This is a genomic window from uncultured Stenotrophomonas sp. (genome assembly GCF_963519125.1).
Taxonomy (GTDB): Bacteria; Pseudomonadota; Gammaproteobacteria; order Xanthomonadales; family Xanthomonadaceae; genus Stenotrophomonas.
The window spans coordinates 172,811-219,733 of sequence record NZ_CAUQLJ010000006.1 but is presented as its reverse complement, the minus strand read 5'-3'; the positions used below and the strand labels follow the sequence as shown (position 1 = coordinate 219,733).

At 66.7% G+C, this 46,923-nt stretch carries 45 protein-coding genes and 1 pseudogene (1 of these 46 running past the window's edge); 25 read left to right on the top strand and 21 right to left on the bottom strand.

What is annotated here, in order from left to right:
* From RYM47_RS07310 to glmU, 3 genes and pseudogenes are all read left to right on the top strand, one after another.
* Positions 1-212: pseudogene (locus tag RYM47_RS07310) on the top strand (F0F1 ATP synthase subunit beta); the annotation flags it as partial.
* A gap of 2 nt (positions 213-214) precedes the next feature.
* A complete protein-coding gene (locus RYM47_RS07305) occupies positions 215-637 on the top strand; it encodes a F0F1 ATP synthase subunit epsilon (RefSeq protein WP_005411127.1) in 423 nt (140 codons plus the stop codon).
* Positions 638-735: 98 nt separating this feature from the next.
* Complete coding sequence (gene glmU / locus RYM47_RS07300; protein ID WP_315386867.1) at positions 736-2,100, top strand: bifunctional UDP-N-acetylglucosamine diphosphorylase/glucosamine-1-phosphate N-acetyltransferase GlmU; 1,365 nt, start codon at positions 736-738, stop codon at positions 2,098-2,100.
* Positions 2,101-2,104: 4 nt separating this feature from the next.
* On the opposite strand, the gene RYM47_RS07295 is transcribed toward glmU, so the two are convergent.
* The 7 genes from RYM47_RS07295 to RYM47_RS07265 all read right to left on the bottom strand — a co-directional run bounded on the left by RYM47_RS07295 (position 2,105) and on the right by RYM47_RS07265 (position 9,857).
* Positions 2,105-3,460, bottom strand: a complete 1,356-nt coding sequence (locus RYM47_RS07295; RefSeq protein WP_315386866.1) for an ATP-binding protein — start codon at positions 3,458-3,460, stop codon at positions 2,105-2,107.
* A complete protein-coding gene (locus tag RYM47_RS07290) occupies positions 3,457-4,800 on the bottom strand; it encodes a sigma-54 dependent transcriptional regulator (RefSeq protein WP_315386865.1) in 1,344 nt (447 codons plus the stop codon). The genes RYM47_RS07295 and RYM47_RS07290 overlap by 4 nt, the downstream gene beginning before the upstream one ends.
* 78 nt (positions 4,801-4,878) lie before the next feature.
* Positions 4,879-5,289, bottom strand: coding sequence for a PDZ domain-containing protein (locus tag RYM47_RS07285; RefSeq protein ID WP_315386864.1), 411 nt, complete (start codon positions 5,287-5,289; stop codon positions 4,879-4,881).
* 1 nt (position 5,290) lies between these two features.
* Complete coding sequence (locus RYM47_RS07280; RefSeq protein WP_315386863.1) at positions 5,291-6,511, bottom strand: FtsX-like permease family protein; 1,221 nt, start codon at positions 6,509-6,511, stop codon at positions 5,291-5,293.
* A 16-nt stretch (positions 6,512-6,527) separates the two neighbouring features.
* Complete coding sequence (locus tag RYM47_RS07275) at positions 6,528-7,829, bottom strand: ABC transporter permease (RefSeq protein WP_315386862.1); 1,302 nt, start codon at positions 7,827-7,829, stop codon at positions 6,528-6,530.
* A gap of 10 nt (positions 7,830-7,839) precedes the next feature.
* Entirely contained in the window at positions 7,840-8,559 is a 720-nt protein-coding gene (locus RYM47_RS07270) for an ABC transporter ATP-binding protein (RefSeq protein WP_315386861.1), read from the bottom strand.
* A 29-nt stretch (positions 8,560-8,588) separates the two neighbouring features.
* Positions 8,589-9,857: an efflux RND transporter periplasmic adaptor subunit gene (locus tag RYM47_RS07265; RefSeq protein WP_315386860.1), complete on the bottom strand. Its 1,269-nt coding sequence runs from the start codon at positions 9,855-9,857 to the stop codon at positions 8,589-8,591.
* A 212-nt stretch (positions 9,858-10,069) separates the two neighbouring features.
* Between RYM47_RS07265 and glmS the strand changes: the two genes are divergently transcribed.
* Entirely contained in the window at positions 10,070-11,911 is a 1,842-nt protein-coding gene (gene glmS / locus RYM47_RS07260) for a glutamine--fructose-6-phosphate transaminase (isomerizing) (RefSeq protein WP_315386859.1), read from the top strand.
* 6 nt (positions 11,912-11,917) lie between these two features.
* Here the strand turns inward: glmS and RYM47_RS07255 are convergent, their stop codons facing one another.
* On the bottom strand, positions 11,918-13,660 hold the full coding sequence (locus RYM47_RS07255) for a phosphoethanolamine--lipid A transferase (RefSeq protein ID WP_315386858.1): 1,743 nt from the start codon (positions 13,658-13,660) through the stop codon (positions 11,918-11,920).
* A gap of 284 nt (positions 13,661-13,944) precedes the next feature.
* Here RYM47_RS07255 and RYM47_RS07250 point away from each other — a divergent pair, with 284 nt between their 5' ends.
* On the top strand, positions 13,945-14,376 hold the full coding sequence (locus RYM47_RS07250; RefSeq protein ID WP_315386857.1) for a CBS domain-containing protein: 432 nt from the start codon (positions 13,945-13,947) through the stop codon (positions 14,374-14,376).
* Positions 14,377-14,417: 41 nt separating this feature from the next.
* On the opposite strand, the gene RYM47_RS07245 is transcribed toward RYM47_RS07250, so the two are convergent.
* The 4 genes from RYM47_RS07245 to gloA all read right to left on the bottom strand — a co-directional run bounded on the left by RYM47_RS07245 (position 14,418) and on the right by gloA (position 18,296).
* A complete protein-coding gene (locus RYM47_RS07245; protein ID WP_315386856.1) occupies positions 14,418-15,857 on the bottom strand; it encodes a UdgX family uracil-DNA binding protein in 1,440 nt (479 codons plus the stop codon).
* Position 15,858: 1 nt separating this feature from the next.
* On the bottom strand, positions 15,859-17,160 hold the full coding sequence (locus RYM47_RS07240) for a putative DNA modification/repair radical SAM protein (protein WP_315386855.1): 1,302 nt from the start codon (positions 17,158-17,160) through the stop codon (positions 15,859-15,861).
* A gap of 76 nt (positions 17,161-17,236) precedes the next feature.
* A complete protein-coding gene (locus RYM47_RS07235) occupies positions 17,237-17,665 on the bottom strand; it encodes a VOC family protein (protein WP_312325511.1) in 429 nt (142 codons plus the stop codon).
* Positions 17,666-17,768: 103 nt separating this feature from the next.
* The gene (gene gloA / locus RYM47_RS07230; protein ID WP_315386854.1) at positions 17,769-18,296 is read right to left on the bottom strand and encodes a lactoylglutathione lyase; all 528 of its coding nucleotides are present in this window, start codon (positions 18,294-18,296) and stop codon (positions 17,769-17,771) included.
* A 102-nt stretch (positions 18,297-18,398) separates the two neighbouring features.
* Here gloA and RYM47_RS07225 point away from each other — a divergent pair, with 102 nt between their 5' ends.
* Together RYM47_RS07225 and RYM47_RS07220 are read left to right on the top strand one after the other, a co-directional pair.
* Positions 18,399-19,511, top strand: coding sequence for a PLP-dependent cysteine synthase family protein (locus RYM47_RS07225; RefSeq protein WP_315386853.1), 1,113 nt, complete (start codon positions 18,399-18,401; stop codon positions 19,509-19,511).
* Positions 19,512-19,602: 91 nt separating this feature from the next.
* Entirely contained in the window at positions 19,603-21,639 is a 2,037-nt protein-coding gene (locus RYM47_RS07220) for a M3 family metallopeptidase (protein WP_315386852.1), read from the top strand.
* Position 21,640: 1 nt separating this feature from the next.
* On the opposite strand, the gene RYM47_RS07215 is transcribed toward RYM47_RS07220, so the two are convergent.
* Genes RYM47_RS07215 through RYM47_RS07205 form a run of 3 tightly spaced genes read right to left on the bottom strand, consistent with a single transcriptional unit; the run spans position 21,641 to position 23,509 of the window.
* Positions 21,641-22,441, bottom strand: a complete 801-nt coding sequence (locus RYM47_RS07215) for an SDR family oxidoreductase (protein ID WP_315386851.1) — start codon at positions 22,439-22,441, stop codon at positions 21,641-21,643.
* Positions 22,432-23,019 carry a DUF1415 domain-containing protein gene (locus RYM47_RS07210; protein ID WP_315386850.1) on the bottom strand — a complete coding sequence of 196 codons (588 nt, stop codon included), beginning with the start codon at positions 23,017-23,019 and terminating at the stop codon, positions 22,432-22,434. Before RYM47_RS07210 ends, RYM47_RS07215 begins: the two co-directional genes overlap by 10 nt.
* 7 nt (positions 23,020-23,026) lie before the next feature.
* Entirely contained in the window at positions 23,027-23,509 is a 483-nt protein-coding gene (locus tag RYM47_RS07205; protein WP_315386849.1) for a YajQ family cyclic di-GMP-binding protein, read from the bottom strand.
* A 78-nt stretch (positions 23,510-23,587) separates the two neighbouring features.
* Here RYM47_RS07205 and RYM47_RS07200 point away from each other — a divergent pair, with 78 nt between their 5' ends.
* The 5 genes from RYM47_RS07200 to RYM47_RS07180 all read left to right on the top strand — a co-directional run bounded on the left by RYM47_RS07200 (position 23,588) and on the right by RYM47_RS07180 (position 27,000).
* Complete coding sequence (locus RYM47_RS07200) at positions 23,588-24,484, top strand: DMT family transporter (protein WP_315386848.1); 897 nt, start codon at positions 23,588-23,590, stop codon at positions 24,482-24,484.
* A gap of 132 nt (positions 24,485-24,616) precedes the next feature.
* Positions 24,617-25,624 carry a methionine ABC transporter ATP-binding protein gene (locus RYM47_RS07195; protein ID WP_070208029.1) on the top strand — a complete coding sequence of 336 codons (1,008 nt, stop codon included), beginning with the start codon at positions 24,617-24,619 and terminating at the stop codon, positions 25,622-25,624.
* Positions 25,621-26,310 carry a methionine ABC transporter permease gene (locus RYM47_RS07190; RefSeq protein ID WP_315386847.1) on the top strand — a complete coding sequence of 230 codons (690 nt, stop codon included), beginning with the start codon at positions 25,621-25,623 and terminating at the stop codon, positions 26,308-26,310. The genes RYM47_RS07195 and RYM47_RS07190 overlap by 4 nt, the downstream gene beginning before the upstream one ends.
* Positions 26,311-26,409: 99 nt before the next feature.
* Complete coding sequence (locus tag RYM47_RS07185; RefSeq protein WP_315386846.1) at positions 26,410-26,688, top strand: type II toxin-antitoxin system RelE/ParE family toxin; 279 nt, start codon at positions 26,410-26,412, stop codon at positions 26,686-26,688.
* 9 nt (positions 26,689-26,697) lie between these two features.
* Positions 26,698-27,000, top strand: coding sequence for a HigA family addiction module antitoxin (locus RYM47_RS07180; RefSeq protein ID WP_315386845.1), 303 nt, complete (start codon positions 26,698-26,700; stop codon positions 26,998-27,000).
* A 13-nt stretch (positions 27,001-27,013) separates the two neighbouring features.
* Here RYM47_RS07180 and RYM47_RS07175 read toward each other — a convergent pair whose 3' ends face one another.
* Positions 27,014-27,616, bottom strand: coding sequence for a lipocalin family protein (locus RYM47_RS07175; RefSeq protein WP_315386844.1), 603 nt, complete (start codon positions 27,614-27,616; stop codon positions 27,014-27,016).
* 138 nt (positions 27,617-27,754) lie between these two features.
* Here RYM47_RS07175 and RYM47_RS07170 point away from each other — a divergent pair, with 138 nt between their 5' ends.
* Together RYM47_RS07170 and RYM47_RS07165 are read left to right on the top strand one after the other, a co-directional pair.
* A complete protein-coding gene (locus RYM47_RS07170) occupies positions 27,755-28,111 on the top strand; it encodes a hypothetical protein (protein WP_315386843.1) in 357 nt (118 codons plus the stop codon).
* Positions 28,112-28,145: 34 nt separating this feature from the next.
* Positions 28,146-30,239, top strand: coding sequence for a prolyl oligopeptidase family serine peptidase (locus RYM47_RS07165; protein ID WP_315386842.1), 2,094 nt, complete (start codon positions 28,146-28,148; stop codon positions 30,237-30,239).
* 73 nt (positions 30,240-30,312) lie between these two features.
* On the opposite strand, the gene RYM47_RS07160 is transcribed toward RYM47_RS07165, so the two are convergent.
* On the bottom strand, positions 30,313-31,497 hold the full coding sequence (locus RYM47_RS07160; protein ID WP_315386841.1) for a pyridoxal phosphate-dependent aminotransferase: 1,185 nt from the start codon (positions 31,495-31,497) through the stop codon (positions 30,313-30,315).
* Positions 31,498-31,597: 100 nt separating this feature from the next.
* Between RYM47_RS07160 and RYM47_RS07155 the strand changes: the two genes are divergently transcribed.
* The 8 genes from RYM47_RS07155 to hslU all read left to right on the top strand — a co-directional run bounded on the left by RYM47_RS07155 (position 31,598) and on the right by hslU (position 38,808).
* On the top strand, positions 31,598-33,715 hold the full coding sequence (locus RYM47_RS07155) for a S9 family peptidase (RefSeq protein ID WP_315386840.1): 2,118 nt from the start codon (positions 31,598-31,600) through the stop codon (positions 33,713-33,715).
* A gap of 99 nt (positions 33,716-33,814) precedes the next feature.
* On the top strand, positions 33,815-34,072 hold the full coding sequence (locus RYM47_RS07150; protein ID WP_315386839.1) for a lipoprotein: 258 nt from the start codon (positions 33,815-33,817) through the stop codon (positions 34,070-34,072).
* On the top strand, positions 34,065-34,916 hold the full coding sequence (gene dapF, locus RYM47_RS07145) for a diaminopimelate epimerase (RefSeq protein ID WP_315386838.1): 852 nt from the start codon (positions 34,065-34,067) through the stop codon (positions 34,914-34,916). Before RYM47_RS07150 ends, dapF begins: the two co-directional genes overlap by 8 nt.
* On the top strand, positions 34,913-35,590 hold the full coding sequence (locus tag RYM47_RS07140) for a DUF484 family protein (RefSeq protein ID WP_315386837.1): 678 nt from the start codon (positions 34,913-34,915) through the stop codon (positions 35,588-35,590). The genes dapF and RYM47_RS07140 overlap by 4 nt, the downstream gene beginning before the upstream one ends.
* Positions 35,591-35,612: 22 nt before the next feature.
* Positions 35,613-36,518 carry a tyrosine recombinase XerC gene (gene xerC, locus RYM47_RS07135; protein ID WP_315386836.1) on the top strand — a complete coding sequence of 302 codons (906 nt, stop codon included), beginning with the start codon at positions 35,613-35,615 and terminating at the stop codon, positions 36,516-36,518.
* 84 nt (positions 36,519-36,602) lie between these two features.
* Entirely contained in the window at positions 36,603-36,803 is a 201-nt protein-coding gene (locus RYM47_RS07130; protein ID WP_315386835.1) for a DUF3079 domain-containing protein, read from the top strand.
* 74 nt (positions 36,804-36,877) lie between these two features.
* Complete coding sequence (gene hslV, locus RYM47_RS07125) at positions 36,878-37,429, top strand: ATP-dependent protease subunit HslV (RefSeq protein WP_070209155.1); 552 nt, start codon at positions 36,878-36,880, stop codon at positions 37,427-37,429.
* A 2-nt stretch (positions 37,430-37,431) separates the two neighbouring features.
* Positions 37,432-38,808 carry an ATP-dependent protease ATPase subunit HslU gene (gene hslU, locus RYM47_RS07120; protein WP_315386834.1) on the top strand — a complete coding sequence of 459 codons (1,377 nt, stop codon included), beginning with the start codon at positions 37,432-37,434 and terminating at the stop codon, positions 38,806-38,808.
* 195 nt (positions 38,809-39,003) lie between these two features.
* Here hslU and RYM47_RS07115 read toward each other — a convergent pair whose 3' ends face one another.
* Positions 39,004-39,672 (bottom strand): TetR family transcriptional regulator, encoded by a 669-nt coding sequence (locus RYM47_RS07115; protein WP_315386833.1) that lies wholly within the window; start codon positions 39,670-39,672, stop codon positions 39,004-39,006.
* A gap of 162 nt (positions 39,673-39,834) precedes the next feature.
* On the opposite strand from RYM47_RS07115, the gene smeD reads away from it, so the two are divergent.
* The 3 genes from smeD to RYM47_RS07100 are packed head-to-tail and all read left to right on the top strand — an operon-like array spanning position 39,835 to position 45,560.
* Entirely contained in the window at positions 39,835-41,016 is a 1,182-nt protein-coding gene (gene smeD / locus RYM47_RS07110) for a multidrug efflux RND transporter periplasmic adaptor subunit SmeD (RefSeq protein WP_315386832.1), read from the top strand.
* Positions 41,017-41,028: 12 nt separating this feature from the next.
* Positions 41,029-44,163, top strand: a complete 3,135-nt coding sequence (smeE, locus tag RYM47_RS07105) for a multidrug efflux RND transporter permease subunit SmeE (protein WP_315386831.1) — start codon at positions 41,029-41,031, stop codon at positions 44,161-44,163.
* Positions 44,160-45,560 carry an efflux transporter outer membrane subunit gene (locus tag RYM47_RS07100; RefSeq protein ID WP_315386830.1) on the top strand — a complete coding sequence of 467 codons (1,401 nt, stop codon included), beginning with the start codon at positions 44,160-44,162 and terminating at the stop codon, positions 45,558-45,560. The genes smeE and RYM47_RS07100 overlap by 4 nt, the downstream gene beginning before the upstream one ends.
* A 2-nt stretch (positions 45,561-45,562) precedes the next feature.
* Here RYM47_RS07100 and RYM47_RS07095 read toward each other — a convergent pair whose 3' ends face one another.
* From RYM47_RS07095 to RYM47_RS07085, 3 genes are all read right to left on the bottom strand, one after another.
* A complete protein-coding gene (locus RYM47_RS07095; RefSeq protein ID WP_315386829.1) occupies positions 45,563-45,958 on the bottom strand; it encodes a low affinity iron permease family protein in 396 nt (131 codons plus the stop codon).
* Between the two features lie 73 nt (positions 45,959-46,031).
* Positions 46,032-46,364: a hypothetical protein gene (locus RYM47_RS07090; protein ID WP_315386828.1), complete on the bottom strand. Its 333-nt coding sequence runs from the start codon at positions 46,362-46,364 to the stop codon at positions 46,032-46,034.
* A gap of 196 nt (positions 46,365-46,560) precedes the next feature.
* A protein-coding gene (locus tag RYM47_RS07085; protein ID WP_315386827.1) for a nucleoside deaminase crosses the window boundary here: on the bottom strand, positions 46,561-46,923 show its 3' portion. It continues 90 nt past the right edge of the window; 363 of the gene's 453 nt are visible here — the last part of the coding sequence; its start codon lies beyond the right edge, outside the window — the gene reads right to left on this strand; it ends in the stop codon at positions 46,561-46,563.

The window sequence follows — 46,923 nt, the reverse complement described above, 5'->3', positions numbered from 1 at the left end:
GTAAGATCGAGCGCTTCTTCAGCCAGCCGTTCCACGTGGCCGAAGTGTTCACCGGCTCGCCGGGCAAGTACGTGTCGCTGAAGGACACCATCCGCGGCTTCAAGGCCATCGTCGACGGCGAATACGACCACCTGCCGGAGCAGGCGTTCTACATGGTCGGCAGCATCGAAGAAGCGGTCGAAAAGGCCAAGAAGATGGCTGAGAAGGCCTGATCATGAGCACCATCCGTTGCGACATCGTCAGCGCCGAGCAGGAAATCTTCCGTGGTGAAGCGACTCTGGTCGTGGCTACGGGTGAGCTCGGCGAACTGGGCATCGCGCCCAAGCACGCCCCGCTGATCACCCGGCTCAAGCCGGGCAAGGTAGTGGTCACCACTCCGAATGGCGAGCAGCTGGATTTCGCCATTTCCGGCGGCATCCTCGAGGTGCAGCCGCAGGTCGTGACCGTGCTGGCCGACACCGCGATCCGCGCGCAGGACATCGACGAAGCCTCGGTCCGCAAGGCCAAGGAAGAAGCCGAGCGCATCCTGGCCAATCGTGGCGAAGCGATGGAAGTGGCCGAGGCCCAGCAGAAGCTGGCTGAAGCCGTGGTCCAGCTGCAGGCGCTGGAGCGCCTGCGCAAGACCCTCAAGCACTGAGTTCCTGCCAACGCTGCACACCTCAACGCCGGCTGATGCCGGCGTTGTTGTTTCCGGCATAGAATCATTCCCATGTCTCCGCGTACACGCCTGATCCCATGACCCAAGCCCTGCACGTCATCATCCTCGCCGCTGGCGCTGGCAAGCGCATGAAGTCCGACCTGCCCAAGGTGCTGCAGCCGATCGCCGGCCGCCCGATGCTGGCACATGTGATCGAGACCGCGCGGCAGCTGCAGCCCGACGCCATCCACGTGGTGTACGGCCACGGCGGCGAAGCGGTGCGCGCCGCTTTCGCCGACCAGCCGGACCTGCAGTGGGCCGAGCAGCGTGAGCAGTTGGGCACCGGCCATGCCGTGCAGCAGGCCATGCCGCAGGTGCCCGATGCGGCCAAGGTGCTGGTGCTGTACGGCGATGTGCCGCTGATCCGGCTCGATACCCTGCAGCACCTGCTGTCGCAGCCGGGCCGGCTGGCGGTACTGGTCGCGGACATGGCCAATCCCACCGGCTATGGCCGCATCGTGCGCAATGCCGAGGGCAAGGTGGGTGCGATCGTGGAACAGAAGGACGCCAACGAAGAGCAGCTGGCGATCCGCACCATCAACACCGGCATCATTACCGCCGATGCCACCGCGCTGCGCACCTGGCTGTCGCAGCTGTCCAACAGCAATGCGCAGGGCGAGTATTACCTCACCGACGTGTTCGCCTCGGCCGCCGCTGATTACACCCCGGCCGACATGGCCTTCGTGGCCGACGCGCAGGAAGCTGAAGGCGCCAACGATCCGTGGCAGCTGTCCCAGCTGGAGCGGGCCTGGCAGCTGCGCGAGGTGCGTGCCCTGTGCGCGCAGGGCGCGCGCGTGATCGACCCGGCGCGGGTGGACATCCGTGGCACGGTCACCGTCGGGCGCGATGTGCAGATCGACGTCAGTGTGATCCTGGAAGGTACCGTCGAACTTGGCGACGGCGTCAGCATCGGGCCGTTCACCCGCCTCAAGGACGTGAAGCTGGCCGCCGGTACGGTGGTCAAGCCGCATTGCGACCTGGAAGGCGTGGTCAGCGAAGGCGCTGCCGATATCGGCCCGTTCGCGCGCCTGCGCCCGGGCACGGTGCTGGCCGACGGTTCGCACGTGGGCAACTTCGTGGAAACCAAGAAGGTCCACCTGGGCGTCGGCAGCAAGGCCAACCACCTCACCTACCTGGGCGACGCGGTGATCGGCAGCAAGGTCAACATCGGCGCGGGCACCATCACCTGCAATTACGATGGTGTGAACAAGTCGCAGACCACCATCGGCGACAACGCGTTCATCGGGTCGAACAGCTCGCTGGTAGCGCCGGTGACGATTGGCGAGCGGGCGACCATCGCCGCCGGTTCGGTGATTACCCGCAACGCGCCCCCGGGCGAATTGACCGTGGCGCGTGCACGCCAGCAGACCATCGAAGGCTGGCACCGCCCGGTAAAAAAATAAGCAATCAGGCCGGCAGGAAAATCGCCACGCACAGGCCGCCTTCGCGGCGGTTCTGCAGCGACACCCGGCCACCGTGCGCTTCCACGATTTCGCGGGTGAGCGCCAGGCCCAGCCCGGTGCCGTTGCGCTTGGTCGAATAGAACGGCATCAGCGCGTTCTGCAGCACCGCTTCGTTCATGCCCTTGCCGCGGTCCAGCACTTCAATGCGCAGCCACTGCGGAAGGCGGGTCAGGCGCAGTTCCACGTCGTCGTTCGGCGGCTCGGCTTCCGAGCACGCCTCATGCGCGTTCTTGAGCAGGTTGAGCAACGCCTGGCCAAGCTGGGCGATATCCACGCGGCCCTGCAGGTCGTCGGGAATCTCGGCCATGCGGAACGGAATCTGCAGCTGCAGCCCGCCCAGGAACTGCTTCCACTGCACGTTCTGCAGTTGCGGCTGCGGCAACTTGGCAAAGCGCGCATAACCGCGGATGAAGCCTTCCAGGTGCCGCGAGCGCTCTTCGATGGTGCCAAACACCTCTTCCAGGCGTTCGGTCTTGCCGCGCCGGACCAGCTCGCCGCCGGAGTGCGCCAGCGACGCGATCGGTGCCAGCGAATTGTTGAGCTCATGGCTGATCACCCGGATGACCTTCTTCCAGGTCTGCACTTCCTGGCGGCGCAGCTCGGCGGTGAGCAGGCGGATCAGCAACAGGTCGTGCGGGCGACCGTTGAGATGGAAGTTGCGCCGCGACAGGTGGTAGACCTGCTCGTCGTCTTCATCGCCATCCTCGGCTTCGTCGCCCGGCCCGCGCACCGCGAACAGGCTGTCGCCACCGCGTTCGATCGCATCGCGCAGTTCCACCGGCATGGTCTCCAGCACGTTCTGCATGGCCTGGCCTTCCAGCTTCCAGCCGTTGTGCAGCAGCTTGCGCGCGGCGAGGTTGGAGAACACCACGCGCTGCACGCCGTCGCCGCCGTTGGTCAGCAGCAGCATCGACACCGGGGTGTTCTGCACCATGGTGTCCAGCAGCAGCTCGCGCTGGACCAGGCCCTGGCGCTGTTCGCGCAGGACGTCGCCGAGCTCACGGTGCGCCTGCACCAGGTCGCCGAGTTCGTCGTTGCCGGGCCAGTACACGCTGAAGTTGTATTCGCCGTCGCGGTAGGTGCTGGTGGTGCCGGACAGCGCACGCAGCAACGAACGCACCGGCGCGGTGGCGCGGCGCAGCGTCCACCACATCAGTGCGAGCAGGATGAGGGTTGAAACCAACGCTACCGCCCAGCCCCGGTCCATCCAGTAGGCCAGCAGCCACGGCCCGGCTGCAGCCAGCGCCAGCACCGGCAGCAGGCGCAGGAACAGGCGGAAGGTAAACGAGGTGCGCTTCATTCGCGGGGGATGCCGTAGCGGTCCATGCGCCGATACAGCGCCTGTCGGCTGAGACCGAGTTCAGCAGCCGCCTGCGCGATGATCCCGTGGCTGTGCGACAGCGCCGACTCGATGCGGCTGCGGTCCGGGTCGGCGCCCGGCGTCGTAGCGCGCGGAGCAGGGGCCGCACGCGGCAGGTTGAGGTCGGCAATCTCGATGCGCGCGCCCTGTGCGAGCAGCCCGGCGCGCTGGATCACGTTGCGCAGCTCGCGCACGTTGCCCGGCCACGCGTGGCGCTGCAGCGCACTGGCGGCAGCGCTGGACAGCGGCTTGCCATCGCCCAGGAATCGTTCGGCCAGCGGCAGTATGTCGCCCGGCCGCTCGGCCAGCGGCGGCAGCGCCAGCTCCACGGTGTTGAGACGGTAGTAGAGGTCTTCGCGGAACTGGCCATCGCGGATCATCGCCGGCAGGTCGGCGTTGGTGGCGCTGATCACGCGGACCTTGACCTGGCGTTCGCGGTTGGAGCCCAGCCGCTCGAAGCGGCCGGTTTCCAGCACGCGCAACAGTTTCATCTGGCCGCCGAGCGACAGGTTGCCGATCTCGTCCAGGAACAGGGTGCCGCCGTCAGCCGCTTCGAACTTGCCTTCGCGCGCCTTGTTGGCCCCGGTGTAGGCGCCGGCTTCGCTGCCGAACAGCTCGGCCTCGATCAGTTCAGCGGGAATGGCCCCACAGTTCAGCGCTACGAACGGACCCTTGGCCACCAGTGAATTGGCCTGGATGATCTCGGCGATCTTTTCCTTGCCGGCACCGTTCGGACCCGTGATCAGCACCGGCAGTTCCGAGCGTGCGACTTGGCAGGCCAGGTTGACCACGCGTTCGCTGGCCGGGTCGGCGACTACCGCACCCCGCAGGTCGTAACGGGTTTCCAGCGCGGTCCGGTCGCGTTGTTCGCGGGCGCGACGGCGATCCAGTTCGCGCCGGGTTTCCGAGAGCTCCAGCAGGTTGTTGACCGTGGTCAGCAGCTTGCGGTCATCCCAGGGCTTGGCCAGGTAGTCGGCGGCACCGGCCTTGACCAGGTCCACCGCGCTGCTCAGGTGGGTCCATGCGGTCAGCAGGATCACCGGCAGGTCGGGGTGGCGCGCGCGAATCTGCTGGAACAGCGCTTCGCCTTCTTCGCCGGAGGTGGTGTCCTCGGTGAAGTTCATGTCCTGGATCACCAGGTCGATCGGCTGTTGTTCCAGGACCGCGAGCCCGGCTTCGGGCGACAGTGCGTGCAGCGCCTCGATGTCGTGCAGCGAGAACAGCACCTCCAGTGCCGTGGCCACGCTGGCGTTGTCGTCAATGATCAGGATCGAAGGCATGCGGCAGCAGAAGACCGGAAAGTAGGCAGAGAGTAACCGAGCGCCGGCCCCACCGGCAGGTGGGGCCGGATCCGGACTTTACGGCCGCGACGGGGGTGTCGGTGGGGCAGGGGGCGCGGGCGGCGGCGGCGGCTGCACGGCGCGCCATGCGGCTGTGGGCACGCTGACCACTTCGACCCGTCCGGACCGGCGCACGGTAACCGGCACCGTGGCCTTGTCGCTGCTGCTGAGCGCGGTGGTCAGATCGTCCACGCGTTGCACCGGAACACCGTCCACGCGCAGGACCTGGTCGCGCGCCTGCACGCCGAAGCGCTCGGCCGGCGACGCCGCCACGATGGTGACCACGCCCTGTGCGGACTCCACGGTGAGCCGTGCGCCATCCTGGCGCCAGTCCATGCGCGAGGATTCGCTGCGGCTGCTTTCAGCGCAGGCGCTGGTCGAGAGCATTGCCAGCCCGAGCAGGGCGGCGCGGAGGAGGGGAGCGCCCATGTCAGGCGCTCCGGGTGGCGACGGCAGGCGGCACCGCCGCTGCGCGGTGGGCGGGCCCGAACACCGCGACCTGGCCCAGCAGCCACAGCAGGACCGCGCCGATGGGCAGGTAGGCGATCGGCATGCGCGGCAGCTCGTAGGCGCTCATCAGCCACAGGTTGATCGAGTACGCCAGCAGCATGCCGAGCACGATGCCGACCGTGGCCAGCAGGAAGTTCTCGGTCTGGAAGTAGCGCAGGATCTGGCCGCGGGTGGCGCCCAGCGCACGGCGGATGCCGATCTGCTTGGTACGCTGCTGCACCCAGAAGCTGGCCAGGCCGACGATGCCCAGCGCGGTGACCACCAGCAGCGCCACGCACACGGTGATCAGCAGGCCGACCATCGCGCGGTCGTTCTGGAAGTACTTGGCGCGCTGCTCTTCATAGGTGAGCTTGCCGCGGATCATCCGGTTGGTGTCCACCTTTTCCAGCGCGGAGACCGCAGCGGCCAGCACTTCCTGACGGCGGCCGGGGTCGGTGACCCGGATCAGGTACAGGCCCATATCGTAGTTGACCCGTACCGGCAGGATCATCGAGTAGCCGGTGTCGGACTCGACCGTCACCGGGCGCGCCAGTTCCTTCACTACGCCGACGATGCGCAGCGGCATGCGGCCGCTGTAGATGGTCTTGCCCACGGCCTGGCCGTCCGGGAACAGCTTGGTCGCGGCCTTGCTGCTCAGGATCACTGCCGAGCCCCGCTGTTCGATGGTGGCGTCCTTCTCCACGTCTTCCAGGTTGGCGAACTCGTCGCCTTCGAAGTCGCGGCCGGCGATCAGCTGCAGGCCCATCGTATCGAGCGTGCCCTCGCTGGCGAAGAACTGCGCGGCGTTGAAGTTCGGGCGCTCCTGGTCGGGGATCAGCGACAGGCTGGTGTTCCAGGAGTTGCGGCGGAACGGCAGCTGGTTGATCGCCACCGCGTTCTTCACCCCGGGAATGGCACGCAGCGCGGCCAGGTCTTCGCGGGTGCGGGCGGTGGCGTTGACCTGGGTGCCGATGCCGCCCAGGCGCACTTCCAGCAGTTCCTGTTCGGCAATGCCGCTGGGCTGGTTGATCTTCTCCAGGCGCTGCCCGATCAGGAACAGCGCGTTGCAGACGATCGCGCAGGTCAGCGCGATTTCCAGCACGATGAGGGCGGCGGCGGTCTTGTGCCGGCGCAGCGTGGTCAGGATGGGTCGGATATCCATGATGTGCTCCGGATCCTTACTGCGATTTGAGTTGGATGGCGGGGGTGACCTGCATGGCGCGCAGCGCCGGCAGGAAACCGGCCAGCAGGCTGGCGGCCAGGGTCAGGCCGAAGGTGAGCAGCAGCATCCTGCCGTCCAGGGTGGCGAGCTTGGCGTAGTCCACCGGCTGCTGGCGCACCGCATACAGGCCCAGCATCGCCAGTCCCAGTCCGAGTACGCCACCGGCCAGGCCGACCGTGCCGGCCTCCACCAGCGACTGCAGGAAGATCTGCCCACGGCTGGCGCCCAGTGCGCGGCGCACGCCGATCTCGCCGCTGCGGCGCAGGAACTTGGCCAGCAGCAGGCCCACCGTGTTGATCAGGCACACCGCCAGGAAGCCCAGGGCCAGCCACAACTGCAGGCGCACGTCGCTGGGCACCACCTGCTTGAAGTCCAGCCAGTCCATCACGTTGCGCAGGCGTACGTTGGAGGGGCGCTGGAAACGACCGGCCGCCTTCTGTTGAGCCGAGTAGTTTTCCAGGTACGCGCGGTAGTCGGCGGCGTCGGACGGCGAGGCCAGTTCCACCCAGTACTGCATCCACGTGCACGGCGCGTTGAGCGCGGTTTCTTCGCCGTTGGCGTTGTCCCAGCAGTTCATGTTGCCGTTGCGGCCGAACTTGAGGTCCAGCGCGGTGGAGACCGGGACGAAGATGTCTTCGCTGTCGCCGTAGCGGCCGGTTTCCAGGTCGTAGAAGTGCGGGTTGGGGTTCCACTCCTCGAGCACGCCGACGATGTTGAAGGTGTGTCCGTCCATGCGCAGCGGACGACCCACGCTGTTCTGGCCATTGAACAGCTTGTCGTTCAGCGCTTTCGAGATCACCGCCACCCGGCCACGGCCCTCATCCTGGTCGACTTTCCAGCCCTGGCCAAACTGGAACGGCGTGTCGAACATGGCGAAGAAATCGCTGGAGGTGTAACGCGCGTCGGTGTCGAAAGGGCGCAGCGTGCTGGTGTCCGGCTCCACGGTGACGCCACCGCCGGTCATCAGCACCTGGTGCTTGGCCTTCTTTTCGCGCAGCAGGGTTTCGCCGTCGTAGCGGGTCACCTGTTCTTCGGGTTCCTCGCTGGGCTGGTAGCCGATCATCGGGCGCGGGTCGACCTGCACGTTGAACAGGCGGTCGCTCTTCTGCGGGATGGGGTCGCCGGAGAGCACATGGAACACGGTGAGGGTGGTCATCGAGGCGCCGATGCCGAGCGCGATCGCGGTCACCATCAGCGCGGTGAGCACCTTGTTGCGCCGGAAGCTGCGCAGGGCCAGTCGGAAGTAGTAGGCGAGCATGGTGGTGGCCTCAGTCGTTGACGGTGGCAACGGCAACGCGCGGGGTGGCCAGCACCGGTTCGCGCACCAGGTCGGTGGCCTGGCCGTCGACGATGTGCACGTTGCGCTGGGCACGCGCGGCCAGTTCCGGGTCATGGGTGACCATGACGATGGTGGTGCCGGCGGCGTTGATTTCCTCCAGCAGTTCCATCACCCCGCGTGCCATCTGGGTGTCCAGGTTGCCGGTCGGTTCGTCGGCCAGCAGCAGGCGCGGGCTGCCGGCCAGCGCGCGCGCGATGGCCGCGCGCTGCTGCTGGCCGCCGGAGAGCTCGGACGGGTAATGCTTCATGCGCGAGCCCAGGCCCACCTGCTGCAGCGCATGTTCGATGCGCTGCTTGCGTTCGGCGGCGGACATGCCGCGATAGCGCAGCGGCACGTCCACGTTGTCGAACAGGTTCAGGTCGGAAATCAGGTTGAAGCCCTGGAAGATGAAGCCGATCTTCTGGTTGCGCAGCCGGCTGCGGGCATCGTCGCCGAGCTTGCTCACGTCCTGCCCGTCGAGCAGGTAGGTGCCGCTGGTGAAGGTTTCCAGCAGGCCGGCAATGTTCAGGAAGGTGGTCTTGCCCGAACCGGATGGACCGGTGACGGCGACGAACTCCCCTTCGCGAACGTGCAGGTCCAGCGACCGCAGGGCATGGGTTTCCACCTGTTCGGTGCGGAACACCTTGGCGACCGAGCGCATCTCAAGCATGGCTGTATTCCTTGTATGGGTAGGGTGGATCAGTTGATGGACACGCGTTCGGCATCGCCGAACAGATCGCTGCCGGAGACCACGACCCGATCGCCGGGTTGCAGGCCAGAGAGGATTTCCACTTCGCCCAGGCTGCTCACGCCCAGCTGCACCGGACGGCGCACCGCGGTGCCGCCATCCATGACATAGGCCTGGCCGTTGCCCTGTTCCACGAACGGGCCGCGTTCGACCTTGATCACGTTGCGACGGGTATCGAGCACGACCCGGGCCTGCATGCGCTGGCTCTGGCGCAGGCCCTGCGGCTGCTTGTCGGTGAAGCGGATGCGGGCGTTTACTTCGCCGGCCACCACTTCGGGCGACACCGCGCTGATCTCGCCCGCGAACGGCTGGCCGCTGCCGCTGGTGAGCTGCGCCGGGATGCCCAGCGACAGGTCGCGGGCGAAGCTTTCCGGTACCTTGATCTCGATCTCGAAGCGCGACAGGTCGACCACGCCCAGGATCGGCGCGTTGGCCGCCACCTGGGTGTGCTGGGTGGCCTGGACCTGGCCGACCTGGCCGTCGAACGGCGCACGCAGGGTCAGCGCGTCTACCTGGCGCTGGACTTCATCCACCACCGCGCGCTGGCGGTCGGCCAGCAGGCGCTTGTTGCGTGCGTCCAGGTCGGCGCCCTGGCCCTGCAGGCGGGCGTCGGTCTGGGCATTGGCCAGGGAGATGTCGGCCTTCTTCAGGGTGTCGTTGGCCTTGGCCAGGTCGATCTGCGGCACCGCGCCGCCGTCGTAGCCACGCTGGTAGCGCTGCAGATCGCGTTCGGCAGCCTGGCGGTCGATGCTGGCCTGGTCGGTGTCCTTGCTGGCCTTGGCCCGTGCCAGGGTGGCGTCGAGCAGTGAGCGGCTGGCTTCGGCTTCCAGGCCGGCCAGGGTGGCGCGTTCCTGCGCCAGCTTGCTGCGCAGTTCCGGGCTGTCGATCACCGCCAGCTCCTGGTCCTTCTTCACCACGTCACCGGCCACCACTTTCAGGTCCACCGTACCGGCGGAGATCGCGTACAGCACCGGGCTGTTGGCGGCGATCACCTTGCCGTCGGCGGCAAGGTCGCGGACCAGGTCGCCTTTCTTGACCTCCGCGATGCGGACACGGGCACTGTCGAAGGAACGGCTGGCGCCCAGCCAGGCGCGGGCGGCGAGGCCGATGGCCAACAGCACCACCAGCGCGGCGATGCCCGGCCATACCCAGCGCTTCCACGGCGCCGCCGCAGCGTGGGTGGGGAAGGTCTGGTCCTGAGCAGAAGTGTCGCGGATCATCGGGCTCGTTCGCGGTTGGGTTGCGGTAGTTGCGGTATACAAAGCACACCGCGTGCCAACTTTTGCGCCTTGTTAAACAGCCACTTACGAGCGGGACGGGTGCGTCCGGGTGTCCGCGGACACTGCGCCGGACACTTTTGTTAAGCGGACAGCGGCGAGGCGGCCGGGGCGCCCACGCTAGAATGGCGTATCGACAGCAGGGATCTGAATCTATGTGCGGGATTGTGGGAGCGATCGCAGATCGCGATGTGGTACCGGTACTGATCGAGGGTCTCAAGCGCCTGGAATACCGCGGCTACGACTCATCCGGCATCGCCGTGCTGGACCAGACCCAGGCCCAGCCGGACGTGCGCCGGGTGCGCCGCACCGGCCGCGTGGCCGAAATGGAGAAGGCTGCTGCCGCCGAAGGCTTTGACGCCACCCTGGGCATCGGCCACACACGCTGGGCCACCCACGGCGGTGTCACCGAAGCCAATGCCCATCCGCATACCAGCCACGGCGTGGCGCTGGTGCACAACGGCATCATCGAAAACCACGAAGAGCAGCGCGAGCGCCTGCGCGGCCTGGGCTACGTGTTCGAGTCGCAGACCGACACCGAAGTCATCGCCCACCTCATGCATTACAACCTGAAGAACGGCGACAGCCTGCTCTCGGCGTTGCAGCGCACGGTGAAGGAACTGACCGGCGCCTACGCGCTGGCGGTGATGAGCCGCGCTGAACCGGACCACTTCGTCTGCGCGCGCATGGGCTGCCCGCTGCTGGTCGGCCTGGGCGAGGGCGAGAACTTCGTGGCCTCGGATGTGTCGGCCGTGATCTCGGCCACCCGCAACGTGATCTTCCTGGAGGAAGGCGACACTGCCGACATCCGTCGCGATGGCGTGCAGGTGTATGACGAGCAGAACCTGCCGGTGGACCGTGGCGTGCACCAGTCCGACGTCTCGCTGGCCTCGCTGGAGCTGGGTCCATACCGGCACTTCATGCAGAAGGAAATCCACGAGCAGCCGCGTGCGCTGGGCGACACCATCGAAGCGGCGATCGACGCCGGTGGCTTCCCGGCCGAGCTGTTCGGCCAGAACGCCGAGGGCGTTCTGGCCGGCATCGAAGGCGTGCAGATCATCGCCTGCGGCACCAGCTACTACGCCGGCCTGACCGCACGCTACTGGATCGAGGCCATCGCCGGACTGCCCTGCAGCGTCGAGATTGCCAGCGAGTATCGCTACCGCGCCGCCTACGCCAACCCGAAGCATCTGATCGTCACCATCTCCCAGTCCGGTGAAACCCTGGACACGATGGAGGCGCTGAAGTACGCCAAGTCGCTGGGCCACCTGCATACGCTGTCGATCTGCAACGTGCCGGAAAGCGCGATCCCGCGCGCCAGCGAGCTGGTCTGCTATACCCGTGCCGGTGCGGAAATCGGTGTGGCCTCGACCAAGGCCTTCACCACCCAGCTGGCCGCGCTGTTCCAGCTGACCGTGGTGCTGGGCAAGCTGCATGGCCGCATCGACGCCGCGCAGGAAGCGGACTACCTGGAGCAGCTGCGCTTCCTGCCGGGCAGCGTGCAGCACGCGCTGAACATGGAGCCGCAGATCGCGGCCTGGGCAGAGCGCTTCGCGCGCAAGAACAGCGCGCTGTTCCTGGGCCGTGGCCTGCATTACCCGATCGCGCTGGAAGGCGCGCTCAAGCTCAAGGAAATCACCTACATCCATGCCGAAGCCTACCCGGCCGGCGAACTCAAGCACGGGCCGCTGGCGTTGGTGGATGAAGACATGCCGGTGGTGGTGATCGCACCCAACGACAGCCTGCTGGAGAAGGTGAAGTCCAACATGCAGGAAGTGCGCGCGCGCGGCGGTGAGCTGTTCGTGTTCGCCGACCAGGACAGCAACTTCGTCGAATCCGAAGGCGTGCACGTGATCCGCACCCCGCGCCATGCCGGCGTGCTCAGCCCGGTGGTGCACACCATTCCGGTGCAGTTGCTTGCGTACCACACCGCGCTGGCGCGCGGGACGGACGTGGACAAGCCGCGCAACCTGGCGAAGAGCGTTACGGTGGAGTAATCCGGGTCATTGGATGACGGGTGCGACGCCCGTCATCCAAGCGGCTGGTGGATGGCCATGCGTGAGGCAGGAGGCGAACACGTCCTGGGTCTCATCGTAGGCCTTGGTTTTCACCTGCATCAGGCCCAGGATCGAGGAGAACAGCGCGTCGTGGTCGGTGCGCTGCATCGCGCGCTGCTCCAGGCAGTGGGTATCCAGCCCGCGCGAGGCGGAGAACCGGCTGGAGAACCACATGACCATCGGCACCGACGTCTGTTCCGCCGGTGCAATGGCATACGGCACGCCATGCAGGTAGAGGCCCTTTTCGCCCAGCGACTCGCCGTGATCGGACACGTAGATCATCGCCGTGTCGTAGTCGTCCATGCCCTGCAGCTCATGGATCGTTTTGGCCAGGAAATGGTCGGTGTATAGAACGGCGTTGTCGTACGCGTTCACGATCTGCTCTTTCGGGCAGTTGCCCAGTTCCGGGTTTTCGCACGGCGGCGTGAACTGGCGGAAGTTGTCGGGGTAACGCTGGAAGTAGCTGGGACCGTGATTGCCGAGCTGGTGCAGCACGACGAACCTGTCGCCCGGGGTGGTACGCACCTTGTCCGCCAGACCCTTCACCAGGATCTCGTCCATGCAGCGGCCCTTGGCGCACAGCGCCGGATCGGTGGCGTCGGAGACCGACTCGAACGGCGTGCCCTCACAGACACCCTTGCAGCCGGACTGGTTGTCGCGCCACAGCGTACTGATGCCCACGGTGTTGAGGACGTTCAACAGCGACTGCTGGGAGCGGATCTGCTTCTCATCGTAATGGCGGCGACCGAGCTGCGAGAACATGCAGGGAACCGACACCTCGGTGCTGGTGCCGCACGAATGCATGTCAGGGAAATTCACTACGCCGATCCGGGCAAGGTCGGGGGTCGTCTGGCGTGCGTAGCCGTTGAGGCCCCAGTTCTGCGCACGGACCGTCTCGCCGACCACAAGGACCACCAACCGCGGTTTTGCGCCTGCAGCCGAAGGCACGCGAACGGCGTCCATGGCGATCGGCGTCCTGGGCGCCTTCCTGATCGGTGAACTCGAACGCAGGTTCTGCTGCAGTCCGACGATGTAGTTGAGCGGGGTCGCCAGGTACTTGATCTCGCGATGATTGCGCAGCATGGAGGCGACATCGGCGTTGGCCAGCATCACGCAGCCCGCGCCTACGACCAGCAGGGCGACCATGAAGGTCGGTCGGATCCAGAGCGTGCGCAGCGCGGAGCGCGGTTTGATGCGCAGGCGCCACACCGCCACGGCCGGCAGCGCGGCGAACACCAGCAGTGGCAGCAGCAGGCTGGGGGTCATCAGCTCCCGCGACTCCTTCACATCGGTCTGGAGCACGTTGCGCACCATGTCCGCGTCCATGAACACGCCGTAGGTGGTCATGTAATGCACGGCCATGGCAGTAACCACCAACAGCAGAGTGATGACCGCCTTGGCGCTCCAGCGCCACACCAGCAGGGACAGCAGCAGGCCGTTGGCCGCGATCAGCAGGCCGGACAACGACGTCGCGAACAGTAGATTGCCGGGGTGCAGTGCGTAAGCCGCTTTCCAGAAGGGACCGTTGCTGACCGCCGCGAAGAACACGCTGCAGGCCAGGATCAGGGTCTCTTGGCCGATCTCGGGCCGCCAGCCGAGCAGGTAGGTCCAGAATCGCGTACCTGCGCCCGAGTCGCGACCGGCGATGTCCTGCTGTACTGCTGCCTGTGTTGCGTCCGCTGAAGCCATGCCCGATGCCGATGAAAGTGACCAGGCCGGAAGCTTGGAGAGGCGTTCGTCGGATTTCGGTCGGAGTGCCGGACGATTTTGTTAAGAAGTCAGAAGGCGAGGCGGGCCGTTCAGGCGCTCTGCTTTGCAGTTTCTGGCGTTGGCAAAACTTTAGTCGGAGGCAACAGCGACATTCAGCGTCGGTTCTAGTCGTAATGCCATTCTCGAGGTGTAGCCCTTGGCTGCGTCAATCGGTCCCACCACGCAAGGCGTGTGGCTTTAACCAGTCTGTAACAGGAATAAGAATGAACGTTCGCGAGCTTCTGCACTCCAAGAAAGACGCTGTAGTCACCATCGACGTTGAAGACACGATCGGCGCCGCCGCCCACAAGATGAGTGCGCACAGGATTGCCGCGCTGGTGGTGACCCGGGACGACGTGCCGGTCCGGATCATCTCCGAGAAAGACATCGTGCGCAGCCTGGCCGACGACGGCCCCCAGGCCGGTCGCCGCGTGATCTCCACGCTGCCCTCGGCGGGCCTGGAAGGCATTTCCCCGGACGCGAGCCTGAAGCAGGCGATGGCGCTGATGACCTACTCGCGCCACCGCCACCTGATGGTCACCGATGGCACCCGCCTGGTGGGCATCCTGAGTCTGGGCGACATCGTCAAGAACCTGCTCAGCGAACTGGAGCTGGAGAAGGCCGTATTGCAGGACATCTACATGGCCGCGCACTAGCCCCGCTTCCGACACTCCGTGCAGCCGGGCAGAGCCCGGCTCTACGAGGTGGGAGGTTCCTTCAGCCTGCGCAGGTCTTCCCGGAACAGCTGGTAGCCTGCGTCGCGCTTTTCAGGGTCCTGCCGCAGTACCCAGGATGGATGCACGGTTGCGAATCCTCTCGTTCCGTCATCCAACGTGTGCCAGCGGCCACGGTCACGCGTGAGGTTGAAGCCGCTGCCGAACACCGCGCGCGCGGCGCTTGCGCCCAGGCAGACGATGACCTTCGGACTGACCTGTTCGATCTCCGCCATGAGCCACGGTCGGCACGCATTGATGTGGGTGACCTGCGGCTTGGAATGGATGCGCTTCTTGCCGCGCCGCTCAAACCGGAAGTGCTTCACTGCATTGGTCAGGTAGAGCGTGCTGCGGTCGATGCCCAGTTCCTGCAACGCCTGGTTCAACAGCTGGCCGGCCGGGCCCACGAACGGGTGGCCGCTGAGGTCCTCGCTGTCGCCGGGCTGCTCGCCTACCAGCATGACCTGCGCGTCGCGTGGACCTTCGCCGAACACGGTCTGCGTGGCGGGCTCCCAGAGCGGGCAACGCCGGCAGCCGGCCGCGGCCTCACGCAGTCCGTCAAGCGAATCACCGTTGGCGGTGGCAGGGCCCCGCATCGGAATGCTGCGTTCGGGAATGCGACGCTGGGGCGCCTGCGCTTCGCGGTCATGCATCTCCTGCACGCGGTCGCCGGCGTCGCGCACCAGCGTGGGCAGCAGGCTGGCTTCGGGCAGGTGCTTCCAGTACTTCGCGGGCATTTCCTGCTGCATCATCCGCGTGTTCAAGCGGGCCGGATTGAAGATGTTCGCGTAATAGGTGCGCCACAGTTCTTCGCGGGCATCCTCCACCGGTGCATCGCCCTGTTTGCCGCCCGGGCCGAACGCCAACGCCTGCCCGTCCCAACGCACACTGCGATAGGGCGTAAGGATCGCCCAGCGCATCCCGGTGAAACGGCGCTCGAAGAACGGCGCCACGCGATCCACGATGTGGTGGTCGGGTTCGAACCAGGCAATGAACGCGTCTTGTTGCCCGGGTACTTCGCGGAAGCGCACGAACGCCTTCATCTTGTGGCTGTCGCGGCGTACTGCCTGGCCCAATGCCATCGCGCGCAGTACGTCCGGATCGGTGGGGTTGCCGAGCAGCCCGCGCTCGCCGTGCGTCATGCGCCACAGCATGCGATACAGCAGCGACATGCGATGCGGGTCGCGATGGCACAGGCAGGTGGCGGCCAGCTCGACGAAGGCTTTCGGCACCGCTGCGACCGGCGCAGCGGCGCGCACTGCGGGTGCGTGCTCCAGCGAAGGTGCGTCCAGCAACCCGCCGCCTTCGCCGTGCAGCCAGTCCAGCTGCTCGGGCATCACCTGTCGCTGCAGCGCCAGCCGTGCTGCATCCCGCCACGCGGTGAGCGACCACGGTGGATCCACACGCACACTCCAGCGCGACATCTCAGCCGGCCACCGCATCGAACAGGAAGCCCTGGCGCGGCGGCGGGGCCAGCCGCGCACGCAACGCCGCGGGATCGTCCAGCGCGCGGCGCGGGTGGTGGTCGGCCAGCTGCACGAACGGCAGCAGCTTGCTCATCGGCGCGCGCAGGCGAGCCACGTCGGCCACGCGCAGGCGCACGTGGCGGCGTGCCATCAGCACCCGTTTCACGTTGCGCACGCCCAGGCCGGGGACGCGCAGCAGCATTTCCTTCGAATCCCGGTTGAGGTCCACCGGAAAGCTTTCGGGATGACGGATCGCCCAGGCCATCTTCGGGTCGATGTCCAGGTCGAGCATGCCGCCCTGCGTGCTGTCGGTGATCTCGTCCACGCCATAGCCGTAGAAGCGCAGCAGCCAGTCGGCCTGGTATAGGCGATGCTCGCGCGCCAGCGGCGGCGCCTGCACCGGCAGGATGCTGCTGGCGTCGGGAATGGGGCTGAACGCCGAGTAGTACACCCGGCGCATGCGGTAGTTGCCGTACAGGTTGTCCGCAGAGGTGAGGATCTGCTGGTCGCTGGCGCCGTCCGCACCGACGATCATCTGCGTACTCTGGCCGGCCGGCGCAAATTTCGGCGCACGGGCACGGCGCTTGCCCGGCTTGGCCGGGGCCGGGGTGACCGGCGTGACGGCCGTCGTCGCCGCAGCGGCCTTGGCTTCCTTGGCCTCCTCGATCCGCCAGCGCAGCTCGCCCATCGCGCCGCGGATCGACGGCAGCGACTTCTCCGGCGCGAAGCTGGACAACCCGTCTTCGGTGGGCAGCTCGATGTTGATCGACAGGCGATCGGCATGGCGACCGGCGGCGGCCAGCAGTTCCGGCGAGGCCTCGGGGATGGTCTTGAGGTGGATGTAGCCGCCGAAACGGTGCTCCTCGCGCAGCTGGCGCGCTACTTCCACCATCTGCTCCATCGTGTAGTCGGCGTTGCGGATGATGCCGCTGGAAAGGAACAGGCCTTCGATGTAGTTGCGCTTGTAGAAGTCCATGGTCAGCGCCACCACCTCGGCCACGCTGAAACGTGCGCGTTGCACGTTGCTGGAAACCCGGTTCACGCAGTAGGCGCAGTCGTAGATGCAGAAGTTGGTGAGCAGGATCTTCAGCAGTGACACGCAGCGCCCGTCCGGGGTATAGCTGTGGCAGATGCCGGGGCCGTCGGCGCTGCCGATCCCGCCGCTGGCCCGCGAGTCGCGCTTGCCCGCGCCGCTGGAAGCGCAGGAGGCGTCGTACTTGGCGGCGTCGGCCAGCACGGCCAGCTTGCGGATGGTTTCCATGCGGGAACGGTAGGGAAGACCAATCTCACGTAGTGAGACTGGTCAGAAACAAGCTGAAGGCTTCAGCCTGGAGCGGTCAGAACGACACCTTTACCGAGTCCGCGCTGTAGGTGGCAGGCCCGTGGTACACCACTTCGATGTTGTTGCCGTCCGGATCGATCGCGAACGCGGCGTAGTAGCCCGGGTGATAGGGGCGTTCGCCGGGCGCGCCGTTGTCCTTGCCGCCGGCGGCAAGCGCGGCCTTGTGGAAGGCGTCCACGGTGGCGCGGTCGCGCGCCTGGAAGGCCAGGTGATGGCGGCCGGTCAGCTCGCCGGCGGCAGCCTCGCTGTCGGCGGTGGAGATGAACAGCTCGTCGGCCCAGAAGTACGTATCGCCTTCGCCGGCAATGGGAATGCCGATGGTGTCGAACACCGCCTGGTAGAAGCGCCGGCTGGCCGGCAGGTCGCGCACGATCAGTTGCAGGTGGTCGATGAGACGGCCGCGGTGCAGTTCCATGGTTTCCATGCCGGATCCTTCGTTCGAGGGAATGGCAGGTATAGCACCGGAGGGGTTGCCGCATTGTGCGCGACAGGTGTGCCCGCCGTGGCGGGCACACCGTCACCCTGAATCAGGCCAGCGGGGTATTGGAGATGATCTCCACCCAGTAGCCGTCGGGATCCTTGATGAAGGCCAGGTGCTTCATGCGGCCGTCTTCCAGGCGCTTCTGGTACGGCACCTGCAGGTCGTCGAAGCGCTTGCAGGCGGCGTGGATGTCCGGCACCGACACGCAGATGTGGCCGAAGCCGCGCGGGTCGCTGTTGCCGTCGTGGTACACCGCGCCGTCCTGGTTTTCGGTGCCGTGGTTGTGGGTGAGCTCCAGCACGCCGGGAATGCCGGCCATCCAGGTGCGGCGGGCGTCGTCGCCTTCCGGAATCTCGGTACCGGCGGGCAGCAGCGCCAGGAAGTACAGGCTGAACCGGGCTTCCGCAAAATCGCGCTGATCGAGCAGGCGGAAACCGAGCACGCGGGTGTAGAAGTCCAGCGAGGCGGCGGCATCTTTCACCCGCAGCATGGTGTGGTTGAACACGAAACCGGTGGTTTCGGCCGGCGGCTGGGCAGCCACGCCGGGCTGGGACTGCAGGGAGGCAAGGCGCATGGGGGATCCTGTGGAGGGCCGCGCAGCGCGGCTGGCCGTTCAGTTTAGCGGGCCGGCGCCAAGGCGACGTAGAATGCTGCATCTTCCTGGCCCGTCGTCGACATGTCTCAGCGTGAATGGGTGGCCGCTGCCATCCGCAAGATCGAAGCCGATTTCAACCGCTCGGCCGACACCCACCTGATTCCGATGGACCTGCCGGGGCATCCGGGCATCGAGCTGTACTTCAAGGACGAGTCCAGCCACCCCACAGGCAGTCTCAAGCACCGCCTGGCGCGCTCGCTGTTCCTGTATGCGCTGACCAACGGATGGTTGCGCGAAGGACGGCCGGTGATCGAGGCCTCCAGTGGTTCTACGGCCGTCTCCGAAGCCTATTTCGCCCGCCTGCTGGGGCTGCCGTTCATCGCGGTGATGCCGGCCACCACCTCGCCGGAAAAGATCGCCGCGATCGAATTCCATGGCGGCCGCTGCCACCTGGTGGAGCGTGCCTGCGACCTGAACTGCGAATCGGAGCGGCTGGCGCGTGAAACCGGCGGCCATTTCATGGATCAGTTCACCTACGCCGAGCGCGCCACCGATTGGCGCGCCAACAACAACATCGCCGAGTCCATCTTCAAGCAGATGGCCGAAGAGCCGCACCCGGTACCGGAATGGATCGTGTGCAGCCCGGGCACCGGTGGCACCGCCGCCACGCTGGGCCGCTACGTGAGCTACCGCCGCCACGACACCCGCATCCTGTGCGCGGACCCGGAAGTGTCGGTGTTCTTCGACGGGTATCGCGCGGCGCTGTCCGGTGAACCGTGGCGCGAACTCACCTGCAGTGGCGGCTCGCGGGTGGAAGGCATCGGCCGGCCGCGGGTGGAATCGAGCTTCATCCCGACCTGCGTGGATGCCATGGTCAAGGTGCCCGACGCGCTGAGCCTGGCCGCGATGCGCCATGTCAGCCGCCAGCTGGGGCGCCGCGTCGGCGGCTCTACCGGCACTAACTTCATCGGCGTGCTGCATGTCGCCGAGCGCATGCGCGCGGCGGGTCGTGGCGGTTCGATCGTGACCATCCTGTGCGACAGCGGCGAGCGTTATGCGCACAGCTACTACAACCCGGACTGGTACCCCCGCCAGGGTATCGACGTGGATCAGGCCGACGCGGTGATCGCCGCTGCCCTCGCCGGGCAGGGCCTGCCGGCGCTGCCGGACGCGGCGCTGGAAACCCTGTACTGATTCGAACCCGTGGCGGGAGGGCCTTGTGACGGGCCCAGTGCAGTGCCATATCGTGCAGGGTATGCCGCGCCTGCGGCCCCGTTGCCTGGAGATGCCTGTGACCCCCGCCAACCCCCTGCTCGATTTTTCCGGCCTGCCCCGTTTCGATGCGATCCAGCCTGAACACGTCGGCCCCGCCATCGATACGCTGCTGGCGCAGGCCGAAGCGGCGGTGAAGGCAGCCGAGACGGTACAGCCGGTGACCTGGGCCACTTTCGTGGACCCGCTGGACGATGCTACCGAGCGTCTGTGGCGCGCGTGGGGCCAGGTCGGCCACCTGCAGGCGGTGGTCAATACCCCGGCGCTGCGCGAGGCCTACAACAGCAACCTGCCCAAGGTGACCCGGTTCGGCAGCGCGCTCGGCCAGAACCTGGCGCTGTTCGAGCAGTACCGCGCGCTGGCGGCCGCTCCGGAGGCTGCGCAGTACGACCCGGCGCGGCGCAAGGTGCTGGAGAACGCCCTGCGCGATTTCCGCCTGGGTGGCGCCGAACTGGATGAGGCTGGCAAGGCCCGCTACAGCGCGATCCGCGAGGAGCTTTCTGCGCTGTCGGCCACGTTCTCGCAGAACGTGCTCGACGCTACCGATGCGTGGTCCCTGCACGTCGAGGACCGTGCCGAGCTGGCCGGGGTGCCGGAGGATGTGATCGCTGCCGCGCGCGCCGCCGCCGAAAAGGATGGCTTGGCCGGCTGGAAGCTGACCCTGCAGATGCCGTGCTACCTGCCGGTGCAGACCTACGCCGAGCACCGTCCGCTGCGCGAAGCGCTGTACCGTGCCAACGCGCTGCGTGCGTCAGAGTTCGGCGATGCCACGCTGGACAACAGCGCGCATATCGACCGCATCCTCGCATTGCGTGCGGAACTGGCCGCGCTGCTGGGCTTCAGCAGCTATGCCGAATATTCCATCGCCACCAAGATGGCCGACGACGCGCCGCAGGTGCTGGGTTTCCTGCGCGACCTGGCCGCGCGCGCCAAGCCGTATGCGCAGCGCGACCGTGCCGAACTGGAAGCGTTCGCGCGCGACGAACTGGGCCTGCCGGCGCTGGAGGCCTGGGACCTGTCGTTCGCGGCCGAGAAGTTGAAGCAGGCGCGTTACAGCTATTCCGAGCAGGAAGTGAAGCAGTACTTCACCGAGCCGAAGGTGCTCGCTGGTCTGTTCGATGTCATCCACGGCCTGTACGGTCTGCGCGTGGAGCCGGACCAGGCACCGGTGTGGCATCCGGACGTGCGCTTCTTCCGCGTGGTCGACGCGCAGGGCGCGCTGGTCGGCCAGTTCTACCTCGATCTCTACGCGCGCGAAGGCAAGCGCGGCGGGGCGTGGATGGATGACTGCCGCAACCGCCGCGATACCGCGCAGGGCGTGCAGACGCCGTTGGTCTACCTGGTCTGCAATTTCGGCAAGGGGGCAGACGGCAAGGCGTCGACCTTCAGCCACGACGAGGTGACAACGCTGTTCCATGAAATGGGGCACGGCCTGCACCAGCTGCTGACGCGCATCGGCGAACTGGGCGTGGCCGGCATCAACGGCGTGGAATGGGACGCGGTGGAGCTGCCCAGCCAGTTCATGGAGAACTTCTGCTGGGAGTGGGACCGCGTGCAGCAGATGACCGCGCACGTGGACAGTGGCGAGCCGCTGCCGCGCGCGCTGTTCGACCGCATGCTGGCCGCGCGCAATTTCCAGAGCGGCATGTTCACCGTGCGCCAGCTGGAGTTCGCCCTGTTCGACATGCAGCTGCACAGCAGTTTCGATCCGAGCCAGGACAGCGTGCTGCAACTGTTGGAGCGCGTGCGCGATGAAGTGGCGGTCAACCGCCCGCCGGAATGGAACCGCTTCCCGCACCAGTTCAGCCATATCTTTGCCGGTGGCTACGCGGCGGGTTACTACAGCTACAAGTGGGCTGAGGTGCTGAGCGCGGATGCGTACGCGGCGTTTGAAGAAGCGCCGGAACAGGTCGCGGAAACCGGCAAGCGTTTCCGCGACGAAGTGCTGTCGCGGGGTGGGAGTCGCAGTGCGGCGGAGAATTTTGCCGCGTTCCGTGGGCGTGCGCCGAGCGTGGATGCGCTGCTCCGGCACAGTGGCATGAACGGTTGATTCAATCCGCGTAGATCATCGTGCGGCTCATGCCGCCGTCCACGATGTGGTCCTGGCCGGTGATGAAACCGGCCAGGTCCGAAAGCAGGAACACCGCGAGCGCACCGATGTCTTCGGGCTGGCCCACGCGGCCCACCGCATGCTGTGCATGGTCGCGGCGCGACAGTTTCGGCGTGCGCCGGCGCGCCGGTGCCTGCCAGGCGTCGGTGGTGATCCAGCCCGGGCTGATGCTGTTGACTCGTACCTGCGGCCCCGCGCTGATCGCCAGCGCATGGGTGAACGCCACCAGCCCGCCCTTGGCGGCGGCATAGGCCTCACTGTCCGCTTCGGACTGCCAGGCACGGGTGGACGCGATATTGATGATCGATCCGCCCTGCGCCTGTAGTGCAGGCAACGCGTGCTTGCTGCACAGGAACGCGCCGTGCAGGCTGGACAGGCGACGCTGCCATTCGGCCAGCGTCATCTGCGCCAGCGGGGTGCCATGCGCGCTGGCGATGCCGGCGTTGTTGACCAGTCCGTCGATGCGGCCAAACCGCTTCCGGGTGGCCTTGACCAGCGCCTGCACGCTGCGTTCGCTGGCCACATCCGCGCGCTGGAAGGCGGCGCGCTCGGGCAGCGCCCATTCCTTCAGGCAGGCGCGACCCGCGTCGGCATCCAGGTCGGCGATCATCACGCTGCCGCCGGCACCCAGCACCGCCTGCGCGATGCCGCGGCCCACGCCCTGCGCGCCACCGGTGACGATCACCACGCGGTCGCGCAGCGGTTGCGCCGGCCAGTCGCTGATGGACGGGGTCAATGGCATGGCGGGGTGTCCTTGCGGCCAAGCAGGCGGGTCCAGCCTTCGATGCCCAGTTTGTCCAGGGTTTCGATGTTGCGTTCGACGATCACGTCCGGATCCGGGAACGCCGCCACCGCACGTTCCACGCTGTCTTCGCGCAGCAGGTGCAGGGTCGGGTAGGGCGACCGGTTGGTGTAGTTGCTTACATCATCGGGCGCGGCACCGGCGAACTGGTACTGGGGATGGAAGCTGGCCACCTGCAGGATGCCCTGCAGGTCCAGCGTCTCGATCGCCGCGTCGGCGTTGTCGAGGAAGTCGTTGTAGTCCAGGAAGTCGGTCAGCACGTCCGGATGGATGATCAGCGTGGTGTCGATCTGCTCGGCCGGCGTGTCGCGCAGCAGCAGCAATTCCTCGGCCAGCTGCTCGACCAGCGCTTCGGGCGTGGTCGCATCGCTCAGCACGAAGCGGACCTGGTCCTTTACGTACACCGCCTTGGCGAACGGGCACAGGTTCAAGCCGATCACGATCTGCTCCAGCCACTTGCGGGTGTCGGCGATCGGGTCGGGTGCGTCGGTGCCGTCGACGGCGGTGGTGTCGTTCATGCCGGGATCAATCGCGGAAGTTGTCGAACTGCAGCGGAATCTCGAAGTTTTCCTTCTTCAGCAGGGCCATGGTGTCCTGCAGGTCGTCGCGCTTCTTGCCGGTCACACGCAGCTTGTCGCCGTTGATCTGGCTTTCGACCTTGAGCTTGGCTTCCTTGATCTTCGCGGCGATCTTCTTGGCGATCTTCTGCTCGATGCCCTGCTTGACGGTGACGTCCTGGCGCGCACCGCCCAGGTTGGTCAGCACGTCGCCGAATTCCAGGCAGCCGGCATCGATCTTGCGGGCGGTCAGGCGCTGGCGCAGGATCACCGTCATCTGCTCGAGCTGGAACTCGCTCGGTGCCGTCTGCTTGATCACGCTGTCTTCCAGCACGAACTTCGCGTCCACGCCCTTGAAATCGAAGCGGGTGGACAGCTCGCGGTTGGCCTGGTCGACCGCGTTGGTCAGTTCGTGGATGTCGACTTCGGAAACGACGTCAAAAGAGGGCATGGGAATTCTCCTGCAGGTTAGACCCCCATTCTAACCAACCGCGCATGCACGTCCCGGCACGGGCGGCGATAATGGGCCATGACCACCGAACGCACCCCCACCCGCGCCGTCGCCTGGATGCTCCTGGCCGTGGCCTGCTTCTCGCTGATGGATGCGGGCATGAAGCAGCTGTCCTCCAGTTACCCGACCCTGCAGGTGACCTTCCTGCGTGGCGCGGCCTCGCTGCCGTTCGTGCTGGTCTGGGTGCTGGCCACGGCCGGCCCGCGCTCGCTGATCCCGGTGCGCTGGGGCCTGCACCTGCTGCGCGGCCTGCTTGGCATGGCGATGATCGGCTGCTTCGTGTTCGCCCTGCGCAGCCTGCCGCTGTCGACCGCCTACACCATCTATTTCGTCGCCCCGCTGCTGATCGCCGCGTTGTCGGTGCCGTTGCTGGGCGAAACGGTGGGCCCGCGTCGCTGGATCGCGATCGGCATCGGCCTGGTTGGCGTGCTGGTGGTGCTGCGCCCCGGGGTGGGCGGGTTCATTTCCATTCCCGGCCTGATGGTGCTGCTGGCGGCGACCGCCTATGCGGTGGCCGCGATCACCGTAAGCATGTTGACCCGCACCGACACCCCCCAATCGATGGTGGTGTGGTTCCTGGTGATCCTTGCCCTGGGTGCCGGGCTGCTGGCGATCCCGGACTGGCAGCCGCTGCAGCTCGGCCACGCCGGCCTGATCGCCGGCATGGGGCTGGCCGGGGCAGGGGGCCAGGTGGCCCTGACCCGCGCCTTCCAGCTGGGCGAGGCCTCGCTGATCGCCCCGCTCGAGTACACCGGGCTGGTCTGGGTGATCGGCTGGGACCTGCTGTTCTGGGGCGTGCTGCCGGACAACTGGACCTGGCTGGGGGCCGGGATCATCGTCGCCTCGGGCCTGTACCTGCTGCACCGCGAGCGGGTCAGGAAGGTGACCCCGCCGAAGCCGCTGGACCGCCCCTGAGCCCCGCCGGGCGGGCGATGACGCCGCCTTATAAACAAACGGAATATGATTCGCTTCCGCCGCACGGGCCAGGGCCGTCCCGCGCTGGTAGGCTGCACGCCCCCTCCCGTCGATGCCCCGGTTGACCGCGAAGTGATCGAGTTCCAACGCCTGCACAAATCCTATGCCGTCGGCGGCCGCGCGATCGCCGCGCTGCAGCCGCTGGACCTGACCATCGAGGCCGGCGAAGTGTTCGGCATCATCGGCCATTCCGGCGCGGGCAAATCGACCCTGATCCGGTTGATCAACCGGCTCGAGGAACCGACCGGTGGCCGCCTGCTGATCAATGGGGAGGACGTCACGGCGCTGGACAGCGACGGCCTGCGCGCGCTGCGCAGGAAGATCGGCATGATCTTCCAGCACTTCAACCTGCTGTCCTCGCGCACGGTGGCGGCCAACGTGGCCTTCCCGCTGGAGCTGGCCGGCACGCCGCGCGCGGAGATCGATGCGCGGGTCACCGAGCTGCTGCACACCGTGGGCCTGGAAGCGCATGCCAACAAGTACCCGGCGCAGCTCTCCGGCGGCCAGAAGCAGCGCGTGGGCATTGCCCGTGCGCTGGCCACCCGCCCGCAGATCCTGCTCTGCGACGAGGCCACCAGCGCGCTGGATCCGCAGACCACCGCGTCGGTGTTGAAACTGCTGGGCAGGATCAACCGCGAGCTCGGCCTGACCATCGTGCTGATCACCCACGAAATGGACGTGATCCGGCGCGTCTGCGACCGCGTGGCGGTGCTTGACGCAGGTCACCTGGTGGAAACCGGCCCGGTCACCGAGGTGTTCCTGCACCCGCAGCACCCGACCACGCGCCGCTTCGTCAACGAGTCCGAACAGGTCGACGAAGGCGAACTGCACAAGGACTTCGAAGCCGTGGCCGGGCGCATCGTGCGCCTGACCTTCCTCGGCACCGACACCTATGAGCCGGTACTGGGGCGTATCGCCCGCGAAACCGGCGTCGACTACAACATCCTGTCCGGACGCATCGACCGCATCAAGGACACCCCGTATGGCCAGCTGACCGTGTCGCTGGTGGGCGGCGACGTGCAGGCCGCGCAGGCCGGCTTTGTCGCCGCCGGCGTCCACCTGGAGGAACTGCGCCGATGATCCTGGCTACCGCAGGCGGGTTCTTCCGCCATCTCGACGCCGCCAAGTGGGCCGACATCGGCCAGGCCACCATCGACACCCTGTTGATGCTGGCCGGTTCGCTTCCGTTGACCCTGGCCATCGGCCTGCCGCTGGGCGTGCTGCTGTTCCTGACCGGCTCGCCGCAGCTGCACCGGAGGCCGGTGCTGTATGGCGGGCTGGCGCTGCTGGTCAACCTGCTGCGCTCGGTGCCCTTCATCATCCTGATGATCGTGCTGATTCCGATCACGCTGTGGATGATGGGCACCTCGCTGGGCGTGCGCGGCGCCATCGTGCCGCTGGTGATCGGGGCAGCCCCGTTCTATGCGCGCCTGGTGGAAACCGCACTGCGTGAGGTGGACCGTGGCGTGATCGAAGCCAGCCAGGCGATGGGCGCCACCACCTGGCAGCTGGTCAGCCGGGTGCTGCTGCCCGAAGCGCGACCCGGCCTGATCGCCGGTGCCACGGTGACCGTGATCGCACTCATCGGCTTCACCGCCATGGGCGGCGCGATCGGCTCCGGCGGCCTGGGCGACCTGGCCTTCCGGGACGGCTACCAGCGCTCCCACACCGACGTGGCCCTGGTCACCGTGGTGCTGCTGCTGGTGCTCGTGCAGCTGCTGCAGATGCTGGGCGACTGGCTGGTGGGGCGGTATTCGCGGAAATGATGTAACTGCCGATTTCGATTGATACGCCTTTCATTGAAAGCATGCATAGCGTGACGGGTGCCTGTGCTATATTCCGCGTAGCGTAATACGCTGTGCGGAATGATCCAGTCTTTCCGCTGCCGCCAGACGCTCGCCCTCTTCGAAGGCCGTTGCCCCCGGCAGTTCCGCGGGTTCCAGCTGGCCGCCGAACGCAAGCTGCAGATGCTCGATGCTGCGCAGACCCTGCAGTTCCTGCGCAGCCCGCCCGGCAATCGCCTTGAACCGCTGAACGGGGACAGGCGCGGCCAGTACAGCATCCGCATCAATGCTCAGTGGCGGTTGTGCTTTGTCTGGACCGAAGCCGGTCCCCGCGATGTCGAAATCGTTGATTACCACTGAGGTGTCGCCATGAGTCGTCCCAAGAACAACCTGAGGGCCATCCACCCGGGCGAGATCCTGCGCGAGGAATTCCTGACTCCACTGGAGCTGAGCATCAACGCGCTGGCCCGTGCGCTGGACGTGCCGGCTACCCGCATGCACGCCATCGTGCATGGCACGCGTGGCGTCACCGCCGATACGGCAGTACGGCTGGCGCGCCACTTCGGCGGCGATCCCGCGTCCTGGCTCGCGCTGCAGGCCGAGTACGATCTGAAGACCCTGCCCACCCGGCAGGAGATCGAAAGCAACGTGCGGCCGCGTCAGGCGGCGTGACCGCGGGCCCCGATCACCTTACGTTCGGAACCTCATAGCCCAGGCGATCCACCTGTTCGCGGTGCTGCGGCACGCGCTTGAGCTTGTCGGTGTTGACCCCGTACTCGTCGCGCAGGCGGGTGGCCAGTTCCTTGTACAGGTCCTTGTCCATGTCCGGCTTGCGCGCGAAGATCCAGGCCATTTCGCGGCCCGGGTAGCCCAGCATGGCCCACGAATAGTCCGGCGCCACTTCGAGCACGCGGGTGTGGGTGGGAACCACCTTGTAGAACCAGGTGCGCCAGTTGTGATTGCCGCTGTCCTCGTCCACCGAGGCGCGCACCGTGATCTGCTGCAGTGGCTCGGAGAAGCCGTCGCGGAAGGAATAGGTGATGGAGACCTTCTGGTCGCCGCGCAGGGTGTACTGGTTGACGCTGGCGACGTGGCCACGTTCGACCGGGTTCGGCACGCGGCCGATCACATACCAGGTACCCATGAACCGCTGCAGGTCGATCGGGGCGCTGGCCCCGGCGCTGACCGTCGTCGCAGGCGTAGGCTTGCTGTCGCCGAAGGCACAGGCGGACAGCAGCGACAGCGTCGACAGCAGCAGGACAACACGAAGCGGGCGGTTCAGGGACATGCGGTGGAAGGCTCCAGTGGCTGCAGGGGCATGGTGGGTGGGACGACGAAGAACGTCAATGGTGGAACGAATGAAGGTCGCAGCCTGTGAGATGGGCGCAGGGCAAGGTAGCGCATCACTTTCGCACGGAGTCGTGTCATGCCCTTGTCGTCTTCGCGTCGTTCCCGGCCTTCACAGTCCCGCCCGGCTTTGTCGGAAGCGCCGCATCCTGAAGTGCTTCGCTGGGTCCGGCAGGTTGCCCTTGCTGGTGTAGCGCTGGCGCTGGTGTGGCCGGCCGCGCGCGGCACCAGCGAATGGCTGGGCTGGCTGCCGATGTGGCTGGTGGCCATGCCATGCCTTGCCTGGTGGAGCCTGTACCGGTTCCGCCTGCCGGCCGCGCTGCTGCGCCGGCAGGCCCAGCGCCGACGCGGACCGCAGGCGCGCCGCCGGGTCCGCGCGCAGCCGCGCCGGGCGCGCCCTGACCTTCGACAGGGGGGAGCGGGCCAGGCCGTGTGATAGCGTCGGGGGGATATGACCGCCTGGAGCCGCAATGTCCCGACTCGCTTCCGCCTGCCTGATGGCAGGCCTGTTCTCCGCTGGAATGGCCGGAACCGCCATGGCTGCTGAGACCCCTGCCGATCCCTACGCGTGGCTGGAAGATGTCACCGGCGACAAGTCCCTGGACTGGGTCAAGCAGCAGAATGCCAAGTCCGAAGGTCGCCTGGCCCAGACCCCGGCGTTCAAGCAGATGGAAGCCAGCATCCGCGAGGTGCTCGATTCGGACGCCAAGATTCCCGGCGTGCAGAAGATCGGTGACTACTACTACAACTTCTGGAAGGACAAGCAGCACGAACGCGGCGTGTGGCGCCGCACCACGCTGGACGAGTACCGCAAGGCTGCGCCGACGTGGGAAACCGTGCTCGACCTGGACGCGCTGAACAAGGCCGAAGGCGAGAACTGGGTGTGGCACGGCGCCGACTGCCTGCGTCCGGACTACTCGCGCTGCCTGATCGCGCTGTCGCGCGGCGGCGCCGACGCCGACGTCACCCGCGAGTTCGACCTGGCCAACAAGACCTGGATCAAGGACGGCTTCTTCCGCCCCGAATCCAAGGGCGGGCTGGGCTGGATCGACCGCGACACCGTGTTCGTCTACACCGATTTCGGCAAGGACAGCATGACCACCTCGGGTTACCCGCGCGTGGCCAAGCTGTGGAAGCGCGGCACGCCGCTGTCGGCCGCCAGCGTGGTCTACGAAGGCAAGCCCGATGACATGTACATCGCGGCGATGCACGACGACACCCCCGGTTACGAGCGCAACCTGGTCAGCCGTACGCTCGCGTTCTACAACAACGAGATCTACCTGCGCGCCAACGACGGCACGCTGACCAAGATCGACGCGCCGAACTCGGCCGAAAAGGGCCTGCGCAAGCAGTGGTTGACCCTGGAGCTGCGCGATCCGTGGACGGTGGGCGGCAAGACCTACACCGCCGGTTCGCTGCTGGTGACCAAGCTGGATGATTTCATCGCCGGCAAGCGCGATTTCGAGGTGCTGTTCGCGCCGACCGACACGACCTCGCTGGCCGGCTCGACCTGGACGAAGAACCACCTGGTCCTGAACGTGCTCGACGACGTCAAGAGCCGCCTGCAGGTGCTGACCCCGACCGCGAACGGCTGGGAAAAGAGCGACTTCACCGGCGCGCCGTCGTTCGGCACCGTCGCCGTGGGCGCGGTCGACGCCGACGAAAGCGATGCGGTGTGGATGACCGTGACCGACTACCTGACCCCCACCACGCTGGCCCTGGCCGAGATCGGCAAGCAGCCGGAAGTGCTCAAGACCATGCCGGCGTTCTTCGATGCCGAAGGCAAGGTGATCGAGCAGCACTTCGCCATCAGCAAGGACGGCACCCGCGTGCCGTACTTCGTGGTGCACGCCAAGGGCATGAAGCTGGACGGGTCCAACCCGACCCTGCTGTACGGCTACGGCGGCTTCGAAATTTCGCTCACCCCGTCCTATTCCGGCGGCATGGGACGCGCCTGGCTGGAGAAGGGCGGCGTGTATGTGGTCGCCAACATCCGCGGCGGCGGCGAGTATGGCCCGCGCTGGCACCAGGCGGCGCTCAAGCAGAACCGCCACAAGGCCTATGAGGACATGGCCGCGGTCGCGCGCGACCTGGTCAGCCGGAAGATCACCTCGCCGAAGCACCTGGGCGTGCAGGGCGGCAGCAACGGTGGCCTGCTCACCGGCAACATGCTCACCCAGTACCCGGAGCTGTTCGGGGCGGTGGTGGTGCAGGTGCCGCTGCTGGACATGAAGCGATACAGCCACCTGCTGGCCGGCGCGTCGTGGATGGCCGAATACGGCAACCCGGACACGGCCGACTGGGAGTACATTCAGACCTTCTCGCCGTACCACCTGTTCGACCCGGCCAGGACCTACCCGCCGGTGCTGTTCACCACCTCCACCCGCGATGATCGCGTCCACCCGGGTCATGCGCGCAAGATGGCGGCGAAGATGATCGAGGCGGGCAAGGACGTGACCTACTACGAGAACATCGAAGGCGGGCACGGCGGCGCGGCCAACAATGCGCAGGCCGCGCACATGTCGGCGCTGGCCTATGCGTTCCTGTGGGAACGCCTGAAGTAACCGATCCGGGTGGTGGAGCGTCTGGTTGGCTCCACCCTTTTTCAACGCCGCGCGGAAACGCGCGGCGTTCTTTTCAGCGCCAGGTTTCCAGCCCGCGCCGGATCCGCGCCACCGCGTCCTGCAGCCGCGGAATTTCCCGGGTGTAGGCCAGTCGCACATGCTGGTTGGCGCGGTAGTGGCCGAAATCCAGCCCGGGCGTAAACGCCACGTGCTCGGTTTCCAGGAAGTGCGTGCAGAAGGCCTGGGCGTCGTCGGTAAAGCCGCTCACGTCGCAGTAAAGATAGAAGGCGCCCTCAGGCTCGACCTCGATCCGGAAGCCCAGTTCGCGCAGGGCCGGCAGCAGGTAGTCGCGGCGGGCCTGGAAGGCATGCCGGCGCTGCTCGAAAAGGGCGAGGGTGTCCGGCTCGAAGCAGGCCAGCGCCGCGTGCTGGGCAATGCTTGATGCGCTGATGTAGAGGTTCTGCGCCAGCTTCTCCAATTCCGGCACGGCCTGCGGCGGTGCCACCAGCCAGCCCAGCCGCCAGCCGGTCATGCCGAAGTACTTGGAGAAGCTGTTCAACACGAAGGCGTCGTCGTCCACCTGCAGCACGCTGGCCGCATCCATCCCGTAGGTCAGGCCGTGGTAGATCTCGTCCACCACCAGGTGCCCACCGCGTGCCTTCAGCGACTGCGACAATGCCGCCAGTTCCGCGGCCGACAACACCGTGCCGGTCGGATTGGCCGGTGAGGCCACGAGCGCGCCCACGCTGGCCGCATTCCAGTGCGCGTCCACCAGTGCCGGGGTCAGCTGATAGGCAGTCTGCGGTCCGACCGGCACAAGCTGCGCCGCGCCTTCCACCAGCCGCAGGAAATGGCGGTTGCACGGATAACCGGGGTCGGCCAGCAGCCAGTGCCGGTCCGGGTCGACCAGCAGGCTGCTGGCCAGCAGCAGCGCGCCGGAGCCGCCTGGCGTTACCAGGATCCGCTCGGGGTCCAGGTCAACGTTGTAGCGGGTACCGTAGAACCCCGCGATGGCCGCGCGCAGCGCCGGCAGGCCACGTGCCGCGGTGTAACGGGTGTGCCCTGCGGCCAGCGCCGCCTGGCCAGCGCGTACGATCGGCTCGGCGGTGGTGAAGTCGGGCTCGCCGATCTCCAGGTGGATCACATCGAAGCCCTGCTGCTCCAGCGCCTGTGCGCGGGCCAGCAGGGACATCACGTGGAAGGGGGCGATGTCCTGGCTGCGGCGGCTGTAGCCGGCCGTGGGAGTGGGGGTGCTCATGCGCCCCATGATAGGGGAGGGGCTGCACGCTTGCCGGCAACGCCCGGCCCGGCGAGACTGCGCCACCACCATTGCATTCGCGGGCAAGGAGCCTTATTTCGTGAATCCCACCGTCTCTTTCCTGGTTGCCAGCCTGATGACCGCTTCCGTGCATGCCGCCCCCGCGCTGACCCCACCCGACGCCGAGAAGCATCCGCACACGGTGACCACGCCGTTTGGCGCGACCCGCAACGACGACTATTACTGGCTGCGCGACGACAAGCGCGAAGCACCGGCCATGCTGGCTTACCTGAATGCGGAAAACGCCTACACCGACCAGGTGATGGCGCCGCTCAAGCCGCTGCAGGACACGCTGTACAAGGAGATCGTCGGCCGGATCAAGCAGGACGACGCCAGCGTACCGGCGCGTGAACGCGGTTACTGGTACTACACCCGCTTCGAGACCGGCAAGGATTATCCGATCCAGGCGCGCCGCAAGGGCAGCATGGAGGCGCCGGAAGAGATCCTGCTCGACATCAACCAGATGGCCGCCGGCAAGGGCTATTTCAGTGTCGACGATGCCGAGGTCAGCCAGGACAACCAGCTGCTGGCCTGGGCAGAGGATGACGTCGGCCGCCGCCAGTACGTGATCCGCTTCAAGGACCTGCGCACCGGCGAAGTGCTGCCCGACCGCATCGAGAACGTCTCGGCGAACGTGGTCTGGGCCGACGACAACCGCACCCTGTTCTACGTGGAGAACGACCCGGAAACGCTGCTCACCGTGCGGGTGAAGAAGCACGTGCTGGGCACCCCGGTCAGCAGCGACGTGCTCGTCTACGAAGAAAAGGACGACAGCTTCTACATGGGCGTGGGTCGCACCCGCGACGATCGCTTCATCACCATCGACCTGCACAGCACGGTGAGCTCGGAAAGCCGTTACGCACCGGCGGCCAACCCGCAGGCGTTCACCGTGCTGGCGCCGCGAGCGCGCGACGTCGAATACGACGCCGACCACTTCGACGGTCGCTGGGTGATCCGTACCAACGACGCTGGCGCGAAGAACTTCAAGATCGTCACCGCACCGACCGACGCCACCGCGCGCAGCCAGTGGAAAGACTGGGTCGCGCACGACGACAGCGTGCTGGTCGAAGGCTTCGAACTGTTCGATGGTTTCACCGCGATCGCCGAGCGCTCCAATGCGCTGGAACGGGTGCGCCTGCTGTTTGCCGACGGCCGCCAGGACTACGTCAAGGCCGACGAGCCGGCCTATTCGATGGGCCTGGCCGCCAATCCGGAAGCGGACACGCCGTGGCTGCGCTATGCCTATACCTCGCTGACCACGCCGGCCACCACCTTCGAGCTCAATACCGTCACCGGGGAGCGTCGCCAGCTCAAGCAGCAGCCGGTGATCGGCTATGACCCGTCCCAGTACACCACCGAGCGGGTCTGGGTGACCGCGCGCGATGGCGCGAAGGTGCCGGTGTCGCTGGTCTACCGCAACGGTTTCAAAAAGGATGGCAGCGCCGCGCTGTACCAGTACGCCTATGGCAGCTACGGCATGTCGATGGACCCGGGCTTCAACCAGACCGTGGTCAGCCTGCTCGACCGCGGCGTGGTCTATGCCATCGCGCACATCCGCGGCGGCGAAGAGATGGGTCGCGCCTGGTACGACGACGGCAAGCTGCTGAACAAGCAGAATACCTTCAACGATTTCGTCGACGTCACCCGCGAACTGGTCCGCCTGGGCTATGCGGCCAATGACCGAGTGGCTGCGTCGGGTGGCAGCGCCGGCGGCCTGCTGATGGGCGCGGTGGCCAACCAGGCCCCGCAGGACTACCGGGTGATGGTGGCGCAGGTACCGTTCGTCGACGTGGTCACCACCATGCTCGACCCGACCATTCCGCTGACCACCAACGAGTACGACGAGTGGGGCAATCCCGAGCAGCGCGAGTACTACGACTACATGCTGCGCTACTCGCCGTATGACAACGTCACCCGCCAGGCCTACCCGTCGCTGTTCGTCGGTACCGGCCTGTGGGATTCGCAGGTGCAGTACTGGGAGCCGGCCAAATGGGTAGCGCGCCTGCGCGATGACAACACCGGTACGGCGCCGATCGTGTTCCGCACCAACATGGAGGCCGGCCACGGCGGCAAGTCCGGCCGCTTCCAGCGCTATCGCGAACTGGCCGAGTCGTACGCGTTCGTGCTCCAGCAACTGGGCGCCGATACCACGCCGTAGCGCCACCGAGCAGCCTGAAGGCGTCCGGTTTCGGGCGCCCCGGGCTGCCGTTCATTCAACCGGCACACCGCGCAGGTCGACCCTCGCTATACTCGGGAAATGAGCATCCCCCTTCGCAATCGCATCCTGATTCCGTTGGCAGCGCTGGCGCTGCTGTCCCTTTCGGCCTGTGGCAACAAGGGCCCGCTGGTGATGCCGCAGAAGCCGGTGCCGGTGGAAGAGCAGGTGGTCGATCCGGCCGCCGACGCCGAGCCGGTCCCGGCCGATACCGAGGCCACCGACGCCACCAACGACCCGCAGGTAGTACCCGATCCGGTCGACCCGCAGCTCGACACCGACGACGACGGGAATGAGTAAGGCCGTCGCTCCCGCGCTGCGCTTCAGCAAGATGCACGGCGCCGGCAATGATTTCGTCGTGCTCGACCTGCGCGACGGTACCCCCGCACCGACCCCGGCATTGGCTGCCCGGCTTGCCAACCGCCATACCGGGGTCGGCTGCGACCAGATCCTGACCATCGAACCCCCGCGCTCCGAAGGTTCGGTCGCCGCCTACCGGATCTGGAATTCGGACGGTTCGCAGTCCGAGCAGTGCGGCAACGGAGCGCGCTGCGTGGCCGCCTGGCTGGTCCGCGACGGCGCCGCGCAGGGCGAGCGTTTCAACATCGACAGCCCACTGGCCACGCATGCCATCGAACGCACCGGCAGCGACCAGTACGCGGTGGCGATGGGCGTGCCCCGCTTCGAACCGGAACAGGTGCCGCTGCTGGGCTTTGCCCGCGCGCGTCCGGAATACGTACTGCCGCTGCAGGGCGATGCCGTTCGCTTTGGCGCGGTCTCCATGGGCAACCCGCATGCAGTGATCGAAGTCGGCCTGGTCGACGCGGCACCGGTGGAGCGGCTGGGGCCGCTGCTGCAGCAGCACGCGAGCTTCCCGCAGTCGGTCAATGTCGGCTTCGTGCAGGTCATCGACCCGCAGCATGCACGCCTGCGCGTGTTCGAGCGCGGCGTTGGCGAAACCCTGGCCTGCGGCAGCGGTGCCTGCGCCGCCGCCGTGGTGATGATGCAGCGCGGTCGCCTGGAGCGCGACGCCACGGTGTCGCTGCCCGGCGGCGACCTGCGCCTGCGCTGGCCCAGCGATGACGCCGAAGTTGTGATGTCCGGCCCGGCTGCTTTCGTCTTCGAAGGGGAGTGGAACGCATGAGCGAGACTGTCGAGAAGATCGGGGCGCATGAAGTCGCCGCGTGGTTGCGCCGCCACCCGGCGTTCCTGAAACAGTTCCCGGACCTGGCGCTGACCCTGGTGGTGCCGCGCGATGACGGCCCCACCGCCTCGCTGGCCAGCTACCAGCTGGAAGTGCTGCGCGACAAGAACCGCGAACTGTCGCGGCGGCTCGCCGACCTGGCCGCGAACGCGCAGGTCAACGAACGCCTCGCCGTGCGCACCCACCAGCTCACCCTGGCGCTGATGAAACAGGGCAACGCCGCAGACACCCTGCGTGCGATGGCAGCGTCGCTGGAAGAGGATTTCGCGGGCGATCTGGTCCGGCTGGTGGTCATGCAGCCTGTGCCGGGCCTGGAACAGGCGCCGTGGTTGCAGGTCATCGAAGAGGGCAGCCCGCTGCTGGCCTCGTTCCGCGACTGCCTGAAGGACGGCGAGCCGATCTGTGGCCGCCTGCAGCCGGAAAAGAACGCCGTGCTGTATGGCGGGCGGGTCGACGAAGTGCAGTCCAGCGCCTTGCTGCCGCTGCCCGGCGTTGGCCTGATCGCGGTCGGCAGCCACGACGGCAACCGCTTCTACCCGGGCATGGGCACGCTGTTCCTGCGCATGATGGGCGAAGCATTGGTCGTGGCGCTCAAGCGGTTCGACCCGGCCTGAGCCCCTGCCGGCGATCGACCGCATGAACGCCGTCCAGGATTTCCTCGCCTACCTGCAGGTGGAGCGCCGTGCGTCGGCGCACACGCTGGACGCCTACCGGCGCGACCTGGACGCGCTCGGCAGCTGGGCAACGTTGCAGGACGCAAATGCCGAGTCCCTTGACGGTCCGCAACTGCGCCAGTTCATCGCCGACGAACACCGCCGCGGGCTGGCGCCGAAGTCGTTGCAGCGCCGCCTGTCGGCCTGCCGCAGTTTCTATGCGTGGCTGCTCAAACACCAACGCATTGCGGCCAGTCCCGCCGCCGGCCTGAAGGCGCCCAAGGCGCCGCGCAAGTTACCGCAGGTGCTCGACGCCGACGAAGCGGTGCGTCTGGTCGAACTGCCCACTGACGCGCCACTGGGAGGGCGCGACCGCGCGCTGCTGGAGCTGTTTTATTCCTCTGGGCTGCGCCTGAGCGAGCTGTGCGCATTGATCTGGCGCGACCTGGATTTCGCCACGGGCCTGGTCAACGTGCTCGGCAAGGGCAACCGCCAGCGCCGCGTGCCGTTTGGCTCGCACGCGCGCGAAGCGCTGCTGGGCTGGCGCGCCGAGAGCGGCGGCAGCGAAAGCCAGCCCGTGTTTCCCGGGCGCAAGGGCGGGCCGATCACCCAGCGCGCCGTGCAGATCCGCATCCGCCAGCTGGCCCAGCGCCAGGGGCTGTTCAAGCACGTGCATCCGCACATGCTGCGGCACAGTTTCGCCAGCCATATCCTGGAGTCTTCCGGTGACCTGCGCGGCGTGCAGGAACTGCTCGGCCACGCCGACATCGCCACCACCCAGATCTACACCCACCTGGATTTCCAGCACCTGGCCAAGGTCTATGACGCCGCGCACCCCCGCGCCAAGCGGCGCAAGGACCCGGGCGAGGACGTGCCACCCGGCGGCTGAATGCGCGCCGGGCGACCGGCTTGATCTGGATCAAGGCAGGGGCAGTGGGCGAGGGGCATCGTGAGGGCTCAGGAGGAGTCCATGATGGCCAGACCTTTTCCGTTGAATCCGAAACACCCCGAGCGTCTTTGCTGGGGCTGCGATCTTTACTGCGCGGCAGAGCAGCTGAAGTGCGGCAATGGCTCCGGGCGCACCCTGCATCCGGTCGAAACCCAGGGGGAAGACTGGTACCTGGCGTGGGGGTTGGAGCCTGATCCGGAGCGGCCGTCGCACGTCAAGCGCTGAACGGCAGCTTCATGCGCAGGCTTGATGGCAGCGGCGGGCGGCCCCATGTCCCTCGAACAGCTACCGGAGGCACCATGGATCCCAGTCAGAACCCCACCGTATTTCATGCCACCACCATCGTCTGCGTGCGTCGCGGCGAGCACGTGGCGATCGCCGGCGACGGCCAGGTCACGCTGGGCCACACCGTGATGAAGGGCAACGCGCGAAAGGTGCGCCGACTGGGACGCGACGGCCAGGTCCTGGCCGGTTTCGCCGGTGCAGCGGCTGACGCCTTCACCCTGTTTGAGCTGTTCGAAGCCAAGCTCGAGAAGCATGGCCAGCTGACTCGCGCCGCCGTGGAGCTGGCCAAGGATTGGCGCACCGAGCGTCGCCTCGGCAAGCTCGAAGCGCTGCTGGCCGTGGCCGACAAGGAAACCTCGCTGATCATCAGCGGCACCGGCGATGTGATCGAGCCGGAAGACGGCATCATCGCGATCGGCTCCGGCGGTTCCTACGCATTGTCCGCCGCGCGCGCGCTGATGGCGCATACCGAACTGGACGCCCGCACCATCGCCAGCGAAGCGATCAACATCGCCGGCGACATCTGCATCTATACCAACCGCAACGTCGTGGTTGAGGAGCTCTGAACATGCCCCACAAGATCGAAGTCTCCTCCGCCACCATGACCCCGCGCGAGATCGTGCAGGAACTGGACCGGCACATCGTCGGCCAGCACGACGCCAAGCGGGCGGTGGCCATCGCGCTGCGCAACCGCTGGCGCCGCATGCAGCTGGTGCCGGAGCTGCGCAATGAAGTCATGCCCAAGAACATCCTGATGATCGGCCCCACCGGCGTCGGCAAGACCGAGATCGCGCGTCGCCTCGCCACCCTGGCCAACGCCCCGTTCGTCAAAGTCGAAGCCACCCGTTTCACCGAAGTGGGCTACGTCGGCAAGGACGTCGAGCAGATCATCCGCGACCTGGCCGACACCGCCGTCAAGCTCTACCGCGAACAGGCCAAGGTACGCGTGCGCACCCAGGCCGAAGAGCGTGCCGAAGACCGCATCCTCGACGCACTGCTGCCGCGCCGTGCCGGTGGCATCGGCTTCGATCCGGAAGCGGCGCGCAACGAACCGTCCGCGCAGGACAATGAAACCCGCATCAAGTTCCGCCGCATGCTGCGCAACGGCGAGCTGGACGAGCGCGAAATCGAACTCGATATCTCGGCCAACGTCAGCCTCGACATCATGACCCCGCCGGGCATGGAAGAAATGGGCCAGCAGCTGAAGTCGATGTTCGCCAACCTCGGTGGCGGCGCCAAGGCGCAGAAGCGCACCCTGACCATCAAGGCGGCACGCCCGCTGCTGGTGGAAGAAGAAGCCGGCAAGCTGGTCAACGAAGACGACATCCGCACCGCCGCGATCGAAGCCTGCGAGCAGCACGGCATCGTCTTCATCGACGAGATCGACAAGGTCGCCAAGCGCGGCGACAACGTCGGCGGTGGCGACGTCTCGCGCGAAGGCGTGCAGCGCGACCTGCTGCCGCTGGTGGAAGGCTCCAACGTCTCGACCAAGTACGGCACGGTCAAGACAGACCACATCCTGTTCATTGCCTCCGGCGCGTTCCACCTCGCCAAGCCCAGCGACCTGATCCCCGAACTGCAGGGTCGTTTCCCGATCCGGGTCGAACTGGGCGCGCTGAGCAAGGACGACTTCGTGCGCATCCTGACCGAACCCAAGGCCGCACTGACCAAGCAGTACGAAGCCCTGCTGCAGACCGAAGGCGTGGCAGTGAATTTCACCGCCGACGCAGTGGACCGCCTGGCCGAGATCGCCTTCCAGGTCAACGAGCGCCAGGAAAACATCGGCGCCCGTCGCCTGCACACCGTCCTCGAGCGCCTGCTCGACTCGCTCAGCTACGAAGCCCCGGACCGCGACGGCGAAACCATCGCCATCGACAAGGCGTATGTGGACAAGCACCTGGGTGAACTGGTCAAGGATCCGGACTTGAGCCGTTACATTCTGTAAGGGCTGTAAGGGCTCGCTGTCCTTTCCATCCGCATCGCGACCATCTGTCGGGGCGGCCGGCGGGTAGCCCCCGGAGAGACGCTAGAAAACATGGATGTTTTCTAGCAGCCCCCATGGACGGGTTCACGGCGTGTCTCGGAGCGGGGCTGCCCGACGGCCGCCCCTGCCAGGATCAACAAAAACGCCGGTTTTGCTCTACGCCTCGTCGTCCGTCGGCAATGCCTCGGGCGGCGAACCCGGCTCAAACACCCCGGGTACCACGAACGCGCCGAAGATTGCGTCCAGCGTCTGCGCGCCGTCGCGCTGCAGCTCGAACAGTTCCGGCTCCAGCATCGCGCTGTACAGCACCCCGGTCAGACTGGTGCTGATGATGCGTGCCACCGTCTCCACATCCGCGCCCTCGCGCAACTGGCCCAGCTCGCGCGCGCGCTGCATGGCCGCGCCGATGATCGCCAGCTCCTCGCGCGACATCTCCCGCTGCATCTCCTGCATTGCCTGGCTTTCCACCGACAGATCGTTGCGCAGCATGATCTCCAGCATGTTGCGCAGGCGCTCGTCCTCGGAAATTTCCCGGAACGACACCAGCAGCGCCGAACGAAGGTCCCGCACCGGCGTGGTGCGTTTGGAGGACGCCGTGCGCCGCAGGCGCTCGATGAACGGAACGCGCTCGCGGTCGATCATCGCCGTCAGCACTTCCGACTTGTTCTTGAAGTGCCAGTACACCGCGCCCCGGGTATAGCCCGCGCGCTCGCCGATCATCGCCAGGCTGGTGCCGGCGACTCCGAATTCATGGAAGCAGACCTGGGCCGCGTCGAGGATCCCCTCACGCGTGGCCTGGGCCGCTTCTTTGGTTTTTCTGGCCATTGCGCTCTGTGCACGTGCTGGATGAAACCGGCCTGAATTGTACGCGTTTACAAACAAACATGCATGTATGTATATTTACGCCCCACTGATCCTCGGTGAGGGCCGCGCGTAGCTACGAGAGCGGTTTTCCCAACCTCTTTCCGTTTGCCGCGAGCCCCCACCATGTCTCCAACCCCGTATCGCTTCCTCGCCCTGTCCCTGGCGATCGCCCTGACCATGTCCGCCTGTGGCGGCAGTGACCAGGAAGGCCAGCAGGGCGGTCCCGGCCAGGTCACCGTCGCCACGATGAAGGCCGAACAGGTCGGCCTGACCCGCGAACTGCCCGGCCGCACCACGGCCTTCCTGGTCGCCGAAGTGCGCCCGCAGGTCAGCGGCATCGTCGCCAAGCGCCTGTTCACCGAAGGCGGCCTGGTCACCGCCGGCCAGCCGCTGTACCAGGTCGACGACGCCAGCTACCGCGCCGAGGCCAACAGCGCCCGCGCCCAGCTCGCGCGCGCCGAAGCCACCGCCAATGCCGCGCGCCTGAGCGCGAAGCGCATCACCGAGCTGGCCAAGGTCGACGCGGTCAGCCAGCAGGACCTCGAAAACGCCGTGGCCGCGCAGAAGCAGGCCGAAGCCGACGTCGGCGCCGCCAAGGCCGCGCTCGACGCCGCCAATGTCACCCTCGGCTTCGCCCGGATCACCGCGCCGATCAGCGGCCGTATCGGCAAGTCCTCGGTCACCCAGGGCGCGCTGGTCAGCGCCGGCCAGGCCGACGCCCTGGCCACCGTGCAGCAGCTCGACCCGATCTACGTCGACCTGACCCAGTCCGCCAGCGAACTGCTGCAACTGCGCCGCGAGCTGGCCAGTGGCCGCCTGCAGGACAACCAGAGCCTGCCGGTGACCATCCTGCTCGACGACGGCACCCCCTTCGAGCAGAAGGGCAGCCTTGAATTCTCGGAGGTCAGCGTCGACCCCACCACCGGCAGCTACGCGCTGCGGGTCAAGGTCGCCAACCCCGACCAGGTGCTGATGCCCGGCATGTACGTGCGTGCCCAGGTCGGCAGCGGCGTGCGCGAAGGCGCCCTGCTGGTGCCGATGCAGGGCATCGCCCGCGACGCCAAGGGCGACACCACCGCCATGGTGGTCGGCAAGGACAACAAGGTCGAAGTGCGTCCGGTCAAGGTCAGCCGCGCGCTGGGCAGCAAGTGGCTGGTCGAAGACGGTCTGAAGGCCGGCGACAAGGTCATCGTCGAAGGCCTGCAGAAGATCCAGCCGGGCATGCCCGTGCAGGCCACCGAAATGGGCGCCGCGCCGGCGGCACCGGCAGCGCCGGCCGCCGCAGCTGCAGCCGACAAGCAGTAAGGGAACACTTCCATGGCTCGTTATTTCATTGATCGCCCCATCTTCGCGTGGGTGATTGCGATCATCATCATGCTCGCCGGTGCGCTGGCGGTGCTCAAGCTGCCGGTGTCGATGTACCCGGAAGTGGCGCCGCCCGCCGTCGAAATCAGCGCCACCTACCCGGGCGCCTCGGCCAAGGTGGTCGAAGACTCGGTCACCCAGATCATCGAGCAGAACATGAAGGGGATCGATGGCCTGATCTACTTCTCGTCCAACAGCTCGGCCAACGGCATGGCCACCATCACCCTGACCTTCGAAAGCGGCACCGACCCGGACATCGCCCAGGTGCAGGTGCAGAACAAGCTGCAGCTGGCCATGCCGCTGCTGCCGCAGGAAGTGCAGCGGCAGGGCATCAACGTGGCCAAGTCCAGCTCGGGCTTCCTGAACGTCATCGCGTTCGTGTCCGAGGACGGCAGCATGGACGCCAATGACATCGCCGACTACGTCGGTTCCAATGTCGTCGACCGCCTGAGCCGCGTGCCGGGCGTGGGCAACATCCAGGTGTTCGGTGGCAAGTACGCCATGCGCATCTGGCTGGACCCGAACAAGCTGCATACCTATGGCCTGTCGGTCGCCGAAGTGACCGCAGCGATCAAGGCACAGAACGCCCAGGTCGCCATCGGCCAGCTCGGCGGTGCGCCGTCGATCAAGGGCCAGCAGCTCAACGCCACCATCAACGCGCAGTCGCGCCTGCAGACCCCGGAACAGTTCCGCAACATCATCGTGCGCGGTGCGCAGGACGGTGCCGAGCTGCGCCTGGGTGATGTCGCCCGCGTCGAGCTGGGTGCGGAATCGTACGACTTCGTCACCCGCTACAACGGCCAGCCGGCCAGCGGCCTGGCGGTCACCCTGGCCACCGGCGCCAACGCGCTGGATACCGCCGCCGGCGTGGATGCCGCGCTGGAGGACATGAAGAGCTTCTTCCCGGCCGGGCTGAAAGCCGAGATCCCGTACGACACCACGCCGTTCGTGCGTGTGTCGATCAAGGGCGTGGTGCAGACCCTGATCGAAGCGATCGTGCTGGTGTTCGTGGTGATGTACCTGTTCCTGCAGAACTTCCGCGCCACCCTGATCCCGACCATCGCCGTGCCGGTGGTGCTGCTGGGTACCTTCGGCGTGCTGGCGATGCTGGGCTTCTCGGTGAACATGCTGACCATGTTCGCGATGGTGCTGGCGATCGGCCTGCTGGTGGACGATGCCATCGTGGTGGTGGAAAACGTCGAGCGCATCATGTCCGAAGAGGGACTGTCGCCGCTCGAGGCCACCCGCAAGTCGATGGGCCAGATCACCGGCGCACTGGTCGGCATCGGCCTGGTGCTGTCGGCAGTGTTCGTGCCGATGGCCTTCATGAGCGGTTCCACCGGCGTGATCTACCGCCAGTTCTCGGCCACGATCGTCTCGGCGATGGCATTGTCGGTACTGGTCGCGATCGTGCTGACCCCGGCGTTGTGCGCGACCATGCTCAAGCCGCTGAAGAAGGGCGAGCACCATGTTGCCCATCGCGGCCTGGCCGGTCGTTTCTTCAACGGCTTCAACCGCGGTTTCGACCGCACCAGCGAAAGCTACCAGCGTGGCGTGCGCGGCATCATCCATCGTCCGTGGCGCTTCATGGGCATCGTTGCGGCGCTGTTCGTGCTGATGGGCGTGCTGTTCGTGCGCCTGCCCAGTTCGTTCCTGCCCAACGAAGACCAGGGCGTGCTGATGGCGCTGGTGCAGGCGCCGGTGGGTGCCACCCAGGAACGTACGCTGGAATCGATCGCGGCACTGGAAAACCACTTCCTGCAGAACGAGAAGGATGCGGTGGACTCGGTGTTCTCGGTGCAGGGCTTCAGCTTCGCCGGCATGGGCCAGAACGCGGGCATGGCGTTCGTCAAGCTGAAGGACTGGAGCGAGCGTGACGCCAACAATGGCGTGATGCCGATCACCGGTCGCGCGATGGCGGCACTGGGCCAGATCAAGGATGCCTTCATCTTCGCCTTCCCGCCGCCGGCCATTCCGGAACTGGGTACCGCTTCGGGTTACACCTTCTTCCTGAAGGACAACAGCGGCCAGGGCCACGAGGCACTGGTGGCCGCGCGCAACCAGCTGCTCGGCCTCGCCGCCGGCAGCAAGAAACTGGCCAACGTGCGCCCGAACGGCCAGGAAGACACGCCGCAGTTCCGCATCGACATCGACGCGGCCAAGGCGACTTCGCTGGGGCTGTCGATCGACCAGGTCAACGGCACGCTGGCCGCCGCATGGGGCAGCTCGTACATCGACGACTTCGTCGATCGTGGCCGCGTCAAGCGTGTGTTCGTGCAGGCCGACCAGCCGTTCCGCATGGTGCCGGAGGACTTCGATCTCTGGTCCGTGAAGAACGACAAGGGCGAGATGGTGCCGTTCAGCGCGTTCGCCACCAAGCACTGGGACTACGGTTCGCCGCGTCTTGAGCGCTACAACGGTGTGTCGGCGATGGAAATCCAGGGTGAACCGGCCCCGGGTGTCGCCTCCGGTGACGCCATGGCCGAGATCGAACAGTTGGCCAAGCAGCTGCCGGCGGGCTTCGGCATCGAGTGGACGGCGATGTCCTACCAGGAACGTCAGGCCGGCTCGCAGACGCCGCTGCTGTACACGCTGTCGCTGATGATCGTGTTCCTGTGCCTGGCCGCGATGTACGAAAGCTGGAGCGTGCCGACGGCGGTGCTGCTGGCGGCCCCGCTGGGCATCCTCGGCGCGGTGCTGGCCAACACCTTCAAGGGCCTGGAGCGCGACATCTACTTCCAGGTGGCGATGCTGACCACGGTGGGCCTGACCAGCAAGAACGCGATCCTGATCGTGGAGTTTGCCAAGGAGAACCTGGAGAAGGGCGTGGGCGTGCTGGAAGCCACCATGCACGCGGTCCGCGACCGTCTGCGTCCAATCATCATGACCTCGCTGGCCTTCGGCCTGGGCGTGCTGCCGCTGGCGATCGCCTCCGGTGCCGGCTCCGGTGCGCAGCGTGCGATCGGTACCGGCGTGCTCGGCGGCATGATCGTCGGCACCGTGTTGGGCCTGTTCTTCATTCCGCTGTTCTTCGTAGTAGTGCAGAAACTTTTCAACCGGCGCGCCGATTCACGGAAAGCATCATGAAAAACACGTCTTTGATCCTGTCCATCGCCGTCGCGTTGTCGCTCTCCGGCTGCGCCGCGCTCGAGCCGCGCAGCACCGAGGTCGCCCCGGGGGTCCCGGCGCAGTGGCCCTCGACCAACGCCACGGCCGCTCCAGGCGACGTTGCCGACATCGGCTGGCGCGACTTCTTCGTCGACCCGCGCCTGCAGTCGCTGATCGCACAGTCGCTGGACAACAATCGCGACCTGCGCGTGGCCGTGCTCAACGTCGACAAGGCGCGAGCGCAGTACCGCATCCAGCGCGCCGATCGCGTGCCGGCCGTGGGCGTGCAGGGGCAGATGACCCGCAGCGGCGGCGACACGCCGGTCACCGAACAGTTCAGCGCCAACCTCGGCGTGGTCGAATTCGAACTGGACCTGTTCGGCCGCGTGCGCAACCTGAGCCAGGCGGCGCTGCAGCAGTACTTCGCTGAAGCGGCCAACCGGCGCAATGCACAGCTGGCGCTGGTCGCCGAAGTGGCCAACGCGTGGCTGACCTTGGGCGCGGACAGCGAGCAGCTGAAGATCTCCGAAGCGACGCTGTCCACCTACGAAGACTCGCTGCGCCTGAGCGAGGCGCGCCACCGGCTGGGCAGCGTGTCGGCGCTGGAGCTCAGCCAGACCCGCACCCTGGTGGAGACCGCGCGCACCGACGTGGCGCGCTACCAGGGCCAGGTCGCCCAGGACCGCAACGCGCTGGTGCTGCTGGCCGGTGGACCGGTCGACGACGCGCTGCTGCCCGACGGCGAAGCCACGGAGGTCGCTGCCGTCCGCGCGATTCCGGGCGGCGTGCCAGGCGAGGTGCTGCTGCGCCGGCCGGACGTGATGGCAGCGGAACACACCCTGCTGGCGGCCAACGCCAACATCGGGGCGGCGCGCGCGGCGTTCTTCCCGTCGATCAGCCTGACCGGCAGCGTCGGTTCGGCATCGTCGGAACTGTCCGGCCTGTTCGATTCGGGCACCCGGGTCTGGAGCTTCATGCCGACGCTCAACCTGCCGATCTTCCAGGGCGGCAAGCTGCGCGCCGGGCTGGGCGTGGCCAATGCCAACCGCGATATCGCGCTGGCCCAGTATGAAAAGGCGATCCAGTCGGGGTTCCGCGAAGCGGCCGACGCGCTGGCGTTGAATGACAGCCTGGACGCGCAGCTGAGCTCGCAGCAGGCGTTGGTGGCAGCGGCCGAACAGGCCCAGCGGTTGTCGCAGGCACGCTATGACGCCGGGCTGGACAGCTTCCTGACCCTGCTTGATGCCCGGCGTACCGCCTACAGCGCACGCCAGTCGCTGGTCAGCACCCAGTTGAACCAGTTGTCCAACCAGGTCGCGCTGTACAAGGTGCTGGGGGGCGGTTGGTACGAGCGCGGTGACGTTGCCGCGCGCTGACCTCAACCGCCCTCGCGACGCTTCTGCAACGTCTGGTTGGCCCTGCGCGCCATGTCTTCGTAGGTGCGGCGGATTTCCTCCAGCCGCTCCTCGTCCATTTCTTCCAGGTCCAGCAGTTCGTTGTTGGCCTCGGCCGTCACCCGGATCAGCTCATCCAGCTTGATCTGGATGGCGGCGGTGTCGGCGTTCTGGCTGTGCTGGATCAGGAACACCATCAGGAAGGTAATGATGGTGGTGCCGGTGTTGATCACCAGCTGCCAGGTATCGTTGAATTTGAATACGGGCCCGCTGAGGGCCCAGATCACCACGATGCTGACTGCGCCCAGGAAGGTCCATGGCGTACCCGCCGCATAGGAGGCCTTCTTCGCGACGAGATTGAAGATGCTGCGGAGTTTCATGGGCACCGGATCGGGTGAATCTGCGTTGCGCCATGATGGGCCCGGCCGACGTGTACGCGCCGTGCAGTCTCGGTCAGGCGCGCGCACCCAGGCGAGGGCGGGCGTTCTGGTCGTGCTGGCTGCGGAGATACACGTTCTCCCACACCTGCTCAACGAATTCGCGCGCTTCGGCTTCGGTCAGGCGCGGCATGATCTGGTAGGCAAAGTGCGCCTGGAAGGCTTCGTCCCGTTCCTTGTCGCCCGCGCGCGGATGGGAGATGAGCGAGTCGCAGGCGAACTTGATCCAGGGCACGTAGTGCCCGAAGGACGGCAACTTCAGCTTGCCCTCGCCATGCTGGGCGCGCCAGTAGTTGATCTCGGCATCGACGTTGATCACGTCTGGAATGGACAGCGGCACGGAAGACATGGTTGCGTCGATTCACAGGGTAAGAAGGCCACCCGATGATGCGTAACGCGCAGTGCATGGGGTGTCACGGCGATGTGCAGCGGGCGTGCGGATGGCGCTGCGTGGCTGAAGTGTTCATGACTACGGCGCGGCGACGGTTGGAGCAGATGGCGCGTCTGGCCCGCATCGTGCGCGACCGCGCACGATGCGGCCCGGGTCATTCGCCGATATCTTCGTTCCAGACCTCGGGGTTAGCCGAAATGAACCCGCCGAGCAGGTCGATGCATTCCTGGTTCTGCATGTCGATCACCTGCACGCCGGCCTCGCGCAGCCAGTCGATGCCGCCCTGGAAGGTGACCGACTCGCCCACCACCACGGTGCCGATGTTGAACTGGCGCACCAGCCCGCTGCAGTACCAGCAGGGCGCCAGGGTGGTGACCATGATGGTGTCCTGGTAACGGCGCTGGCGGCCCGCCTTGCGGAAGGCATCGGTCTCGCCATGCACCGACGGGTCGCCTTCCTGGACGCGGCGGTTGTGGCCGCAGCCGAGCAGGCGCCCATCGTTGTGGTACAGCGCCGC

Coding starts and splice junctions, on each gene's coding strand:
- RYM47_RS07285 (WP_315386864.1), bottom strand. CDS start 5,289: ATGGGCGCTCCCCTCCTCCGCGCCGCCCTGCTCGGGCTGGCAATGCTC.
- dapF (WP_315386838.1), top strand. CDS start 34,065: ATGAGTAAGGCCGTCGCTCCCGCGCTGCGCTTCAGCAAGATGCACGGC.
- RYM47_RS07130 (WP_315386835.1), top strand. CDS start 36,603: ATGGCCAGACCTTTTCCGTTGAATCCGAAACACCCCGAGCGTCTTTGC.
- RYM47_RS07275 (WP_315386862.1), bottom strand. CDS start 7,829: ATGCTCGCCTACTACTTCCGACTGGCCCTGCGCAGCTTCCGGCGCAAC.
- glmS (WP_315386859.1), top strand. CDS start 10,070: ATGTGCGGGATTGTGGGAGCGATCGCAGATCGCGATGTGGTACCGGTA.
- RYM47_RS07190 (WP_315386847.1), top strand. CDS start 25,621: ATGATCCTGGCTACCGCAGGCGGGTTCTTCCGCCATCTCGACGCCGCC.
- RYM47_RS07100 (WP_315386830.1), top strand. CDS start 44,160: ATGAAAAACACGTCTTTGATCCTGTCCATCGCCGTCGCGTTGTCGCTC.
- RYM47_RS07150 (WP_315386839.1), top strand. CDS start 33,815: ATGAGCATCCCCCTTCGCAATCGCATCCTGATTCCGTTGGCAGCGCTG.
- RYM47_RS07185 (WP_315386846.1), top strand. CDS start 26,410: ATGATCCAGTCTTTCCGCTGCCGCCAGACGCTCGCCCTCTTCGAAGGC.
- RYM47_RS07270 (WP_315386861.1), bottom strand. CDS start 8,559: ATGCTTGAGATGCGCTCGGTCGCCAAGGTGTTCCGCACCGAACAGGTG.
- RYM47_RS07175 (WP_315386844.1), bottom strand. CDS start 27,616: ATGTCCCTGAACCGCCCGCTTCGTGTTGTCCTGCTGCTGTCGACGCTG.
- xerC (WP_315386836.1), top strand. CDS start 35,613: ATGAACGCCGTCCAGGATTTCCTCGCCTACCTGCAGGTGGAGCGCCGT.
- RYM47_RS07295 (WP_315386866.1), bottom strand. CDS start 3,460: ATGAAGCGCACCTCGTTTACCTTCCGCCTGTTCCTGCGCCTGCTGCCG.
- RYM47_RS07245 (WP_315386856.1), bottom strand. CDS start 15,857: ATGTCGCGCTGGAGTGTGCGTGTGGATCCACCGTGGTCGCTCACCGCG.
- RYM47_RS07210 (WP_315386850.1), bottom strand. CDS start 23,019: ATGAACGACACCACCGCCGTCGACGGCACCGACGCACCCGACCCGATC.
- RYM47_RS07180 (WP_315386845.1), top strand. CDS start 26,698: ATGAGTCGTCCCAAGAACAACCTGAGGGCCATCCACCCGGGCGAGATC.
- RYM47_RS07265 (WP_315386860.1), bottom strand. CDS start 9,857: ATGATCCGCGACACTTCTGCTCAGGACCAGACCTTCCCCACCCACGCT.
- RYM47_RS07255 (WP_315386858.1), bottom strand. CDS start 13,660: ATGGCTTCAGCGGACGCAACACAGGCAGCAGTACAGCAGGACATCGCC.
- RYM47_RS07250 (WP_315386857.1), top strand. CDS start 13,945: ATGAACGTTCGCGAGCTTCTGCACTCCAAGAAAGACGCTGTAGTCACC.
- RYM47_RS07225 (WP_315386853.1), top strand. CDS start 18,399: ATGTCTCAGCGTGAATGGGTGGCCGCTGCCATCCGCAAGATCGAAGCC.
- smeD (WP_315386832.1), top strand. CDS start 39,835: ATGTCTCCAACCCCGTATCGCTTCCTCGCCCTGTCCCTGGCGATCGCC.
- RYM47_RS07215 (WP_315386851.1), bottom strand. CDS start 22,441: ATGCCATTGACCCCGTCCATCAGCGACTGGCCGGCGCAACCGCTGCGC.
- RYM47_RS07170 (WP_315386843.1), top strand. CDS start 27,755: ATGCCCTTGTCGTCTTCGCGTCGTTCCCGGCCTTCACAGTCCCGCCCG.
- RYM47_RS07095 (WP_315386829.1), bottom strand. CDS start 45,958: ATGAAACTCCGCAGCATCTTCAATCTCGTCGCGAAGAAGGCCTCCTAT.
- RYM47_RS07220 (WP_315386852.1), top strand. CDS start 19,603: ATGCCTGTGACCCCCGCCAACCCCCTGCTCGATTTTTCCGGCCTGCCC.
- RYM47_RS07280 (WP_315386863.1), bottom strand. CDS start 6,511: ATGGATATCCGACCCATCCTGACCACGCTGCGCCGGCACAAGACCGCC.
- smeE (WP_315386831.1), top strand. CDS start 41,029: ATGGCTCGTTATTTCATTGATCGCCCCATCTTCGCGTGGGTGATTGCG.
- hslV (WP_070209155.1), top strand. CDS start 36,878: ATGGATCCCAGTCAGAACCCCACCGTATTTCATGCCACCACCATCGTC.
- RYM47_RS07140 (WP_315386837.1), top strand. CDS start 34,913: ATGAGCGAGACTGTCGAGAAGATCGGGGCGCATGAAGTCGCCGCGTGG.
- RYM47_RS07090 (WP_315386828.1), bottom strand. CDS start 46,364: ATGTCTTCCGTGCCGCTGTCCATTCCAGACGTGATCAACGTCGATGCC.
- gloA (WP_315386854.1), bottom strand. CDS start 18,296: ATGCGCCTTGCCTCCCTGCAGTCCCAGCCCGGCGTGGCTGCCCAGCCG.
- RYM47_RS07165 (WP_315386842.1), top strand. CDS start 28,146: ATGTCCCGACTCGCTTCCGCCTGCCTGATGGCAGGCCTGTTCTCCGCT.
- RYM47_RS07115 (WP_315386833.1), bottom strand. CDS start 39,672: ATGGCCAGAAAAACCAAAGAAGCGGCCCAGGCCACGCGTGAGGGGATC.
- RYM47_RS07290 (WP_315386865.1), bottom strand. CDS start 4,800: ATGCCTTCGATCCTGATCATTGACGACAACGCCAGCGTGGCCACGGCA.
- RYM47_RS07205 (WP_315386849.1), bottom strand. CDS start 23,509: ATGCCCTCTTTTGACGTCGTTTCCGAAGTCGACATCCACGAACTGACC.
- RYM47_RS07200 (WP_315386848.1), top strand. CDS start 23,588: ATGACCACCGAACGCACCCCCACCCGCGCCGTCGCCTGGATGCTCCTG.
- glmU (WP_315386867.1), top strand. CDS start 736: ATGACCCAAGCCCTGCACGTCATCATCCTCGCCGCTGGCGCTGGCAAG.
- RYM47_RS07160 (WP_315386841.1), bottom strand. CDS start 31,497: ATGAGCACCCCCACTCCCACGGCCGGCTACAGCCGCCGCAGCCAGGAC.
- hslU (WP_315386834.1), top strand. CDS start 37,432: ATGCCCCACAAGATCGAAGTCTCCTCCGCCACCATGACCCCGCGCGAG.
- RYM47_RS07240 (WP_315386855.1), bottom strand. CDS start 17,160: ATGGAAACCATCCGCAAGCTGGCCGTGCTGGCCGACGCCGCCAAGTAC.
- RYM47_RS07305 (WP_005411127.1), top strand. CDS start 215: ATGAGCACCATCCGTTGCGACATCGTCAGCGCCGAGCAGGAAATCTTC.
- RYM47_RS07235 (WP_312325511.1), bottom strand. CDS start 17,665: ATGGAAACCATGGAACTGCACCGCGGCCGTCTCATCGACCACCTGCAA.